Raw genomic sequence first — 55,099 nt, forward strand, 5'->3', positions numbered from 1 at the left:
TTCTTGTGCAGGCGAATGTTCATGCAGTCCTCGGAGCGGAAAGCTCGGTCAGCAGGCCAACCAAGACCTCTCGTCCGACCAGCAGCGCTGACCGATTATGCAGGATGCATTCGTCCGGGATGCGACAACTACACCGCACCATCCGGTCCGACGCGCACATCGCGGATGCGCCATTTGAGGTCTTCGAGCAGGCGTTCTTCGGCGACGACGGCATCGCCTTCGAGGCTGAGCCGGATCAGCGCGCGCTGGGCCAGTGCGCCCACGAACAGGCTGCGCTGCCAGGTCGGGAATCGCGCGTGGTCGTAGAAGGCCATGCCGCTGAGGCCCGGTGACACCGGCCAGTAGTGGTGCGGCGGCTCGGCGCCTTCGGCGGTGGTGCCGACGGCTTCGGGAATGACATCACCGGAATAGTTGATGCCGAAGGTCGCCAGCGGCCAGCCGTAGTTCTTGCCCGGCTGCGGGATGTTGATTTCGTCGCCACCCTTGGGACCGTGTTCGTGGGTCCAGACTGCGCCGGTCCAGGGATTGAGCGCCGCGCCCTGCTGGTTGCGGTGGCCGTAGGACCAGAACTCCGGCAGCGCGCCTTCGGTGCTGACGAAGGGGTTGTCGGCGGGCACGCTGCCATCGAGATTGACCCGGATCAGGCCGCCCATATGGCTGCCAAGATCCTGCGCGGTCGGGCGCAGGCCGCGATCGCCCAGGCTGATGAACAGATGGCCCTGGCCGTCGAACACCAGGCGTGATCCAAAGTGATGCCGCGTATCGACCTTGGGCGTCTGGCTGAAGATCACGGTGACCTCTTCGAGGCCACTATCAGTCAAGCGCGCGTAGGCGACAGCGGTGCTGGCGAGCTTGCCCTCGCCGGGTTCGGCGTAGCTGAGATAGATGCGCTGGCTGCTAGCGAAATCCGGCGCCGGCACCACATCGAACAGGCCGCCCTGACCTTCTGCAACGACGTCGGGCACGCCGGTCAGCGCGGCTGAGACCACGCCATCGGTGCCAATGATGCGCAGGCGGCCGGGGCGTTCGCTGACCAGCAGGCGACCGTCCGGCAGGAAGGCCAGCGCCCAGGGATTTTCCAGGCCCGAGGCCAGCGTGCTGACCGCGATCGGGCCATGCTGGCTGGACAACGATCGTGGCGCTTCCGCGCTCGCGCTGGCCGCCACTGCGGCGCTCGATGCTGCGGCCGCGGCGGGCGTCTGCGTGCCGGCCTGGCTGCAGGCGCTCAGGCTGAAGCCGAAGGCGATCGCGAGGATCAGGGACCGGCGGGCGTAGGTGTGGATATCGAACATGGCTGGGCTCCGAGTGGACAACGCCGCACACGATAGCGTGCGCGGCGTTATTCGAATGTCCCGGAAGGCCTGCCGATGCGGCTGTGCACGCGCCCGCAACCGTGATGCGAGCACTGCAGCAATCGGAGCGCCACGGATCAAGCGCCTGGCAATGCGTTGCATGCTTGAGAAGACTCAAGTCGCCGACCCAAGCCCAGGCTCGCAAGTGCGGACTCTGCGAGAGTGCGCATGCGCGTTGCGATTGCTCTGGCGGACGACGTGCGAACCGAACCGAGCAAGAATGCAGCGCCACAACGGGCACCGTCAGCGCAGCGAGCAGCAACGCGCGAACGGCGGTTTGGAACTCAGCCGTGGTATCGCCTCGGACACCGGCGAAGTGGCCCGACAGGGAAACGTGGATTGGTGCAGCTCGCGCGGCAATGCAGCCCTGCCCCAAGGCGATCAGCGACTGACCGGCGTCTCGAATCCATTGATGAACAGGGTGTCGCTCGGGAACTCGGACGCGCCCTGACTGATCCAGTCGCGGATCAAGGCCTGCTCGGCCAGCGGAATCGGTACACGCCCACGCGGCATCCGCTGGCCGGCTTCGAGCGTCTGGCAGTTGACCTTTTCCAGCAAGAAACTCGAGGCCGCATTGAACGGCACCGCGATCACCCGCCCGGGGGCAATCGCACTCGGGCCCTCGTACACGCTCAGCCAGGACCGTTCCGGGTCCAGATCGAGGCCGGCGGACGGCGAGCCGGCGTGGTTGACGTGGCAGTTCGAGCAGCGGTTCTCGAAGATCGGCTGGATCTGGCTGTAGTAGTCGACCCGCGCGGTCACCGGCTGCTGCGCCAGGCTGACGCAACCACTGGCCTGTGCCAGCGCCGGATTCGCGGCCAACCCGCCGGCGAAAGCCAGCACGGCGAACGACAGCGCCGTTCTCGCTCCCCGAATATGCATGGCGAATCTCCGATAAGAACGGCCGTGGGCATGCGCGCCCTTGCCGCTGGCGGCCCAATCGTTCATCAGGTGATCCGCCTGCGCAAGCGCGCGCCGACCGGCGGCGCCGATTCGCTCGCCACCACCTCGGCTCAGGCAGGCCCAGAACCATAAGGCCGGGCCATGCCTTGCTAGACTTCGCGCCCCCTGCTGCCCCGCGAAGCCTGCCCCGGATGTCGAACGCCGATCTCTCCCAGCACACCCCGCTGATGCGGCAGTTCTTCAGCGCGAAGTCCGAGCATCCGGACGTGCTGCTGTTCTTCCGCATGGGCGATTTCTACGAACTGTTCTACGACGACGCTCGCAAGGCGGCGCGGCTGCTCGACATCACCCTGACCCAGCGTGGCAATTCGGCCGGCGCGCCGATTCCGATGGCCGGGGTGCCGGTGCATGCCTATGAGGGCTATCTGGCGCGGCTGGTGGCGCTAGGCGAGTCGGTGGCCATCTGCGAGCAGATCGGCGACCCGGCGCTGGCGAAAGGCCTGGTCGAACGCAAGGTGGTGCGCATCGTCACGCCAGGCACCGTCACCGACGAGGCCCTGCTGCAGGAGCGTCGCGACACCCTGCTGATGGCGGTCGCGCGCGGCAAGAAGGCGATTGGTCTGGCCTGGGCCGATCTGGCTGGCGGCCGCTTCAAGGTGGCTGAAGTCGCGGACGAAGACGCCCTGCTCAGCGAGATCGCACGGCTGGAGCCGGCCGAGCTGCTGATCCCGGACGAGGACGGCTGGCCGGAGTCGCTGAATGCGCGCACCGGCGCGCGTCGGCGTGCGCCCTGGCTGTTCGACGGCGAATCCGCACAGCGCGCGCTGTGCAGATTCTTCGGCACCAAGGATCTCGAAGGTTTCGGCGTGCAACAGCTGCACGCAGCGATTGCTGCCGCCGGCGCCCTGCTCGGCTACGTAGAGGAAACCCAGAAGCAGAGCCTGCCGCATCTGCAGAGCCTGTCGGCGGAATCCTCGGACGAGACCATCGCGATGAACGCGGCCACCCGCCGCCATCTGGAGCTGGACCAGCACGCCGAAGGCCGCACCCAGCACACCCTGCTGGGCGTGCTCGATTCGACCTGCACGCCGATGGGCGGGCGCCTGCTGCGGCGCTGGCTGCATCGACCGCTGCGCGATCACGGAGTCTTGCGCGCGCGTCACGATGCGGTGGGCCTGCTGATCGATACCGGCGCGGATGAGCCGCTGCGCGAAGCCCTGCGCGGCTTCGGCGATGTCGAGCGCATCCTCACCCGCATTGCCTTGCGGTCCGCGCGTCCGCGCGATCTCTCGACCCTGCGCGACGCGCTGCATGCGGCCCCTGCCCTGCGCGCACTGCTGGCGCCGCTGGATGCGCCGCGGCTCAATGCGCTGGGCGCGGAGTTGGGCGAGCACGCTCAGGTCACCGACATGTTGGTGCGCGCGATCCTGCCGCAGCCGCCGGTGCTGATGCGCGACGGTGGCGTGCTCTGCGATGGTTTCGACGCTGAACTCGATCGCCTGCGCCAGCTCAGCACCCATGCCGACCAGTTCCTGCTTGATCTCGAAGCGCGCGAGCGCGCGGCCAGCGGCATCGCCACGCTCAAAGTCGGCTACAACCGCGTGCACGGCTACTTCATCGAGATCAGCAAGGGCCAGGCCGAGCGGGCGCCGACCCACTACACGCGCCGGCAGACGCTCACCAACGCCGAGCGCTACATCACTGAAGAACTGAAGGCCTTCGAAGACCAGGTGCTGAGCGCCCGCGAGCGTGCCCTGCAGCGCGAGCGCGTGCTGTGGGAAGAGCTGCTCGATTCGCTCAACACCGAGCTGCAGCCGCTGAAGCGCTTCGCCGAAGCCGTCTGCGAAATCGACGTGCTCTGCGGCTTCGCCGAGCGCGGCCGCGCGCTGGACTGGAACCGGCCTGAGCTTGTCGACGAGCCCGGCATAGCGATCACCCGCGGCCGCCATCCGGTGGTCGAATCGGTGCTGGATTCACCCTTCGAACCGAATGACCTGGCCCTGCATCCCGAGCGCCGCATGCTGGTGATCACCGGCCCCAACATGGGCGGCAAGTCGACCTATATGCGCCAGGCCGCGCTGATCGTTCTGCTCGCGCATATCGGCAGCTTCGTGCCTGCGGAAACTGCGCGGCTCGGCCCGATCGATCGCATCCTCACCCGCATCGGCGCCGGTGACGACCTCGCCAAAGGCCAGTCGACCTTCATGGTCGAGATGACCGAGACCGCCAGCATCCTGCACAGCGCCACCGCCAACAGCCTGGTGCTGATGGACGAGATCGGCCGCGGCACCTCGACCTTTGACGGCTTGGCACTCGCGCGGGCCTGCGCGATCGCGCTGGCCAGGAACAACCGCGCCTACACCCTGTTCGCTACCCATTATTTCGAACTGACCAGCTTGCCCAGTGAGGTCCCGGGCATCGCCAATGTGCATCTCGATGCGGTCGAGCACGGCGAGCGCCTGTACTTCATGCACACGGTCAAGGACGGCCCGGCCAACCGCAGCTTCGGCCTGCAGGTCGCAGCGCTCGCCGGCCTGCCGAAGGCTGTCGTGGCGCAGGCACGCAAGTTCCTCGCCGAACTCGAACGCGGCGGCAGCACCACGCCGCAGCCGCAGCTGTCGCTGTTCGATGCGCCGCCGGTGTCGTCGGCCGGGCCCATCATCGATGAGACTGCGGAGGCGCTGAAGGCGGCGCTGGGCGAGATCGATCCCGACAGCCTGAGCCCGCGCGAGGCACACGCAGAGCTGTATCGGCTGCGCGCGCTGCTGGCATCCACCTAGCAGCCTGTCGGGCTTTGGGGGTCGAGGCGAAAATCCGACTGCGCGAGGACAGTTTTTCGACGATTCGCAGGCCGATAGTGGGCTCTCTTGGTCAAGAATCGGCGGAAAAGTGGGCCGTGCAGGCGGATTTGCAGCCCGGCCAACCAAAGTCCGACAGGCTGCTAGGTTCGAGACAGATGGAATTCAGCGCAACGCGGCTCAGGGCTCGTGGGCGCGCATCGGCGGGGCCACTCCGAGTCACCCTTGTTGGGCCGCGCTGCGCTTGGCCCAACCTACGGGAGCGCCGCGGATTTGTAGGTTGGGCCAAGCGCAGCGCGACCCAACGCACACACGAGAGCAACCATGTCAGTCAGCGGACTCAGCCACCTCACCTTCGTCGTCCGCGATCTCGAACGCAGCGCGCTGCTGTGGGTCGAGGGCCTGGGCGCCCAGCAGGTCTACGACAGCGGTGAGTTCTTCCACTCACACTCGCCCGAGAAGTTCTTCCTGTTGGGCGGCGTGTGGATCGCCTTGATGCAGGGGGAACCCGGCACCCGCAGCTACCGACACGCCGCCTTCGAGGTCGCCGAAGCCGAGCTGCCGGCCTTCGAGGCGCGCCTGCGCGCACTCGGCGCCGAAGTGCAGCCGCCGCGCCCGCGCATCCAGGGCGAAGGCGTGTCGCTGTACTTCCACGACTACGACGACAACCTGCTGGAGCTGCACAGCGGCACGCTGGAACAACGGCTCGCGACGTATGCGATGCGGCGGTCTGCGGCTTCAGGCGCTTGAGCGGCAGAGTCCAGATTCACTGAAGCCACGCTCGACCGCCCATCCAAGCCGAAGCCGCAATCAGCCATCATTGCTGACCCCAATTCTGCCCACGGTTCCCCGCATGAAGCTCCAGATCGCCCTCGAATGGTTCTTGAATCCCGATCACCTGCCGCTGATCGCCGGCATCACCGAGGGCTGGTATCGCGAAGCCGGGCTGGAGGTCGAGCTGGTGCAGCCGGATGACCACTACGACGGGCTGGCCGCCGTGGCCGCGGGCGAGATCGCGTTCGCCTGCAATGAGCCGCTGCACATGGTCGATGCGCGGCGCCCCGGCCTTCGCGCGCTGGGCTGCTTCTTCGAGACCGAGGGCGGCATCCTGCTGCACGCAGACAGCGCGCGGAAGCTGCTGGCCGGCGAATCCATCCGCCTCGCCTCACCGGTGGCCGGCGGCGTCACCGACGCCATCGCGCGCGAAATCGTCAGGAACTGGTCCGCCAAGCAGGGCACCGCGATCGAGCCGGTAGCCGTCGCCATCGAGAGCGCCGGCTTCATGCATCTGGAGAACATGCAGAACGGCTTTGACGGCGCCTGGCTGTGCTTCGCCAACTTCGAGGGTGTGGAGGCACGCGCGGCTGGGCTGGAGCACGTCTTCGTCACCGCAGCGATGGGCGACTTCCCCAACTTCAGCGCGCTCGAATTGTTCAGCCACGCGGAGTTTTTGCAGCAACATGCCGGCGTGGTCGACAGCCTGCGCGCCATCATCAGTCGCGGCGCCCAGGCCTGCATCGATGACCCAGCCTTCGCGGCCCGCACCTGGTACGCCTACAGCGGCAACACACCCGACCCGCTGATGGACGCGATCATCCAGGACACCTGCCCGCGGCTCGTTGCACCGCTTCTGCGCGAGCGTCGACGCTGGCACCGCATGTGGTCGGAATTCGAGGCGCGCGGGATGTCAGCGGTGGATGCGGCGGACTTTGATGCGCTGTATTCCGCTTGATGCGGATGGGCGCAGCAGTACCAGTGGAGCAAGACCTTCGGGCGCGGCGGGAACGGTCGCCGACTCTCCCGCGCTGCGGAAATGTCCGGCGGCATGGGATCGTGTGAGTGGATGGATAGAAGACCGCGGCCTGCTTGAGACCACGGTCCTCCCTCAGCATCGACGTCTCGCGCTGCCGACCGCAGTCGGTTCGCCCCGGTTGCGCGCGCGAGCCGCAGCATTTTCGCGTGGGTGGGGCATGTTGCCGTGCGCCGCGGCTAGCAGCCGCCCAGATCCGGTCCGCGCCTATTCGAGCCAGGTCACGGTAGTTGACAACAGCAGCAGCAAACGGCCGTCGGAAAGGTTGTTGTCGCGCGTGGTATCGGAATAGCCGAGGTAGGCATTCACCCTGCCGAACGGACGTGAAACGCCGACCTGGTAGTGCGTATAGTTTTCGAAATCGGTGTTGTCGTACTCGGTGCGCGTCGCTTCGAAATCAAGCGAAAACTCCCGCGGCAGGGCGAAGCTGTGCTTGGCCTTGGCGCGCCACGCCTCGCCACCCACGGTCTTGTCGTCGGCCAACCAGACCGTCAGTTTGGTGCTGGTGGGGAGGGTCAGGCCGGCGGTCCACTCGGTGTAGCGGTAATCGCTGGCACCCGAGTAGGTGTAGTGGGCGAAACCGGCGCTCCAGCCCCAGCCGCTGTCGTAGCTTTGGCCGTAGCCGCCATAGAAATCGATCTCCTGGTCGGCCGGGTCACCGGGGCCGAAGTCGACGTTGGACGTCCACAAGCCGGCATAGAAGCCGCCGACACCGTAGTCGAGACTGGCTTGAAATGCGGGCTTGTTCTGGGTCTGGCTGACGCCATCGAACAGATAGTCGCTGGCCAGGGTGAAAGTGCTGGTGAGGCTGTTGGCGCTGGCGGGCGCCGAGGCGAGGCAGGCGATGAGGACAAGTGGCGCATGGCGCATGGCTGCGGTCTCCAGAGTGGTGGGGCGTTTCAGTCGAAAAAGGGCGCTGCAATCGCGGCGGGGTCGATTTTCTTCAGGCCCTCGTTGATCACGCGAGCGGCCTCCTGACCGGCGGGCGTGCGCTGAAAGGCGATGAACAGTTGCTTGTCTTCCAGCAGTCGCGCATTGAACTGCAGCTGCCCCTGCTGGGCCTTCAGGCCAGCGTCGTTGGCGAGCAGATAGCCCATGACGTTGCGGTCAATAACGGCCAGCGGAATGCGACCACCGGCGACCTTGCGCAGGTTGGTGGCGTCGTCGTTGACCGGTTCCACCTTGAGATCGCCCGCAGCGGCCATGGCATCAAACGCGGAGGTATTGACGTAGTCGCGCACCGTGCCGATCTGCACGGACTTCAGATCGGCGAGGCCCGACCACGCCACGGGTGCATCACGCCGTTCGGCAAAGCCGAGCGGGCCCGAACCGATCGGGTCGGACAGCTGGAACTGGGCGGCGACTTCGTCGGAGTGATACTCGGGGAAGTATCCGACGACGCCGCTGGCCGGATCGCTCGCCACCGACACGGCGCGCGCCCAAGGCAGAATGCGCACCTCCAGCTGGTAGCCCATGGCTTCGGCCGCCGCGCGCGCTACCGCAACACTGGCGCCCTGCTGATCAAGTTTTTCACCCGAGTAGGGAGGCCAGTCGAGGCTGCTCAGGCGAATCAACTTGTCTTGCCCCCAAACGGGCGAGCAAAAACCGGCCAAGAGCAGCAGCCAGACCGTGGTGTGAAGTGACTTCATGGACATTCTCCCGGAGTCGGCCCGGTGGGGCCAGGTAAGAGCAAGTACTTGAACAACACCCATCCCGGGCGTTCTTCAGGGTGACGGTCCGGCTCAGGTCCGGGCCCGCTACCGACAGACCCACTGAAGACAGTGGGCGGTGCCGGCTTGCCATCCATGGCTGTACTGGCAAACCGTCTTTCGACAGCCGGCCGAGATCACGCTCGGTGGTTCAGGTTTTGGGGGCGCGCGTATGGAACTGGTCGAGCAGGTTCTGCGCGGTCTGCGCTGAAATATCGATGCCGGCCGCCGCCTGCGAATTGCGCTCGGCCACGCCCGCGTTCTGCTGGGTGATCTGATCAAGGTCCTGGATCACTGAATCCACTTGGCGCACGCTTTCGGTCTGGTTCAGGGTGGAGCGGGCGATGTCCTCGGCCAGCACGCGGGTGGCGCCAATCGCGCGCACTACATCCGAAAGGGCCGAATGCGTCTGATCGGTCATGCCGGACATTTCCCGAATGCAGCTGTCGTTGTGTTCGAGCATGCGACGGATGTCGCCTGCATTGCCTGAGGTCTTGTTGGCCAGCGCGCGCACCTCGGTGGCCACCACCGCGAAGCCGCGTCCGGCCTCGCCTGCGCGAGCCGCCTCCACTGCGGCGTTCAGCGCCAGCAGATTGGTCTGGAAGGCGATGCCATCGATCAGCTGGGTGATCTCTCGCATGCGCTCGCTGGTGGTGCGCAACCCGCCCATGCGAGTGCGCACTTCGCCCAGCAACTCGGCGCTGTGAGCGGCGGCCTGGTCCGCAGTGCTCGACTGCTGTGCGGCCTGACCGGCACGCCTCGAGGTGTCGCTGACGCCCTCGCTGATCTCGCGCATGCTGGCCGCGGTTTCTTCCAGAGACGCCGCCTGGCGCTCGATCGAAGCTGCGAGCTCGGAACTGGCGCGCCGGATGTCGCCGGCTTGTCCGGCCGACTCGCCCACCCGATCGCGAAGCGTGGTCACCAGGGTGTTCAGACTGGTCAGGGCAGCGTTGGCATTGTCACGCAGAGTTGCAAATGCGCCACTCCAGTGACGGGCTTCGATACACGCATACAGCTTGCCCTCGGCAAGCGCAGCATGCAGCTGGTCGATCTGGCGAAACGTCTCGGCGATGCCGTCGAGCAAGCCGTTGACGCCATCGGCGAGCTCGCGAACGAAGCCGCTGCCACGACTGTCAATCCGCGCGCCCAGATTGCCGGCGCGCGCTGCTGTCACCACCCGCGCTACGTCCGCAGCCAAGCGCTGCTCCTGCTCGGCGCGCTGGCGCGCTTCGCTCAGATCGCGCCATTGCAGCAGCGCGCCAATGCGGCTGCCATCGGTGCCACGCACTGGACTCAGGGTGAGTTCGCCGGTGCGTCCGCCGAGATCGGCATCAAGCTCGTGGTCACCGTCCAGCGCGTGGATGGCCGGCAGCGGCAGCTGCTCGGGATCCGGTCGCAGCAAGGCGTGATCGAGGGCATCCGGATCGACGCCCAGGCTCGAAGCCACGGCAGGCTGCTGACTGAGATAGCGGCGCATGGCGTCGGAGGCCTGCAGCACACGCCCCTCCAGATCCACCAGCAGCAGCGAGGCACCGGCGCAGCGCAGGCCCTGTTCGGCACGCTGCGCAGCCTCGGCGGTCGCTGTGGAGCGCGCGAACAGCTCGACGAATCCACCAAGTGCGCGTGCCAGCTGGCCGATCTCCGACTGCGAGCGTTCGTAGCGGGTACGTAGTTCGCGAACTCGCCGATTGGCTTCGTCGCGTCGCACCGTGCTGGACTCAGGATCAGACAGCGTCGTCAACACCGCCACCATCCGTCCCACCGGTCCCGTTACCAGGCGGCTGAGCAGCGCCAGCAGCGCCACAGCGATCGACAATCCGACCGCGCCCAGCTTCAACAAGTCCTCACGTGCTTGCCGACGCAGCTCCGCCTGCATCGGGCCGTCGCCCATCTGCAGGAGTACGGCACCGATGGGTTCGCCCTCGCGGCTGATTTCGATCCGTCGGCTCTCGGTATTCTGCTCGGGATCGGCGTCGGGGTTGGTCAGATCGAACAGGCTCTGCCCGCTGGCGTCTTCCACTTTGAGTGCGACCAACGCGGGATCGCTCAGCTCAACTGAGGTGATCTGGCGCGCGAACTCGATGTCCAGGTTCCAAAGCGGCTCGACCAAGGTCAAGGCCAGTCGTTTCTCCAGGCTCTCCAGTTGGCTCTGCTTGCGCTGTTCGAACCCGGCGCGGATTGCGCCCGAGCTGTAGACACTGGCCAAACCGAAAACAAGCAGGAACACCGCTGCAGTAGCGATGCCCATGCGCACCGCCAAACGGTTGAGCACGTTGAGCATGCAGAGCCCCCCTGAGGGTCATCGCGCCATTGATTCGATGCGGCCACGCCTGGACGCATCGGCTGTCAAGCTGCAAACAGCGCGGTGCAGGATGCAAAGCACGTGCCGTCGGCCCGCCGTCACGTGCCTGATCCGCTGCACTCGAAGCCATTGAGCTTATTCAGGAACTTCGGGTCACAGGAGGCTTTCTCGCCGCGCGGAATGCGCGGTATCGAAGCCGCGCGCGCGGGTGGCGCGACACGCTGGCGCGCAGTTGCCAGGCACGGCAGGCGACTTGCGCGTGGCCAACGCCCAGCATCGCAGCGATCACTTGAATTCCGCATGCCCTGCGCCGCCAGCAAGACGATGCGCGCACGTCGCGTTGATCGCGCGCAGGTGCGCTTGGATCGAGCGAGCCTGGGCAATTCGGCTCGCTTGTCGCCCGTCAGAACAATCGTACGCATCACCCGCACGGGCACTCTGGCCAAGTCCGAAGTTGGAACGGGCATATGTCGGCGGCATCTGCTCGACCAAGAGCGCGATGCGACACCTGCGGGAAGTGATTTGATCGCCCCTCAAAACTTCCGCTGCAGACGTCGCGGATCGGGCTTTCGTACCGCATCGGCAGTGCGCCACACACATCAAGCGAAACACGGATCGCCGTGCACTCGGGTCACGCTTTCGTCACGTTTCAGCACTAGGCTGCTCGGATTTCGCGGGGTGCAGTTCCGTCGGCGGCGGACCCGCATTTTCATCAAGGCATGCCCGCGCGCCGTGGTATCGCCTCACCGATCTGACGCGCGTTGCAACTCTTGAGTTTTTTCAATTCTTTTGAACTTCCATGTGACGTGGCATTTCAACGAATAAATGGAAGGCACCACAGGCGCGCGGCGAGCATGGGGGCTCGCCAGGCTTCTCCAGCACACGAGAAAGCCCGAACGCTGCAGGCAGGCGCCCACGAGCGACCGTACTGGGCCTGCGATCCTCATCCGCGCGCACTGCTCGCGAACTCCGGCGCAACCAAGCCCGGCCGTCTTGGGCTCTTGGTGCGCCGCTGACGCGCGCATCGGCGGCTGGTGAGAGGCTGCGTTGAGGCGCTGATGGCGCCGCTGAAGCCTGGTCCGAACCGGCTCAGCGATCCTGTCAGCGAGACGGGCAAATATTGCGGGGCATGACAGTTTGTCAACCTCGCCTTGGTGCCTCTCGGCTCCCAGACGATGCGCGATCCGGGAACGCTGCCGGCAACGGCAGATGCGTCTGCCGCGCCCGGGCGCGCTCGCGCGAGCGGCGTTGCCCAGGTGTCGGCTTCACTGCCGCCCACTTGAGCTCCGCTGATGTCCACGCTGTCGACTGCCACCACTGCTGAAGGCACTTCGCCTGATCTCCCCGCCCCGCCGTCGGCCAGTACGACGGCCCGCTCCAGCCCATGGCGCTGGGCGGGGCCGGCGGCTCGTTTGCCCTGGCCGGTGGCACTCCTGCATCTGCTGAGCCTGCCCCTGCTGTTGGGCAGTCTGCTGACGGGACTACGCCTGAGTATCGGTCACGGTCTGCTGCCGCCCGCACTTGACGCCGCCCTGCCCATGGGCCGCGTGGCCGATTGGCACCTGCTGCTGGCCCTGGCCTGGGTGCTGGTGTTGTTCGGCTACCTCGGCTGGCGACGCTTGCGCCAGCGCAATCGCGCAGCAGTTGCCGGCCGCCCTGTGCTCAGCCGGGCCGCGCGCTGGCACCGGCATTTGCTGGTGCTCATTTGGAGCGCGCTGGTTGGCCTGATCGCCAGCGGCGCCGTGCTGTATCTGAGCCTGCCCGGGCTGAGTGGACGCGCCACGGTGATCTTGCACTTGAGCTTGGCCCTGGCTTTGTGCGGCTTGCTGCCCTTGCATTTGCTGGTCACCGCCTGGTTGCGTGGTTTCAGCGGATGGTGGGCGGCGTTCTGGCCGCGCGGTGCATCACGCTACCGCCGTTGGACGCAGGGGCTTGCGCTTGGCGCAGCGCTGCTCACGGCAGCTTGGGCCGCGGTGCCGCCGAGCTGGCTGAGTACACCCTTGCGGATGACTGCGATACCGACCCGGCTGGCGCCTCAGCTGGACGGCGCAACGGACGATCAGGTCTGGGCGCTGGCCCGACCCGTCAGCGTGCAAACCGTGCACGGCGCCAACAGTGCCTCCGGCGTCGCCGTCACCCTGCGTGCGGTGCATGACGGCGACACCGCCTATTTCGCGGTGACTTGGCCGGATCCCACCCGCAGCGGCGTGCATCTGCCCTTGCAGAAGACCGCGGATGGCTGGCGAGTCATCCATGAGGGCTTCGATACCCACGATGAGCGGCGCTGGTACGAGGACAAACTCGCGCTGATGTTCTCGCGCTCGCACGCCCCCGCGGGCGGCAGTTTTCACTACGGCGCGAAGGGGGCCGCGCGCGGCCAGCATGCGATGCATAGCGGTCTGGTCGATGTCTGGCATTGGAAGTCGCTGCGCAATCCGCTGGGAACACTCGATGACAGCCACTTTGGCCCCGCGCAGCCACGCCGGGCAGGCGAGCCGCGCTACACCGCGGGCTACCGCGCAGACCCTGCCGAAGCCGGCGCCATCGTGCACAACTGGCAGTGGTTCTCGGCCGAGCGCGTGTTGCCCAAGCGGCTGCCGCGCTCGCCCGAGCAGTTGCTGCCGTTTCGCGAGCTGCCTGATCCCGAGCAGCCCGGCGCGCAGATCGACTGGAGTCTGAGCTGGTACCAAACCCGGCCCTATACAGCTGAGCTCGACGTTTATCCGGTCGGCACCCTGATGCCCTCGGTGCTGATCCGCGACGGCTACGAAGGAGACCGCGCCAGCGTGCGCGCCTTTGCCAATTGGCGCGACGGAGAGTGGACGCTGGAACTCGCGCGCGCGCTGAAGGCCCCGGGCGAGTTCGATCTCGATCTGCACAGCGGGCTGGCGGTTTGGGTGGCGGTGTTCGATCACAGCCAAACGCGTCACAGCCTGCATGTGCGGCCGCTCAGCCTGGTGATCGAACCATGAGCCATCGGCTGCATTGGGCGTGGCTCCTTGCACTGCTGAGCGCATGCGCGCCCACGCCACCATCAGCGCCCGACAGCCCCTTCGTCAAGATCGCTGCCAACGGCGAGCATCTGGACTTGCAACAGGGTCCATGGGCCTGCGTACTCGATCGACGCTCCGGCCTGATCTGGGAGAACAAGTCCGATAACGAGACCCAGCATTTCGCCGCCGCGACCTACTCCTGGTACGACGCCGAGCGCAGCCTTGGCCACCGTCGCCTCGGCACTTGTCATGCCGACAAGGAACAGTACCCCTGCGACACCTCTGACCTGATCGAGGCCAGCCGCAGCAAGCGCCTGTGTGGCCGAACGGATTGGCGCTTGCCGCGCACCACGGAGCTCGTTGCCCTGCTCGATCCTGACAGCGCCGCGGGCGATCCGCGCATCGCCACGGCACTGTTCCCGTTCACCCAATGGGCGCCGTACTGGACCCAGGACGGTCGCCGCGATGCCTACGGCGATCTGCAAATCGCCGCCATCCATTTCGGCGAAGGCCGGCAGCTCTGGTTGCGCGGCGATCTGGTCGCCCGGGCGCGCCTGGTCGCCGGACCGCAGTCATCGAAGGACTCGCATGCGGCCGGCCCACCAGCCGCCGTCCAAATGCGCGAGGGGAGCGCGGGTTTGTCACCAGGCTGGCCATTCATATCGCAACGAGGAGTCACCCCATGAACCGCAGCATCGCACTGGCCGCCCTGCTGGCCGCCGGCACAAGCGCAGTCTGGGCGGCGCCCAGCCAAGTCCGAGTGACCTGGGACGGTCCGCCCGACCGCGAAGCCGTGATCGGCTTCAGCACAAGCGAGACCAGTGGCGGCTACATCCGCTTCGGCAGCAGCAGCACCCGAAGCAGTTGGGCACGCGCAAACACCCAATCGATCCGCAGCTTTGGCAACCTGCGCAACCACTTCGTGCGCCTTGAAAACCTGCCCGCCAACACGCCGATCTACTTCGAAGCCTGCGACAGCACGGGCTGCGGACCGGCGCACTGGTTCCTGACCGCGCCGAGTGCTGCCAGCGCGCTGACCTTCATCACAGGTGGCGACTCGCGAACCAACCGCAGCCTGCGTCAGCAGGGCAACCGCCTGGTGGCGAAGATCCGTCCGCTGTTCGTGATGTTTGGTGGTGATTACACCCAGGGCAACACCACCACTGAAATGTCCGAATGGCTGAGCGATTGGGAGCTGGCCTATCCGCAAGACACGGTGGACGGTCTGTCGGTGCGTCATGCAATCCCGCTGCTGCCGACGGTGGGCAACCATGAGGACAATGATCAGACCATGCTGTGCAAGCTGTTCGGCGTGGACGCTGATCGCGACGGTGCGTGCAGCCTGCGCGACACTCACTATGCGGTAAGCATCGGTGGTGATTTCATCCGTGCCTACACCCTCAACACCCAGTTGCGCCTGTCCGGTTACTCCAGCCAGTGGCAGACCCAGAACACCTGGCTCAACACCGACCTTGCCGGCGCCGGCAGTGCTCGCTGGCGTATCGCCCAGTACCACGTGCCGATGTTTCCGCGGACCAGCTCGAAGCCTTCCTTCAACAGCCCGGTGTTCCAGTGGGCGCAGCCCTTCTACCAGTACGCGATGAATCTGGTCGAAGAGTCCGATAGCCATCTGGTCAAGTACACCTTTCCGGTCCGCCCGGAAGGCAGTGGCCTGCGTGAAGCCGCGGCGGGCACGGTGTACGCGGGCGAGGGCGCATGGGGTGCACCCACCCGCACCGCCGACCGCCAGAACGATTGGATTCTCGGTCAGGCCAGCTTTGCCCATCTGCGCGTGATCTCGGCCACGGCCGACCGGCTGGAACTGCGCACGGTGCACTTCGCGGGCGAAGGCGACACCGCGGCGCTCAGCCGCAGCGCACGCTTGAGCAGTCCCTTGGCCCTGCCCAGCGGGCTGAGCTTGTGGGCGGACACGCCGATCGGCCCGGTGTACGGGATTGCGCGTGACGGCGCAGGTCGCTCCAGACTCGCGGATGGTCAGCTGCCCGAGACGCGGGTGCTGGGCGCAGCAGCCGATGCCCATGTGCGGAGCAGCGGTGCGCGAACCAATGGCACGGTGCTGCTAGCCGACGGCAGCGACAGCGGCAGCGAGCTGCGCGCGCTGATGCGCTGGGACCTCACTCAGGTGCCAGCCACGCTTGCAATCCAGTCGGTCAGCGTGCAGCTCAACGTCAGCGATCGCTCGGCCGGGCAGTACGACCTTTACCGCGCCAATGCCAGCTGGAGCGAGTCGAGCCTGAGCTGGAGCCAGGCAACCAACCTGGGTGAGCGGATCGGCAGCATCGTCCCCAATACCACCGGCACGCAGTCGGTCCAGCTGAACGCCGCTGGCCTCACCCTGGTGCGCGACTGGATCAGCGGCGCGCGAGCCAACCATGGCGTCGTCCTGGTCAGCGCTGGCACCGGTGACGGCGTGGACTTCTCCTCACGCGAGGGCGCGGTATCACCCAAACTGGTCATTGCCCACACGCCTTGATCCAGACCCGGCGAGTCCGGATCGACTCCGGACTCGCTGGGATTTGGGCGGCGCGGCGCCTGGCAGCCTGTCGGGGCTGGCGAGGTTGCACGCGAGCCGGCTCGGCGGGGAGCGCGTCATTGTTGAAGCCCCCGGGCCTGTGCGAGCCCACATCCAATGCCCACAAGCCGAACCCCGCGCAACCCGCTGTGATTCCAGCGCGAGCAGGTCAACCTCGGCAGACGATTCTGGCGGGCGAATCCGCAGCGGCGTCGGCATGGGAGCCTTCGAACATTGCCGTCCCGGACTGAGGAACAGCTTTCTGAATCGGTGCCCGACCGGGCTGTCGGCGTGTCACGGGCAGCGCAGCTGCACCGCGCAACCCGGCTCCGTGCTGGTCAAGTAATGCCCAGCTCAGACCAAGCGCTTGATTGCACAACACTTGCGCAGGCTCGCCCCAGGGCGCTGCACAGGGATATCTACAGGCTGTGTGGATATCGTCGCGGTGGGCGCCTCGACCTCAACTCAGGGGGTGATCCACTGGGCCTCGATCTCGAAGCTCGGCGCGCAGGGCAGCATCGCGTCCGGTTGGGTCAGGCGTACGAGGTCGATGCTGCCGTCGACGATGGCTGGGTCACGCGCATTCCAACTCAGCTGGGCGCGGTCGCAGCCGAGGTAGCGGAAGCTCAGCTCACCCAGGGCTGCGGCTGCAGCTGCGCCGGACCGGGTGCCGGCGGCGAGCCAACGGTATTGGTGGCCGCGGCCGTGAACTGGGGCACAAAGGAGTTCATTGGTCCGCTGGCCACGGCCCAGGTCGGACGGCCGTCGGCGTCGTGGGTGAACCAGGCCAGTGACATCTGGTTCGGGCCGGTGCGGGTGACAAACACTCCGCGGCCGCTCTGCTGCGGGTTGTACCAGACGCCCGAGGCGTGCTCAGGCATACCGGCATCGCTGCTGACGACAATCGGCCCAAGGCGGTAGCTGGGCTGGACGACACCGTTGACCCGCGGAGTGACGACGAACCGGTGTGCGCCTTCCGGCACCGATCCGATGTCGATGTAGCGCACCACTTTGAGGGATCCCGGGAAGGGCACACCGCAGATGGGGTTCGGGTCGTAGACCAAGTCGATGCTGACGGCGTACTCCCTGATTTGGGTGCCCACCGAGCCGCCGAAGGTGATGCCGGTCTGGCGAATGGTCGGCGGCTGGCTGCGATCAAGAGAATGGTGCGCGCACCAGGGATAGTCGATCTCGAATGGAATCCCGATCGACTCGCCCGGCACCGGCTTGGAGGGCAGCACCGCCAGCGTGCTGGGCGTCTGCGCCTGGACCGATGCAACAGCGAGTAGGGCGAGGCAGCACGACAGCAACAACTGGCGAGGCTTCATTGGTATTCGTCTTGGCGGAGAGTACCTCCACCATACCGCGCAGCCGCCCGGGTGTTCTGTGGCTGAATTGTGGGAGTTCTGTAGGTTTGCCGCAGTCCCGCGCTGGTCGACTGCAGAAATCTGACCCTCGCTCGCAGCGCTCGCAGCGCTCGCGGCAAAAGGCCGTGCATCCACAGACCCGCCTCCGCGCAACAGACGCTGTCCGCGAACACAGCAACGCACTTGCGCTGTCGATTGTGTATTGGTTTACTAATACACATGGACGCAACCCTGTTTCGAATCCAACCCAGTGCAGCCGAACCGATCTACCGGCAGATCGCCGATCAGGTACGTCGCATGGTCGCCGGCGGGCAGTTGCAGGCGGGCGACGCGCTGCCCTCGGTGCGCGACATCGCAGCCGCACACGCGGTCAACCCGATGACCGTTTCCAAGGCCTACAGCCAGCTGGAGGCCGAGGGCGTGCTCGAACGCCTGCGCGGCAAGGGCATGGTGATCGCGGCCAGTGCGCGCCGACCGCAGTCGCTGCCTGATCGCATGGCTCAGTTGGATCCACTGCTGCGTGAGCTGTCCCAGCGCGCGCAGGAACTCGAACTTCCCGGCGACAAGGTGCTGTCGCGCCTGCGCCAACTGATGGAGAAATGACATGACTGGCAGCCCTCCTCCCCTGCGTGCCCACGGACTGCGCAAGCGCTACGGCGACCGAGCCGTGCTGGACGGAATCGATCTGCGGCTGGAGCGCGGGCAGGTGCTGGGCCTGATCGGACGCAATGGCGCCGGCAAGTCGACCTTGATCCGCTGTCTGCTCGGCCTGCTGGAACACGACTCGGGCATAGTCCAGGTGTTCGGTGAATCCAGCCAGGCCCTGAGCGACGCCAGCAAGGCGCGCCTGGCCCACGTGCCGCAGCAGCCGAACGCACTGGGCTGGCTGTGCGTGGGCGACATGTTGGACTTCGTCGGCCGCTTCTACCCGCAGTGGGACGCGGCCTTGGCCCAGCAGCTGCTGCAGCGCTGGGAGCTGCAGCGCGGCCAGCGCCTGGATCAACTCAGTCCTGGTGAGCGCCAGCGCCTGGCGCTGATCCGCGCGCTGGCGGCGCGGCCGGAACTGCTGGTGCTGGACGAGCCTGCGGCCGCACTGGATCCGGTAGCCCGCCGCGATCTGCTGCGCGAAATTGCGCTGCGTGCCAGCGATACCGGCACCACAGTGCTGTTCTCAACCCACATCCTTTCCGACCTGGAACGGGTGGCCTCGCACGTGGCCTTTCTCGACCAAGGCCGCCTGCTGATTGACGGCGAACTCGACAGCATCAAGGAACAGTTCGTTCGCGTGCTGGTGCCGCCGGCACTGGCCACGCAGATGCCTGAACCACTTGCTGGCGAGCTGCGCCGCCGCAGCACCGCGGAGCACGGCCTGCGCCTGCTGCTCGACCACACCCAGCACCAGTCCTGGCCGCAGGCGCTGCGCGATGGTGCGCTGCGCTTCGACCCGCTCGGGCTGGAGGACCTGTTTCTGGAGGTGGTCGAGTGAACGCGGTGTTTGGCACCCTGCGCGCGGCACTGCGCCTGCGCGGGACGGTGTTCTTCTGGGGCTTCTACGGCGCTCTGCTGGCGCTGACCGTGCCGATTCTGACAATCGTGCCCAGCGCCAACGCAGGCGTGGTGGCCGCCGGCATTCTCGGCTTCGCTGCATGGATGGGCTGGCTGCAGCTGCTCGCGCGACTATGGCAACTGCAGCACCAAGCAGAATCCTTGCAGCTGCCCGCTGCGCGCAGGCACTGCGAGCGCGCGGGGCTGCTGCTGGGCGTGTTGGGCACATCGTTGCCGGCACTGCTGCTGATCGCACTCGGTGCCCCACCCGGCTGGTCGCTGCTGGCGCAGTGGTTGGCCTTGTCGACCGCGCTGGTCTACCTGATGGTGACACCTACGGTCGGCGTACTGCTGCTGATCGTGACTACCGTGCTGCCCGCACTTCTGCTCAAACAGCTGCAGACGCTGGCGCCGGATCCCGAGCTGGTCTTCGTGGCGCTGATGGCTTTTGCAGCAGCCATGCTGGGCGTCGGCCTGTCGCGCTGGCGGCGGCTGCTTGTGCAGGCGCCGCCGCCCGGCTGGAACGCGCCGCAGGTAGTGAACATGGCCGAGCGCGACCTTCTGACCGAGGGCGCGCAGGGGGAAAGCCGGGGCCCGTCGTGGCTGGGCGACAACCGAGCGCGCATCGACGCCAATGTGGGCCCAGGCAGGCCGCTGCGCTCACTGTCGCTGCTGCTGAGTGGGCCACTGGCTCCACTGGGCTGGCGCAGCTATCTGCGCAGCAGCAGCTGGATGCTGTTGGCCATTGGCTTGCTCGGCGCCCTGATGCTGAGCGAAGACGCTGCGACCCGCGGCCCGGCGATGGGCCTCACCGCCCTGCTGGGCTTCTGGACCTTGTCCGTGCTGCTCAGTCTGATCACGCGCTTGCGCCAGCTCTGGCATGGCGAGGGACATGGGCTGGCCGAGGCTGCCCTGATGCCGAATCTGGCCACGGGCGGCGGCCGCTGGCCTCTGCTTGCGCAGGCCCTGATCTACACCACCCTCTATCGCCTGTGGCTGCCGGCCCTGCTGATTGCCGTGCTGATGGCGCTGAAAGCCGGACAGCCGACGGCGGCCCTGCCGACCCTGTTGATCTGCGCCTGGGCCCTGCTGCTGATCTGCTGTCTGCTGCCCTTGGCGCGCCGCCGCGGTGGGCTGGCGGGCTTCGCGCTGTACGCAGGCATCGCGCTGGTACTGGTCGGCTCACTGGCTGCACAGCTGCTGGCCGCCGAGCGCGGCGTCACGAGCATGCTTTGGGTCTTGCCCGCTGCGGCTCTGCCGGTGCTGATGCTGGCGGCGGTGGGCTGGCGGCTGCCGCGGCCCAGCCGACCGCTGCTGCAGCCCTGAGCACGCGCCGCGCGCAGCGATACGTGCGAATGCAAGGCCGGAGAACAGTCGCATCAACTTGCGCTGAAACCACAACGCACTCGACCGGCGCGGGGCCGGTCGAGTGCGTGCAGTTGCCAGGCGCGGTCGAACGTGGGTATCGACCCTTGCTGCTGCCTTACGGCATCTCGGCCTTGAAGTAGCTGATCATGTCGAGCACTTCCGGGGTGACCCGGCGGATGCCGTTGACGTAGACCTCGCCCGGGCTGCAGGTGGTGCAGCTATGGGTGCTGACGATGCCGAGCACCGCACTGGTGGAACCGCCCCAGGTCTCGGTGAACACCGACGAACCCGAGTGGCCGCGGCTGATGTCGCAGTTGGTGGTGAAGCGCGCGGCCCAGCCGTCGTTACCGGCGCTGCCGAAGCTGCCGATCTCACAGGCGTTCGGGTCCTGGTAGGCCCAGCCCTGCAGATTGTTGTTCAGGCGGCACTCCAGCGGTGCTTCGGGAAAGCCGCAGGCCGGGTAGCCGCGGTTGGAGCACTCGCCACCCAGAAAGCCGGGGCCGAACGGCACCTTGTCGCACTGGTCTTCCAGCGTCGACTGCGCGACGGCGACATAGCCCAGCCAGCCGGTCTGGTTGCCCGGGCTGCCATTCAGCACCACCAGGCCGTAGTCGTAGTTCCAAGCGTTGTCGCTGGTGCGCCACTGTGCCGGCGTGAAGTACCACACGCCCGAGAACTCGCCGTAGGGCTCGCAGCTGGCGTTGTTGCAGGTGCCCTCACGGCCGGGACGGAACAGCCCGCCCAGGGTCCAGACATCGTCTTCCTGGTTGTACAGGCAATGCGCGGCGGTCAGCACGTGGCGACGTCCGACCAGGGTGCCCGAGCAGCCGCTGTTCAAACCGCCGCCGAGCTGGCCCATCGCACGGTAGGGATAGGTGGTGTTGTCGAAGCGGCGGGTGCGGGTGTCAACGCCATTGCTCCAACCCTTGGCATCGGCTTCGATCGAGCTCAGATCGTCGGTCTTGCCGGCGGGGTCGGAGGCAGATGCCACGCCGGCATTGCCCTGTTCCCAACCCGCCTTGGCAGCCAGCCGGCGCAGGCCAGCGGCGGTGTCGGTGGGCAGTTCCACCAGGTACTCATCGCCGGTGCTGACATTGACGGCAATCCAGTGGCGCGCATCGGTGCCCTTCAGCGCAGCCGCCAAGCCGTCTTCGGCGCCAGACTTGACGCTCGACTCAGCGCCCAGCGGGTCGCCGCTTGCCGGGCCCTCGACGCCATGGAAGCGCGCCTTGCCCAGATAATCCCAGCGCACGCTCAGGGACGATTTTTCGCTGACCACATCGGAACCGAACGCCGCCTGCAGATCGAGCGGTCGGAACTGGGTGCCGGGTTCGGCGGCCGAGACGGTGTTCAGGCTGAGGCCAAGGGCGGCACACAGGACGAGCATTGAGCGGGTTTTCATCGGTGTTCTCCTAGTACGGATTAGAGGGGCTTGAGTTCACGGCGACGTGGCTGCCGGCGGCGCACCGGGCGTACAGCCAGCGCGGCAACCGGGCGGATCGGGCCTGTGCAACTGGCCCCGCAGCGCGCCGTCGAGATGGGTTACGCGAACCCTTGGGCGAAACGACACGGGCTGACAAAAAAATTTCGCGCGCCGGGACACGCCTCAGCGCGCGGGGTCGGCTGGCATATGATTCAGGCTCGGGCGCACGCCACGCTGCGGGCGACCGGACGGCAGCTCCGAGCCAGCGCGCACTTGAGGAGGCCGACGTGAGCAACGAGATCACCCAGCTGCTGAAGCGCCACCACGCCGGCGAGCGCGCAGCCTTCGACGCGATGGTGCCGCTGGTCTACACCCGACTTCGCGAGATCGCCCATCGCCAGCGCCTGCGCGGTGGCGAACGCGGCAACACGCTGTCGACCACCGCCCTGCTGCAGGAGGCCTACCTGCAGCTGGTCGAAGAGACCGGCGTCGACTGGCAGAGCCGCACCCACTTCTTCGCGATCTGCGCGCGCGCGATGCGGCGGATCCTGGTCGACGCCGCGCGCCAGCGCAGCTGCGACAAGCGCGGCGGCGGCCAGCCCGATCTGACCCTCAAGACCGATCTGATGGCGATCGACGAACAGGCTGAAGACATCCTTTCCGTGAACCTCGCCCTCGACAGCCTGCGCGAGTTCAACGAGCGCCTGGCACAGGTGGTGGAGTGCCGCTATTTCGGCGGCCTGACCGAAGAAGAAACCGCGGCCGCGCTGGGTGCCTCGCTGCGCACCGTGCAGCGCGACTGGCTGCGCGCCCGCGCCTGGCTGATGAAAGCCTTCAACCCCGCATGAGCCCGCCGCCCGATCGCCGCGCCGAGATCGACGCGCTGTTCGTGCAGGCGCTGGATCTGGAGGACGCCGAGCGCGCCGCCTTTGTGCAAGGCATCGCCGACCCGTTCCTGCACGGCGAGCTGGTCGAGCTGCTGCGCTGGGCCGAGGCCCCGGACGACCCCTTCCAGCTCAATGCGGCCGCCGCCGAACGCCTGCTCGACCAGGCTTTTGACCAGCTGAAACCGGTGTTCGGCGATCTCGACGAAGACACCCTGCCCGAGCAGATCGGAGCCTGGCGGATCATGGGTGAGCTCGGCGCCGGCGGCATGGGCCGGGTGCTGCTGGTCGAGCGCAGCGGCGGCGATTTCGAACAGCGCGGCGCGCTCAAGCTGATCCGCCACGGCATCGCCGCCAGCGAGTTCGCGCGTCGGTTTGTGCAGGAGCGGCAGATCCTGGCCCGGCTCGACCATCCCTGCATCGCACGGCTGCTCGACGGCGGCCGCGACCCCGGCGGGCGCCTGTACCTGGTGATGGAATACGTCGACGGCGAACCGATCGACCGCTACTGCGACCGCCATCGGCTCGGCATCGGCGCACGCGTCGAGTTGTTCCTGCAGGTCTGCGCGGCGGTGGCGCACGCGCACCGCAACCTGGTGATCCACCGCGATTTGAAGCCCTCCAACATCGTCGTCAGTGCCGACGGCAGCGTGAAGCTGCTCGATTTCGGCATCGCCAAAGTGCTCGACGACAGCGAAGCCGGCGCAGCCATGGCCACCCGCGCCGAGATGCGCATGTTCACGCCGGAATACGCCTCACCCGAACAGGTGCGCGGTGAGCCGGTGACCACCGCCAGCGATGTCTACCAACTCGGCCTGCTGCTGTACGAACTGCTGACCGGCCACCGCGCGCAGGCGGTCGGCCAGGCCACACCGGCCGGGCTGGAACGCGCGATCTGCAACACCGAACCGCCGCGCCCCAGCCAACGCCTGGCCGAGACCGACAGCGCGCAGGCCGAGGCTCGCCAGCTGCGGGTCGCCACCTTGCGCCGCAGCCTGCGCGGCGACCTCGACAACATCGTGCTGAAGGCGATCCGCAAAGCGCCTGAGCGCCGCTACGCGTCAGTGCCCGAACTGATTGAAGACCTGCAGCGCTCGCGCGCCGGACACACCGTGCGTGCGCGCCCCGACACCTGGGCCTACCGCGCCCGCACCTTTCTTCGCCGACATCCGATCGGCGTGGCCTTCGCCTTCATCACCGCGCTGCTGCTGCTGTTCTACGCCGTAACCCTGACCCTGCAGGCGCAGGCACTGGCGGTCGAGCGCGACCGCGCCCAGGCCGAAGCCCGCAAGGCGCGTGAAGTACAAGGTTTCGTGCAGCGCCTGTTCGAAGGCATCGACCCCGACATAGCCGGCGCCCCGCCGCTCAGCGTCAAGGCCCTGCTCGACCGCAGCTGGGGCGAGATCGAAGGCGAACTCGGCGCTCATCCGGAGGTGCAGGCTGAGCTGCTGGACACGGTCGGCAACGTCTATCGCGCGCTGGGCGACTACGATCGGGCAGGCGAGCTGCTGGGCTCGGCGCAAGCGCTGGCGGAGAAGTTCGAGGGCAGTCAGCCGTTGTTGGCTGCGCGGATCTATCGGAGCTACGGCATCACGTTGGGGGCTGGTGCGGATCTTGAGCTGGCCGAACGGCAGTTGCGTAGGGCCTTGCAGATCCAGCGCAGCCAAATGGCCGAGTACGACGTGACAAGCGCAGACACGATGGTTGAGCTCGCATATCTGTTGCGGCGTCGTGGGAACCAACTCGACGCCGAGCGCTTCGCTCGCGAAGCGCTGGACATTCGCATTGCCACGCATGGGGAACAGGATCGGACGGTCGCTGAGAGCCTCAATCAACTGGCAACAATCGAGCGTCTCGCGGGTCGCCTGGAGTCGGCCGACACCTTGGCTACCCGAGCGTTGGAGGTGCGGCGGGCGGTGCTGCCACCAACCCACCCGCAGATCGCAGAGAATCTCTCCGACCTTGCAATGATCAAGCGACGCCGTGGCGACATCAAGCTGGCGCTGACTTTGTATGCAGAGTCCATTGAGGGGCAGCGCAAGGCGCGCGGCAGTAGGCATCCGTTCTTGGCCGCGACCTTGGGCAACTATGGCAAAGCGCTGGGTCAAGCTAATCGCCTTGTGGAGGCAGAGGCGGCATTGCGCGAGGCATTAAGCATCCAGCAGTCCGTGCACGGCGCTGTTCATGCCAGCGTCGCCTTCGTACAGTTCGACTTGGGTAAGGTGCTGTTTTCGCAGGGGCGCTTCGATGCCGCTGTAAGCGCCTACACACAGGCGCTCACAGCGCTACCCCACAGTCACGACTGGTGGCGCCCGCTGATGCTCAAGGGCTTGGCAGCCTGCGAACTTGCACGGGGACAAGAGCACGCCGCGCAGTCGCTGTATCGGCAAGCGCTGAAGGCGCTACGGGACGAATCGCGCAACCCGAACGAGATCGTGGAGGTACGCCTGCGCCTAGTTGAGATATCGATACAACTCCAACAGCTCGATAGTGCCGAAATCGAACTTCGCGAAGTGCTGGAAGAGCTAACGAACCGTGGAGCAGCGGCGCCGAAGCTGCACGCTGAAACACTAAGGTTACTGGGCACCGTCCTGATTGAAGGCGGCAGTATTGGCGCGGCCATACCGCATCTTGAGCAGAGTCTGCAGCTCATGCAGACCCTGCCCCAGGCAGATGCAGTTGCAATCCAGTCCGTAAAGGCGCTCCTAGCGCAAGCTCGAGAGGCACGCTGAACTGTCAAAATCGCCACCCGAATGAATTTGACTATGCCTAGCCGCGGCTCTCGTTGCCGTCCCCAACGCTACGGGGTCGTAAAGCTCCCTGTGCAGCTGCCATCCACCTTAATCCGAATCGATCTCACGTTGTTCGTTCCATTGGATTCTGTCACTTGCTCCTTGCTATCGGCATACGCGAACACCCGCCATACGCCTGGGGGCAATGCGATCTGGCCGGAAACCACATGGAAGGCACCTGGCGCCAAGGCCGGCACCTGCGAGGCATCCAGCTGCGGACCGAAGCGATGTCCGCTTCGAAGTGCGCTCACCGACGGCGACGCCTGCCCGACGCCCACATTTCGGATCATGTGGCTGTAGTTGAAGTAGCAGCGACCCTGAGACTTGAACACCGCGGCTGAGGCCTGCAGCTCCAGGTTGGCGCCCCACGGCGCGTACTGACCGGCGATATTGAGTCCTTGTCCTGGCGTGAGGTCCGGCAGCGTTCCAGGCAGGATGGGCGGTGCGAAACAGGTCGGTTGCTCCACCGCGGCAAAGGGCACTTCGTCGGGCGTCTCGCAATCGGGCGGACCTTCAGAACCGGTGCCACTGGTCAACCCCATCTCATGCATCGTCGCCTGCAGCTGACACCCACCGCCGGTAGCACCAACCACCCGCAACGCAACCGGGTTGATATGCGGCCGTGCAGTCGCCGGCTGGGTCTGCAGCACGGCCGAGCTGGGCAGCGCCGTGCCGCTGCAGCCGCTTCGGGTCACCACCAGCTGCGCATCGACAATCTCGTTGTTCGGCCCGCGCAACACGCCGGCATAGGGGCCGGCCGCCGGGCCGCGCAGCTCCAGCAAGTAGCGGCCGGCGCGCAGGTCCAGGCCCTGCAACGGGCTGCTGGGGGCGTACTCCAACTCAACCACGTTGACGCTGTGCGGGGCCGTGGTGCTCTGGGCGAAGGCAGGGGCGCCGATGGCAAGCGCACTCAGCACGGCCATCGACAGCAGCAAGGGGCGGGGGGCGGACAGACAGTGACTCATGGGTGGGGCTCCGGTGGGGCTCGAACGGGGGCTTGGGCGGCGATGCAGAACCGCCCTGCCCTGAAGAGTCGAAACAGCGCGGGCAAACCCGCCACCGGTTCGGAAACATTTTTTGCGCGGCGCGTGCGGCCGCCATTCTGACCGCTTCGCGCACCTCGGCAAACACAGCGTGGCGGGTTTGCCAGCCGAAACTCGACTTCCTTGCCAAGCCCGCGCAAGCCCTGCGTTGCGCGCTCGCGGCACGAACCGAACACGGAGCAGCCCTCATGCAAACCCACACGCTCGCCATCGCCGAACCCTCGCCCGCCTGCAAGGCCGCCGCCAGCGCGGAACGCCTGACCCAGGTCTATGCCACCTTGAAGCGGGTCGCGCGCAAGCAGCTCAACCGCGGCCATGCGCCCGCCACGCTGTCGCCGACTGCGCTCGTGCATGAGGCCTACCTGCGCGTGGCAGAGGGCGGGCATCTGGCGGTGGACAGCGAATCGCATCTGATCTCGCTGTGCGCGCGCACGATGCGGCATGTGTTTGTCGACTACTGTCGCGCTCGTTCCGCGGCCAAGCGCGGCAATGCGCTGGCGGTGGACGAACCCGAGGCCGATTGCCCTGAGCTGGCCGATCCGGCCGCCCTGCTGGCGCTCGATCAGGCCCTGCATGACATCGAAGCGCGCGATCCGCGGCTGGCGCGGGTGATCGAATTGCGCGTGTTCGCCGGCCTGGAGCCACCCGCCATTGCGGAAGCCCTGAGCATCGACCTGCGCACCGTACAGCGCGACTGGCTGCGCGCGCGGGTGTGGCTGAGCGGCGCGCTGGGCTAGCCAGTACTCGCCGCGGGCGGGCCCGATCTCGCGATCCATCTGTGCGGTCTGCCCTCGCCCGCGCGACCTGCGAATGCGCTGATCGGCCCGGCGGATGCGATGATCGGCGCCGGCCACGCATGGCCGATCATTCCGGAGTGCACATGTCCCCTGCCCGCCCGCACCGAATCCGGCACGGCTTCAGCCTGCTGCTCGCCTTTACCGTGGGCAGCAGCCAGGCCCAGGATGCGCTCGACGACAGCGCCGCCGGCCGCGCCTCGGCGGTGCTCGCCACCAGCGAGTTCGCCGCCACCCATTGCCCCGAACTGAAGCTCAACGAGGACGCTCTGCAGGCCGTGCTCGCGCCGGCCAAGCTGAGCCGCGACGTACTGCGCGAGCGCGAGGACTTTCTGCGCCAGACGCTGGCGCTGAATGCGCTGCTGGACACCTACGACCACCAGACCCTGTGCACGATGGTCAGCCGTCAGCACGCGGGTGATGTCGACGGGCTGCTCAGCTCGGAGTAGCGCCGGCGAGGCCGATTCAGGCCGCAGTGTCGGGCCGCAGCCGCAGGGTCAGCCCACGCAGGAAGTTGCGCAGCAGCTGGTCGCCGCACAGGCGGAAGTGCTTGTGGCTGCGGTCGCGGAAGAACGCGCTCAGCTCGGGCTTGGAGACCGGAAAGCCGGCATCCTCGAAGATCTGGTGCATGTCGACGTCCTTCAGCTCGAAGGCCACCCGGAGTTTCTTCAGCACCACATTGTTGGAGACGTGCTTTTCGACCGGGCGCGGTGGGCGGCTGTCGTCGCGGCCGCGGCGGAAGATCACCAGGCCGTCCAGAAAATGCGCCAGCACGCTGGTGCTGCATTCGACGAAGCCGTCCTCGCCTTCCTTCTTGGTCAGCACCTGCACCTCGGCCTTGTCGATCGGAAAATCGGCCTTGGCCAGCTGGATGATCTCGACCACCTTCTGGTCGCTGAGATCGAGCATGAAGCGGACGCTGCGAAGAATGTCGTTGTTGATCATGGGTGTCCTGGAGGCGGCGAGGCCGCGGCACGCTCACTGCGTGACGGGCGGACTGCTTGGAAAGCGTGAGGGGTCGGGCCGACACTGCATCGGTCGGCGCGCGGCGCGCGCATCGAGGCAGCGCAGCCCGTGGACGCAGATCGTAACCGTCAACGGTGCACGGCCAAAGCCTTGTCGCCATCGCTGCGATGTTTCGGCAGCGCACGTCGATCAACTCGGCAAGGACGCAGCGCGCGTCGATCGACCGCAGGCAGGCATGAGCACACCCGACGCCCACTCGGAGACGCTCGACCGCCCCGGCGCCGATCGCGACGAGGTTCCGCCACCACACAGCAACCCGCATTTGCATACTCAGCACGCCTCGGACAATCGCATCCAGCGGCTGGCACACGCTCCACGCCGTTCGCGGCTTCGCCCTGCTGCATCGCGGGCTTGTTCGCCCACCTGGCGCTGCAGCGCCGGGGCACACGGTGTTTCGTGCCAGCACATGCTGTTGGTGCATTCCGTCGCCCTGCTGCTGCACCGGGAGCATCGCTGGGACCGCGCCGGCCGTTTCGCCGACCGCGCGCGGTGCCGCTTGCTGCGTGGGAGAACGCAGACATCCCTACGCTTGGTTGCTGGTCCGCGTCGAAGCAGCGGCTGCAATCGAGCAAGGCTGGTCAAGCGCGATTCGCGCAGGCACGCTGGCGAGCCCGTCTCGACCCGTGACGCCCAATGCCAAGCCAGCCAGGCCGCCTCGCATGAGCCGTCCCCCGCGCCCGCCCGCAGCCAATTCGCGACGCCAGGGCGCAAGCCCTGCTGCGCGCCCCAGCGCGGCGGTCGGCGCCACCGGCGCCAGTCTGCACCCGCGCAATCGCCATCAGGGCCACTACGATTTCGATGCACTGCTGGCGCAGTCGCCGGCGCTGGCGGCGCATCTGATCAGCACGCCCTACGGTGAACGCAGCATCGATTTCAGCCAACCGGCCGCGGTGCGCGCGCTGAATGCGGCGCTGCTGCGCCTGCAGTACGGCATCGCCCATTGGCAGATTCCCGAGGGCTATCTGTGTCCGCCCGTGCCGGGCCGCGCCGACTATCTGCACGGTCTTGCCGACCTGCTGGCCAGCGACAATGAAGGCGTGATCCCACGTGGCGATCAGGTGCGCGCGCTGGATATCGGGGTCGGCGCCAACTGCATCTATCCCTTGATTGGCCATGCCGAGTACGGCTGGCGCTTCGTTGGAACCGAGATCGACCTGCAGGCGATCGCGATCGCGCAGCAGATTGTCGATGCCAATCCGGGCTTGGCTGCGGCGATCGAGCTGCGCGCGCAGACGCTGCGCGGCCAGGTGTTCGCAAGTGTGCTGAAAGCCGGCGAGCGCTTCGACCTCAGCCTGTGCAATCCGCCCTTCCACGCATCCGCCGAGGAGGCCGCGCGCGGCAGCCAGCGCAAGTGGCGGAATCTGGGCAAGCCGATCGGCAAGCGCGCCGCGACGCCGCTTAATTTCGGTGGGCAGTCGAACGAGCTGTGGTGCACCGGCGGTGAGGCCTCGTTCCTGCGCCGCATGATCAACGAGAGCGCACCGCTGGCGAACTCGATCTGCTGGTTCACCAGCCTGGTGGCGAAATCCGAGCATCTGCCGGCGCTGCGCAAACAGCTGCAGAAGGTAGGCGCGAGCGAAGTGCGCGAGCTCAGCATGGCCCAGGGCAACAAACAGAGCCGGTTTCTGGCCTGGACCTTTCTGGATGCATCGCTGCGTCGCGTCTGGCGTGCGCAGCGTGAGGCGATCTGATGCGCAGCTCACTGCGCGACAGCAGCAGCACGCCGACGCACGGCTGGCTTTCGCCAAACCGCGGGCGCACCGCCTGCGATTCGCGTAGCCCTAAGCCCCGCGCAGCAGACGGACTTCATCGGCACTGAGCGGGCGGACTGCGCCCTTGGCGAGATCGCCAAGCTGGACCGGCCCGATCGACACCCGCACCAGGCGCAGCACCACCAGGCCGACGGCGGCCAGCAGGCGGCGGATCTGGCGGTTGCGGCCTTCGTCCAGCACCATCTCCAGCCAGGTCCGGCGCTCGCCGCCGCGCAGGCGCTCGATCCGCACCACCTGCAGCAGCTCGCCTGCATCCAGCACGCCCGCACGCAGACGCTGCAGCAGTGCGTCATCGGCCAGACCTTCAACCTGCACGTGATAGGTCTTGTGCAGCGGCGTGCGCGGCTCGGTCACCGCGGCGTTGAACGCGGGATCGTTGCTGAGCAGCAGCAGACCCTCGCTGGCCTGGTCCAGCCGCCCGGCCGGCGCAAGCCAGGGCAGATCCAGACCTTCCAGGCAGCGATAGATGGTGTCGCGACCGCGCTCGTCCTGGGCTGTGGTCACCAGCCCACGGGGTTTGTTCAAGGCCAGAAACACCGAGTCGACCGCGTGCGCTGCGGCGCCATCGACCGCGATGCTTGTGGCGTCCAGAGCGGTCGGATGCTCGGGGTCAAGCACTACCCGGCCTGCCACCTGCACCCGTCCGGCGCGAATCCAGCGCTCGGCCTCGGTGCGTGAGCACAGGCCGCGCTTGGAAAGGACGCGGGCGAGGCCATAGCGGGGTGTGTTGGCAGCAACAACTTTGCGCATCAGCGGAGTTCCGGCTCGTTCGCACCGCGCCGCGGAGGCCTGCATCCACACCGCAGTCGCTGACGTATGCCTGTTGAATTTGCTGGCGTCAGACGCCGCGTGGCGGTTAGTGTGCCGCAGGCTGAGCTGTCTCGCGCGCCCGATTCACCGTGAAATCACCGGCCGTTCGCACAATCCTGCCCATGCCCGAACTCAAACACTCCGATTCCACCGCCCGTCACCGCGTCCGCGCGGCCCCGATAGCCGCCCTGCTGCGCTGGTTCGACAGTAGCGTGCAGCCCGCCCACACGGGTGACCCCGATGCCATCGACTGGCTGCGGGTATTGCCTTTCATTGGTTTGCATCTCGCCTGCTTGGGCGTGATCTGGGTCGGAGTGTCGTGGTTCGCGGTCGCGGTTGCGGCGGCGCTTTACGCCCTGCGCATGTTCGCGATCACCGGCTTCTACCACCGCTATTTTTCGCACCGCGCGTTCAAGACCTCGCGGCCGGTGCAGTTCCTGTTCGCCGCCCTCGGCGCGATGAGTGTGCAGCGTGGGCCGCTATGGTGGGCCGCGCACCACCGCCACCACCATCGCAATTCGGACCAGGCCAGCGATTTGCACTCGCCGGTGCAGCACGGTTTCCTGCGCGCACACATGGGCTGGTTCCTGAGCCGAGGCGCCTTCGCCACCGACACTCAGGCGATTGCAGATCTCGCCAAGTTTCCGGAGCTGCGCCTGATCGACCGCTTCGATGTTCTCCTGCCCGTGCTGCTGGCCGCCAGCCTGTTCCTGCTCGGCGGCTGGCTGGAGCAGGCCGCGCCGGGCCTGCAGACCTCCGGCCCGCAGCTGTTGATCTGGGGATTCTTCATTTCCACCGTGGTGCTGTTCCACGCCACGGTGACGATCAACTCGCTGGCGCACCAGATCGGCAGCCGCCGTTTCGACACCCGCGACAACAGTCGCAACAACTGGTGGTTGGCCCTGCTGACCTTCGGCGAAGGCTGGCACAACAACCACCATCACTTCCCCGGCTCGGCGCGGCAGGGCTTCCGCTGGTGGGAGTTCGATCTGACCTACTACGCTCTCAAGCTGATGACCTGGGTCGGTCTGGTCTGGGATCTGAAGCCGGTTCCCGCCGGCTTGAAACGAAGCGGCGGAAACTGAGATGCGCATCGCCGTGGTGGGATCGGGCATCGCCGGCTTGGCGACCGCCTGGCAGCTGGCGCGCGAGCATCAGGTGGTGCTGTTCGAGGCCGAGTCGCGGCTCGGGGGGCACACGCACACGCATGAGATCGAACGCGACGGTCGACGGTTCCGGGTCGACTCCGGCTTCATCGTGCACAACCCTGCGAACTACCCGCTGCTGACCGCGATGCTCGACGAGCTCAAGGTCGAGATCCAGCCGACCACGATGGGCTTCTCGGTGCACAACGCCCGCAGTGGTCTGCAGTACAGCGCTGGAACCCTGGGCGGATTGTTCTGCCAGCGGCGCAATCTGCTGTCTCCGCGGTTCTACCGGATGGTGGCCGATATCCTGCGCTTCTACCGCGAGGCGCCGGCCCTGCTGGCGGGCGATGCCGAAGGCCCGGGCCTTGGCGACTATCTGCAGGCCCAGAGCTATTCGCAGATGTTCATCGATGAGCATCTGGTGCCGATGGCCTCGGCGCTGTGGTCATCGCCGTCCGACCGTGTGCTGCAGTTTCCGGCGCGCTATCTGGTCCAGTTCATGGCCAATCACCACATGTTGAGCGCGGGCGACCGTCCGCAGTGGAAGGTGGTCAAGGGTGGCTCCAGCCGCTATATCGCGGCCTTGGAAAGCGTCTGGCGGGTCGAGGCGCGGCTGTCGTCCGCGGTCACTTCCATCGCTCGCGTAGCCGGCGGTGTCGAGGTGCGCACCGCCGCCTACAGCGAACACTTCGATCAAGCCGTGCTGGCCTGCCACAGCGACCAAGCGCTGGCATTGCTGGACGCACCCAGCGCGCGCGAACAGGAGATCCTCGGCGCGATCCGCTACCAGGCGAACGACACAGTGCTGCATACCGATGCCAGCCTGCTGCCGCCCAATCGTCGTGCCTGGGCCGCCTGGAATGCGCACATCCCGGCCGACCCATCGGCCGACTGCACGGTCAGCTACTGCATGAACCTGCTGCAGGGAATCAGCTCGCACGAGCCCTTCGTGGTGACGCTGAACCGCAGCGCGGCGATCGACCCGGCCAAGGTCATCGCGCGCATGCAGTACGCCCACCCCGAGTACACCCACGCCAGCGTTGCCGCGCAGAAGCGCCGCGCCGAGATCAACGGCGTCGATGGCATCTGGTACTGCGGTGCCTACTGGGGCTGGGGCTTCCACGAAGACGGTATTCGCTCGGGCATCGAGGTGGTGCGCGCGCTCGGTGTGCGCTGGCCGCAATGATGCGGCCGCCTGCGGCAACGACCGCGACGCCAGTGCCGGCGCAGCCTGCATCGCCGCTGCAGAGCGCGATCTACCGCGGACAGATCATGCACCGTCGGCACGCACCGCATCCGCACGCCTTCCGCTACCCCTTGTTCATGCTCTATCTCGACCTTGCCGAGCTTGAGCAGGTGTTTTCAGGTCGCTGGCTGTGGTCGGTCGGCCGGCGCAACGTGGCCGCGTTCAGGCGTGAGGACTACCTGGGTGATCCCGCACTGCCACTGGACGAGGCCGTGCGCCAGCGCTTCGAGCAAGTCAGCGGACGTCGCCCGAGCGGGCCGATCCGGCTGCTCAGCCACCTTCGATACTTCGGCTACAGCTTCAACCCGGTCAGCTTCTACTACTGCTTCAAGCCCGACGGTGAGACCCTTGACGGCATCGTCGCCGAGATCACCAACACGCCATGGAAGGAACGCCACAGCTACGTGCTGCCGGCCGAGACAGCCGAGGTCGGCGCGGATGGCTGGCGCTGGCGTTTCGACAAGCGCTTCCACGTCTCGCCCTTCATGCCGATGGAGCGCGGCTACGACTGGCGCTTCGGTCTGCCGGGCAAGGACCTTCGCGTCCACATGAACATCGAGCGGCCTGAGGGCCGCGACTTCGATGCCACCTTGAGCCTGCAGCGCGAGCCGCTGAGCGCGCGCGCGCTGGCGATGAGCCTGCTGCGGCATCCCTGGATGACGGCGCGGGTGCTGGTGGCGATCCACTGGCAGGCGCTCTTGATCTGGTGCAGACGCAATCCCGTCTACGATCACCCCTCGAAATCGCGTCGATGACGTCGCGCATGTGCCGAAATCCACTTCCCGCCCAATGAGCCTACCCATGAACTCCAGTACCGAGGCCAGCGCGCTGTATGCCGGCGAGAGCGGCGAAAGCGCGCAGCACAGCCTGCCTTTGCAGGCGCTGCGAGGCCTCGACCGACGCCTGCGCGCGCAGCTGCTGAAGCAGATCGGCCACCTGCGCGAATGCGAAGTCGTTCTGGAGGATGCCGAAGGCTCGGTGCGTCTGGGCACCGCCGTCGAAGGACGCGAGACCCTGCGCTGCAGGATGCGCGTATCCGACCCGGCGTTCTACCGGATGGCCGCGGCGCAGGGTTCAGTGGGCGCAGGCGAGTCCTACATGGACGGCCACTGGTCCTGCGATGACCTGGTCGCCTTGATTCGCATTCTGGTCATCAACCGCGATCTGCTGGATGCGATGGAGGGCGGGCTGGCGCGCTTCGGCGGCTGGGCGCTGCGTGCCTGGCATGCCTTGCAGCGCAATACCCGCAGCGGCAGCCGGCGCAACATCGCCGCCCACTACGACCTCGGCAATGATCTGTTCATGCTGTTCCTGTGCGAGAACATGATGTATTCGTCGGCGGTGTTCGCCGACCCGAGTGAACCGCTTGAGCTCGCCTCCACCCGCAAGCTCGATCGCATCTGCCGCAAGCTCGATCTGCAGCCGGGTGAGCACGTGGTCGAGATCGGCACTGGCTGGGGCGGGTTCGCGATCCATGCGGCGCGCCACTACGGTGTGCGCGTCACCACCACCACGCTGTCGAAAGAGCAGCGCGAACTGGCGCTGACTCGCATCCAGCAGGCCGGACTGTCAGGCAAGATCGAGGTGCTGCTGTCCGACTATCGCGATCTGCAGGGCCGCTACGACAAGCTGGTCTCGATCGAGATGATCGAGGCGATCGGGCACCAGTATCTGGACACCTACTTCGGCAAGGTTCGCAGCCTGCTGAAGGACGATGGCATGGCCTTGATCCAGGCCATCACCATTGAAGACCACCGCTATGCGCAGGCGCTGCGGGCAGTCGACTTCATCAAACGCTTCATCTTCCCGGGCAGCTTCATTCCGTCGATCCATGCCATGCAGGGTGCGATCGCACGCAGCAGCGATCTGAAGCTCTACAACCTCGAAGACATCGGCCCCAGCTATGCGCTGACGCTTCGCCACTGGCGCCAGCGCTTCATGGCCAGGCTGTCCGAGGTGCGCGCGCTCGGCTACCCGGAGCGCTTCATTCGGATGTGGGAGTTCTACCTGTGTTACTGCGAAGGCGGCTTCATCGAGCGCTCGATCGGCGATGTGCAGCTGCTGCTGACAGCGCCACGCTGTCGCCGTACCGAATACCTGCCCGACCTGCGCTCATGATGTTCATCGCCAATGTCGTCTGCTTCCAGCTGGTCTGGCTGGCCACCGTGGCTGGCGCCGCCAATGGCCTGTGGTGGGCCGGCCCGCTCGCTGTACTGGTATTCGCCGCCTGGCAGGTGCCGCTGAGTGCGAATCCGCGCGCCGACCTCAAGCTGATGGGTATTGCCGCAGTTGCAGGTTTTCTGATCGATAGCGCGCTGGTGCTGTCCGGCCTGCTGGTGTTCGAGACACCGGTGCCCTGGGCGCTGATGGCGCCGGTGTGGATCATCGCGCTGTGGGTGGCGTTTGCGTTGACGCTGAACCATTCGATGGCCGGCCTGAAGACCAAACCGGTGCTGGCGGTACTGCTGGGGCTGCTGGGCGGACCCTTGGCCTACTGGGTCGCGGCGGATGTCTGGCAGGCCGTCGACCTGCACGGCGGCACGTGGTTGACCTTGGCCGTGATCGGGCTGGTGTGGGCCGCGATCACTCCGGCGTTGTTGATTCTCGCCGAGCGTCTCCGCGCCCCGGTTGCGGCAGGCGCATGAGCGTCTACGCATTGCTGGCAATCGTGTCGGCCACCGCCGTGCTGGGAATGGCGGGCACGTGGTGGCTGCAGCAGCGCACCCGCAACGCCGGCTACGTTGACGTTGCGTGGGCCGCGTTGCTGGCGGTCACCGCTCTGATTTATGGCAGCTTCGCCGCCGGCGCTGGGATCCCGCGGCTCCTGGTAGCGATGCTGGCCGGGATCTGGGGAGTACGTCTCGCCCTGCATTTGCTGTCTCGTGTGCTGCATGAAGCCGAAGACGGGCGCTATCAGGCGCTGCGTGAACACTGGCAAGGCCATCAGGGCAAATTCTTTGGCTTCTTCATGGCGCAGGCGGGCCTGGTTCTGCTGTTTTCGCTGCCGTTTCTCGCCGTTGCGGTGAATCCGCACACCGAGCTTTCTTTCAGCATGCTCGCGGGCGTGTCGATCTGGGCCTGCAGCCTCGCTGGCGAGAGCATCGCTGACATGCAGCTCGCCAAGTTCCGCAGCTGTCCTGGCAATCGCGGCAAGACCTGCAGAGTCGGCCTGTGGAACTGGTCGCGGCATCCCAACTATTTTTTCGAGTGGCTGCACTGGTTCGGCTACGTGCTGCTGGCGGTGGGTTCGCCACTGTGGGCGCTGAGCCTGATCGGCCCGGCTGCGATGCTGGTCTCCCTTCTCTGGGTCACGGGCATCCCGTACACCGAAGCTCAGGCGCTGCGCTCTCGCGGCGACGCCTACCGCCGCTACCAGCAGGAAGTCAGCATGTTCCTCCCCTGGCCCCCGCGCCGTCCGAACGACTGAATCCGCCCGGGACGCAGTCCTTGTGGCGCGCGCCCTTTTCTGGAGACCCGATGAGCCTGATCGACCTGTGTGAACGTGGACTGGTGCCCGATGTGCTGACCCGTCTGGGTATCCGCCGCCTGTGCGCTCAGCGACTGCGTGAGGAACGTTCGGACGACGCCAGCGCTGCCTGGGAGCGCTTTCGCAGCCTGTTGGAGGGCTTGCGCAACAGCCCACTGGCGATCGAGACCGCGGCCGCGAATGAACAGCACTACGAGGTGCCAGCGCGCTTCTTCGAGCTGAGCCTGGGCAAACGGCTCAAGTACAGCAGCTGCTACTACCCGACCGGGCGCGAGAGCTTGGACGAAGCCGAGGAGGCGATGCTCGAGCTCTACGGAAAGCGCGCCGAACTGGTGGATGGGCAGCGAATCCTGGAGCTTGGCTGTGGCTGGGGCTCACTCACTTTGTGGATGGCCGAGCGCTTTCCGAAAGCACGGATTCTGGGGGTGTCGAACTCGGCCAGCCAGCGCGAGCACATCCTTGGCCAGTGCACAAAGCGCGGACTGAGCAACGTCGAAATTCTCACCTGCGATGTCAACGTGCTTGACCTTGGAGAACGCCGATTCGACCGCGTGGTCTCGGTCGAAATGTTCGAACACGTGCGCAATTACCAGCAGCTGTTCAAACGCATCAGCGGCTGGCTGGATGAGAACGGCCGGCTGTTCTGCCACGTGTTCTGCCACCGCGAGTTGATGTATCCGTTCGAGGTCGAAGGCGAAGACAACTGGATGGGCCGCAACTTCTTCACCGGCGGCCTGATGCCGGCCGCCGATACCTTCCTGCATTTTCAGGACGACCTGGTTCTCGAGCAGCAGTGGCGGCTGTCAGGCGAGCACTACCAGCGCACGTCCAATCACTGGCTGGAAAATCAGGACCGTCATTCGGCCGAGGTGCTGAGCCTGTTCAGTGAGGTCTATGGTGCTGCGGAGGCCAAGCTCTGGGCACAGCGCTGGCGGATGTTCTGGATGGCCTGTGCCGAGCTGTTCGGCTACGCCGGCGGCAACGAATGGTTGGTAGCGCATTATCGGTTCCGGCGCCGCTGAGGCCCGCCCGTAAATGCACGAGGCCCGCAGATGCGGGCCTCGTCGGTTGAGCGCCAGCGCAGTCAAACCCTACTGGGCGACGGTCGCAGCTTCTTCGACCGGCACAGCTGCCGGCTCGGTGCGACCGCGGGCAACTCGCACGCCGCGGCTCTTCATCCAAGCGTCGAACTCGGCCGCCGACAGCTTCTTGCCCGCGTCCATGTTGAAGCGCCAGGGCGTATTGTCGTGTTCGGTGCGCGGCACGTAGCCAGCGTACGCATCGCCAGCTTCGGCGCAGCCAGCGAGCTGGCGCCGCAGCAGCACTGCACTCAAGGACAGCGCTTCGCTGGGGCGCGTGCCTAGCACATGCGCTACGTTCGCGGTGCTGGCCAAATCCTCATGACCCGCAGCCCATCCGCTGATGGATGCGTTGCGCAACATGCCCGCGTCGCCTTCGCAGATCGATGCAAATGCCAAGGGCGAGGCGAGGCCCGTCAAGGCGATCAGAGCCATCATCGGTAGACGCTTCATGCTGCAACCCCTTGGAACATCGGCACAAGTACCTGAGGATAGGACGCAGGCAGCTGCTGAGCAAGTCAATCCGCTCAAGAGAACGGACATGAGAGTCGTCAAGAAGCAGCCAAATACGCTCAGGGCCCGCTCCTTGCGGAGCAGGCCCTGAGCTTATCTATGCACGCACACGACTAACGTCGCGGGAAAAACGAAGATCAGCGACGAGCGCCCAGATCTTCCTTGATGCGCGCCGCGCGGCCTTCCAAATCACGCAGGTAGTACAGCTTGGCAGCGCGGACCTTGCCGCGGCGCTTCACTTCCACCGAATCGATCAGCGGCGAATGCGTCTGGAATACGCGCTCGACCCCGGTGCCGTGCGAAATCTTGCGCACAGTGAATGCGGAGTTCAGGCCGCGGTTGCGCTTGGCGATGACCACGCCTTCGTAGGCCTGGACACGCTCGCGGTTGCCTTCCTTCACCTTGACGTTGACGATCACGGTGTCGCCCGGGCCGAAGTCCGGCAGTACGCGCGAAGCCTGGGCGGCTTCGAACTCGGCAATGATGTTCTGGTTGATCTTGCTCATGACACTACCCACCGGCAAAGTTAGTCGACAAGTGTAGCGCGATTCCAAACGGATGTCAGGATCGCACCGCGTTTTTCTGCTCCGCCCATTGGAGGCGGAATTCTTCCAGCAGACGGCGATCTTCGCCGCTCAGGGTGATACGGGACAGCAGGTCCGGCCGGCGCAGCCAAGTCCGCCCCAACGACTGCTGCCGTCGCCAGCGCTGGATAGCGCGATGGTCACCTGACATCAGCACCTCCGGCACAGCGCCGTAGGCATCCTGCTCCGGTCGGCTGTAGTGCGGACAATCCAGCAAACCGTCCTCGAAACTGTCCTGGCTCGCGCTCTCGCTTCGATTGAGCGCGCCCTCCTGCAGCCGCCCGACCGCATCAATCAACACCGCCGCGGCCAGTTCGCCGCCAGACAGTACGTAGTCGCCGATCGACAGCTCCAGATCGACTTCACGCGTGACCAGACGCTCGTCGACGCCTTCATAACGACCGCACAACAGCAGCAGTCGCGGCAACCCAGCCAACAGGCGAACCCGGCGCTGGGTCAGTCGCTCGCCCTGAGGGCTGAGGTACACGACCAGAGCCGGTGCTGCCGCCATGGCGCGAACTTCCGCGAGCGCGGCGCGCAAAGGCTCAACCTGCATCACCATGCCCGGACCGCCACCGAAGGTGCGGTCGTCGACGCGGCGATGCTTGTCGACAGTGAAATCGCGCGGATTGTGGCACTGCAGATCCAACAGCCCGCCACGGATAGCGCGCCCGACCACGCCGACTTCAGCGCTAGCCGCAAAGAAATCCGGAAACAGCGTAAGCACATCGATACGCATCTGCGCTCCTCGCTGCGAGGCCTGGCCGATATCGACCCGCGCTCTAGAAGTCAGGATCCCAGTCGACCTCGACAAAGCCTGCATCGATATCGACGCGAAGCACCGCGTGGCCCTGAGTAAACGGGATCAGCCGCTCGCGTTCGCCCTGCACCACCATCACGTCGTTGGCGCCCGTGGCGATCATATGCGAGATGCGACCTAGCTCGCGTCCGTCCTGCAGGCGAACCTGCAGACCTTCAAGATCGACCCAGTAGTACTCATCAGCGGCAGGCGCCGGCAGCGAGGACCTCGCGATCCAGATTTCTTCGCCGAGACGCAGCTCCGCCTGCTCGCGGGTATCACAGCCGGGCAGACGAATCACCACCGTTTTGGACTGCTCTCGCACATCCAGCGGCCGAACTTCGACAAGCACGCCGTCGCGTCCCATCAGCCAAGGGCGATAGCGACCGATCTGGTCTCTGGGTGTGCTGTAGCTTTCGATCTTGAGCTGGCCGCGGACGCCAAACACGCCCACGACCTTGCCCATCAACACACGCCGTTCGGAGCTGTCTCCCATCGGGCTCTCCTGCGGCGCGGCTGGATCAGGCGGCCGCAGTGGGGCGGCTGGCCTGCTTGTAGAGGCTGCGGACCTTGTCGGTCAGCTGGGCGCCATTGCCGACCCAATGGTCGATACGGGCGGTGTCCAGCTGCAGGCGGAGGTCATTACCCGATGCAACCGGGTTGTAGAAACCGACGCGCTCGATGGCGCGGCCATCGCGCTTGCAGCGTTCGTCGGTAACGATGACGTGATAGAAGGGGCGCTTCTTGGCGCCACCGCGGGTCAGACGGATCTTGACCATGGTCGGTTGCTCTGTAGTTCTTGGGTGATGGTCGGACGCAAAGCGCCCGAGTGAACTCGGAATCATAACCGGAGCAGGCCGGAAGTCAAAGCGCCAATCGCACAGACAAGCAGATTCGCCGGCTCAACGCATCGGCATTCCGCCCGGGCCTCGCCCGCCCAACATGCCCTTCATGCCGCGCATCATGCCCTTCAGGCCGCCGCCGGAGAGCTTGGACATCATCTTCTCCATCTGCTGGAACTGCTTGAGCATCTTGTTGACGTCGGCCGGGCTGGTGCCTGATCCGCGCGCGATGCGAGCCCGTCGCGAACCGTTGAGGGTCGCCGGGAAGCGGCGCTCCTTCAGCGTCATCGAGCTGATGATGGCGATCATGCGGACCACTTCGCGGTCGTTGACCTGGCTCTTGACCTGATCCGGGATCTGGCCCATCCCCGGCAGCTTGTCGAGCAGGCTCGACAGGCCGCCCATGCTCTGCATCTGTTCGAGCTGGTCTCGCATGTCGTTCAGATCGAACTTCTTGCCCTTGGCGACCTTCTCGGCCAGCTTGGTGGCCTTCTCCTGATCGACCTTGCGTTCGACCTCCTCCACCAGCGACAACACATCACCCATGTCGAGGATGCGGCTGGCGACGCGGTCCGGATGGAACACATCAAGCCCATCGGGCTTCTCACCAACGCCGATGAACTTGATCGGTCGGCCAGTGATGTAACGCACCGACAGCGCCGCACCGCCCCGGGCATCGCCGTCGGTCTTGGTCAGCACCACGCCGGTCAGCGGCAGCGCCTCACTGAAAGCCTTGGCGGTGTTGGCGGCGTCCTGGCCGGTCATCGCATCGACCACGAACAAGGTCTCGACCGGATTGATCGCGGCGTGCAAGGCCTTGATCTCGGCCATCATCGCCTCGTCGATCGCCAAGCGCCCGGCGGTGTCGACCAGCAGCACGTCCACGTACTGCTTCTTCGCCGCATCGATCGCGGCGGCGGCGATCTGCAGCGGGCTCTGCTCCACCGAACTCGGATGGAAAATCGCGCCCACTTGGCCAGCCAAGGTTTCGAGCTGCTGGATCGCGGCCGGACGGTAAACGTCGCAGCTGACCACCATCACCTTTTTCTTGCGCCGTTCCTTGAGATGCTTGGCCAGCTTGGCCACCGTGGTGGTCTTGCCGGCGCCCTGCAGGCCGGCCATCAGAATGATCGCCGGCGCCGGCACGTTGAGGTTCAAGTCGGTGCTCTGCGCGCCCATCACCAGGGTCAGCTCGTCGCGCACGACCTTGATCAAGGCCTGGCCTGGCGTGAGGCTCTTGGCCACTTCCTGGCCGACCGCGCGCACCTTGATTCGCTGGATCACCGCCTGCACCACAGGCAGCGCGACATCGGCCTCAAGCAGGGCCATGCGTACATCTCGCAGTGCCTCGCGGATGTTCTCCTCCGACAGGCGACCACGTCCACGCAGTCGCTGGACGGTGGCAGACAGGCGCTGGCTCAGGGACTCGAACATGGGTAGAGGACACGGCTTGAAAGGACCGCGAAGTATAGCGAAAGCGTGCAAGTGCGCTGTATCGATGCGCAGTGCCGTGCACGCCTGTGCCACACTTTGCGGCCATGCTCAGCAATGCCATCCAGATCCTCGCCCTGTTGGCCTACGCGGCGACCGCGCTGCTGGCCCTGCGCGAGCGTCCGCAGTCGTCGGAGGCCGGCGCTTCGCGTGCGGTTTTCCTGTGCGGGCTGCTGGCAGTGGATCTGCACGCGATCGGTTATGCAATGCGCACGTGGCATCAGTCCGGCCCTGAGTTGCACTTCTTCGCGGCGCTGTCGCTGGTCGCACTCGGCATGGCAGTGGTGACGCTCGCCGACAGCATCCTGCGCAAGGTCAATGTGCTCTACGTACTGGTAATGCCCTTGGCGGCACTAGCGATGCTGCCCTATGCGTTGCTGCCGCCACAGCTGCCGGCCCCACTCTCTTGGCAGCTGCAAACGCATGCTTGGCTCGCCCTGCTTGCGTACGCGGTGATGAGTCTGGCCGCGATGATGGCCTTGATGCTGTGGGTGCAGGAGCGCAGCCTGCGGCAGCGTAGGCTGGCCAGCCAGACCCGCGGGCTGCCGCCTCTGGTGCAGATCGAAACCTTGCTGTTCCGGCTGATCCTGGTCAGCTTCGTTTTGCTGGGCCTGACCTTGCTCACCGGCGTCTTCTTCGTCGAAGACCTTCTGGCACAACATCTCGCGCACAAGACTCTGCTCTCCTTCCTATCTTGGTCGGTGCTGGGCGTGCTGCTGTTCGGTCGCCATCGCTTCGGCTGGCGGGGTCAACGCGCCGTCCGTCTGACCCTGCTTGCCATGGGCCTGCTGCTGCTGGCCTTCTTCGGCAGCAAACTGGTGCTTCAATTCATTCTCTCCCGCGCATGAGCACACCCACAGGCACCGACACCGCCACGCGCCGCCGCTACAGCCGTTTCCCGCTGGAGGGCAGCGTGCGCATCTACTCCGGCTCGGCAATGTGGACCGCCGAGCTGGTGGATCTGGCTATCCGTGGTGCCCTGGTCAGCCGGCCGGATGGCTTTGTCGCGGCCACCGGCTCGCGCTACCGGCTGGATGTGCGGCTGGAGGGCGGCCCCATCATCGGCATGGCGGTCAGCCTAGCCCACCTTGGCGCCGACACACTCGGCTTCATCTGCGAGCGGATCGACCTCGACAGCTTTCTGCGCCTGAAGCGCACCATCGAGCTCAATCTGGGCAATGCCGAACTGTTGAACCGCGAGCTGTGCTCGCTCGGCGGCGACTGACCCCGCCCACACACAGACTCAATCAGCGGCCTCCAGCGCCTGCGACAGCCGCTCGACGCCGATGATTTCCAGATCCTTGATGCTGCCTTTACGCGGCAGATTCGCCTTCGGCACGATCGCACGACGGAAGCCGTGGCTGGCGGCCTCGCGAAGGCGCTCCTCGCCATTGGGCACCGGCCGGATCTCACCGGCGAGACCCACTTCGCCGAACGACACCGTCTTCTCCGCCAGCGGCCGATCACGGTAGGACGACAGCACCGCCAGCAACACCGGCAAGTCGGCGGCGGTCTCCTGCACGCGGATGCCGCCCACCACGTTGACGAACACGTCCTGGTCAAATACCGCCAAGCCGCCGTGCCGATGCAGCACCGCGAGCAGCATCGCCAGTCGGTTCTGCTCCAGACCCAGTGACACCCTGCGCGGATTGGCCAGCGAGCTCTGATCCACCAGCGCCTGCACTTCCACCAGCAGCGGCCGGGTGCCTTCGCGGGTGACCATCACGATGCTGCCAGGCGTTTCGGCCAGCGTGCCCGACAGGAACATCGCCGACGGATTGGCGACCTCGCGCAACCCGCGGTCGCCCATCGCGAACACGCCCAGCTCATTGACCGCGCCGAAGCGGTTCTTGAATGCGCGCAGCACGCGGAAGCGGCTGCCGGCCTCGCCCTCGAAGTACAGTACCGCGTCGACCATGTGTTCGAGCACGCGCGGCCCGGCGATGCCGCCCTCCTTGGTGACATGGCCGACCAGAAAGATGCTGGTGCCCTGCTCCTTTGCATGGCGGACCAGCCGCGCCGCCGACTCACGCACCTGGCTGACCGAGCCGGGTGCGGCCGGCAGTTGCTCGGAGTGAATGGTCTGGATCGAGTCAATCACCGCCAGCTTGGGCTTCTCGGTGATCAGCTGCTGGATGATCCGCTCGACGCAGGTTTCGGTCAGGCAGCGCAAATTGGCCAGCGACAAGCCCAGCCGCGAAGCGCGGTTGGCGACCTGGCCCAGGCTTTCCTCGCCGGTGACGTACAGACCCGGCAGGCGGCTGGCCAGCGAGTCCAGGGTCTGCAGCAACAGGGTCGATTTGCCGATGCCGGGGTCGCCACCGATCAACACCACCGAGCCTTCGACCAGACCGCCGCCGAGCACTCGGTCGAACTCACCGATACCGACCTCGGTGCGCACCTCGATCCCCTGCGGCACCTGATCCAGCCGGGTGACCTGGGCCTGGGCAATGCCGCCGGCGTAACCGCTGCGACGCACCGCTGCCGCGGCTGGGGTCTCGACGAACTCGACCAGGGTGTTCCAGGCACCGCAGTCGCCACACTGGCCCTGCCATTTGTTGCTGCTGCCGCCACACTCGCTGCAGACGTAGGACACCTTCGACTTGGCCACGCGCATTCCCTGCGGTCAAACCCAGAATCTACCAGTTCACACCCGCTGGCTCAGTCCGACCTGATAGCAAGCCCAGAAACGGCCAGCAGAAGCTGGATCGGGTTTCTGCCACAATCCCCGGCCGACCGAATCGGAGGGCCACGGCCACGGCTGCTGCGCCCTCTTCCCATTGAGACCATGGACGACATACCACTAAGCCTGCTGTTCACAGCCCTTGGCATCCTGCTGGTGTTTTCAGCGTTCTTTTCCGGCTCTGAGACCGCCTTGATGTCTATCAACCGCTACCGGTTGATCCACCTGGCACGCGAAGGCAGCCGTGGCGCGCGATTGGCTCAGAAGCTGCTTGAGCAGCCGGAGCGACTGATCGGGCTGATTTTGTTGGGCAACAATTTCGTCAATATCTCCGCTTCGGCCATTGCCACCATCGCCTCGGTTCGGATCGGTGGTGAGGCTGGCGTAGTGGTCGGCACGGCCGTCCTGACCGTGGTGGTGCTGATCTTCTCCGAAGTCGCACCCAAGACCCTTGCGGCGCTCAATCCAGAGCGTGTCGCGCTGCCCGCTTCCTACATCCTGTGGCCGATGCTCCGGGTCAGCCTGCCTGTGGTCTGGGCAGTCAATCGTCTAGTGGCGGGCGTGCTGTGGCTGGCTGGCCACCGCGAACCGCCGGGTGACGCGCACGCTTTGTCGGCGCCCGAGTTGCGCACCCTGCTGCAGGAAGGCGGTCGGATGATCCCCGAGAAGCATCGGCAGATGCTGCTCAACATCCTGGCGCTGGAAGAGGCCAAGGTCGAAGACATCATGGTTCCGCGCAACGAGATCGAGGGCATCGATCTCGAAGCCGACGCCGCCGAGCTGCGCGAGCTTCTGGCCACGTTTCCGTTCAGTCGCGCACCGGTCTATCGCGGCAGCATCGACCAAGTGGTCGGCATTCTGCACCTGCGAAATCTGTTGTGCGCCGCGCCTGAAGTATTGATCGACCACGCTTTTATCGAAGCGCGAGTACGCAAGCCTTACTTCGTGCCGGAAGGCACGCCGCTGACCAAGCAGATGCTGGAGTTCCAGCGGATGAAGCGGCGCGTCGGCTTGGTGGTCGACGAATACGGCGACATCGTCGGCCTGGTCACCCTGCCCGATATTCTCGAAGAGATCGTCGGCGATTTCGTCAGCGCGCCCGGCCAGAACACCCGCCGCATCCAGCACAACGCCGACGGCAGCCTGTTGATCGACGGCCGCACTCCACTGCACAACATCAATCGACATCTCGGCTGGGACCTGCCCACCGATGAGTTCAGCACCTTGAATGGTCTGATCGTCGGTCGACTGGAAGCCCTGCCGGTCACTGGTGCCGAGGTCGAGATCGAAGGCCTGCGGATGCGCATCGAGGCCATCGGCGACAACGTGGTTCGTCAGGTACGGGTGCTGACGCCGACCGAACCAGTGCAGGACTGAAAAGACAACGGGTTGCAGCCAAAGGCGCGCAACCCGTTGATTTTCTTGGTGCCGGAAACAGGAGTCGAACCTGCGACCTACGCATTACGAATGCGCCGCTCTACCAACTGAGCTATTCCGGCGAATAGCCGCCAAGTTTAGGCGCGACAGCGGACGCGGTCAATCCAAGCGCGTCCGCCCACCAGCTACACCACGAGCGTGACGCGCAGTTCCTTGGGCAAGGCGAAGATGACGTTCTCCGGCTCGCCTTCAAGTTCGCGAACGCCCTCGGCGCCAAGCTCACGCAGGCGCTGCAGCACGCCCTGCACCAACAACTCAGGCGCAGAAGCACCGGCGGTTACGCCTATACGCGTCCGCCCCGCCAGCCACGGCGGGTCAATGTCATCCGCGCCGTCAATCAGGAACGCCTGTACGCCCTGTTTCTCGGCCAGCTCCCGCAGCCGGTTCGAGTTGGAACTGTTGACCGAGCCGACCACCAGCAGCAGATCGCATTCCGCAGCCAAGCGGCGCACCGCGTCCTGCCGGTTCTGGGTGGCGTAGCAGATATCGTCTTTGCGCGGGCCCTGGATGGCCGGGAAACGCTGGCGCAGCGCCTCGATCACGCTGCGGGTGTCGTCCACCGACAGCGTCGTCTGGGTGGTGTAGGCCAAGTGCGCGGGCTGGCTGACCTCGGTCCGCGCGACATCATCAACCGATTCGACCAGGTAGATGCGGCCGGTGCCTCCCTGCGCGTCCCATTGGCCCATCGTGCCCTCGACCTCCGGATGGCCGGCGTGCCCGATCAACACCACGTCGCGGCCGGCGCGACAGTGCTGGGCCACCTCCATATGCACCTTGGTGACCAGCGGGCAGGTCGCATCGAACACCTTCAGCGCGCGCCGTGAGGCTTCCGCACGGACGGCCTGGGAAACGCCGTGCGCGCTGAAGATCACGGTGGCGCCATCCGGCACCTGGTCGAGCTCGTCGACGAAGACTGCTCCGCGCGCGCGAAGGTCCTCCACCACATAGCGGTTGTGCACCACTTCGTGGCGCACGTAAATCGGCGCGCCGAAGGTCTCCAGGGCGCGCTTGACGATTTCAATGGCGCGATCGACGCCGGCGCAGAAGCCGCGCGGGTTGGCTAGCAAGATATCCATCGCGCAAGTTTAGCCCGGGTGCGGCTCAGACCGAAGTCCGCGGCTGCTGCGCGGTGGTCACTTCGCTGCAGCGCGCCATGCATTACTGAATCGTTCAGGTATAAACGCCATGCGGTGGCGTAGGGAGGAGCGCGACGAACTGGCAGCCCGGCGGACTTCGGGGGCGACGCTGCTGGCGAGTGGTTCGCCCCGATTCGCTGCTGATCACACCGGGCGCGATCCTCGCCCCGGCACTCGCACACCCTGGGGAGGGACCAGATGAAACTCACGCCTTTGGCGCTGTTCACAGCGTCGTTTTTTTTGCTGACTGCCACCGCCGCACACGCTGAGCTCGGCGCCAAGCAATTGGCTGGCCCGGCCGAGGAGATCGCGCAGATGCGCGCACCCGATGCGGCAGCCGGCGCCATCCATTCGAAGTCGGCGCTGATCCCGATCGAGCTGTCGATGAACAAGGCCGGGCGTCTGGCCTGGTCCGGCAGCTTGCCTGTCGAGCAGCCGAACCTGCAGGTCCTGCTGTTGGCCGACAGCGGCCACGGCTGGGACTTCTCGCTGCGCAATCCAGCCGGTGGCCTCAACAAAGCTGGCAACCTGGCTTCGAAAATCGAGCGCGGCGAGTTCGGCATGGAATCGACCCGCTTCCCGTCCGAGCTGTACAGCTTCGACGGGCTGGCCAAAGGTGCCTGGACCGCCGAAGTGCGCGCGGAAGGCACCGCACCGCGGCGCGGCTTCCTGCTGATCGAGGGTGACCCGGCAACCGAACTGACCTCGTACCCCGCACACCTGAAGTTTCACTCGCAGGGCCAGATCGCATTGACTGCGCAGCTCAGCGCCGGCCGCGATGGCAGGGTCGTGCTGGGACACGCCGCAGGCAGCATCGACGAGGCGAAGATCACGGTCAGCCGCGCCGACGGCCGGGTTGAATCGGTCGCGATGTTCGACGATGGCCTGCACGCCGATGGCGCCGCAGGTGACGGCATCTTCGGCGGTCTGTTCGCCGCGGGCGAAGCGGGGCTGGTGAACGCGCAAGTGGTGGTGAAGGGCCGCAATGCCGATGGCGTCGCGCTGATGCGCACCGCCGAACATCTGATCCCGGTAGTCGATGCCGATCTCCAGCTCGGCGCACGCGCAGACGGCGTGGCTGCCAAGAGTGGCGGCGACAGCCGGGTATCCATCGAGCTCGCCGTGCAGACACCCAAGAGCAACCAGCACTACCGCGCCGTCGGTGAGGTCTGGGGCCGCGACGCCACAGGCGCGCCGGTGGCGATCGCCTGGATCGGCGGCATGGTCCAGCCCGAAGCGGGCCGGATCAGCCTCGGCTTCGACGAGCGCTGGGTGATCAAGTCCGGTGCCAGCGGCCCGTTCGAACTGCGCAATCTGCGCCTTGAAGACCCCGACCATTTCGTGACCGTGGCCGAGGCGAAATCGATACCGCTCAACCTGCCCGCACTGCGCAGCAAGGCCAGCGCAGGCGAGATCGTGATCGATGAGCTGATGACCATGGGCCCGCGCCCGACCGAGTCGGTGCAGGCCAAGGGCGTTGGCAGCCGTCTGCTGCTGGTGCACGGCTACTGCTCTGGCGGCGTCTGGCCGGCCGGCCAGTTCAGCAATGCCTCGACCTTCCTGGACGCCAACCAGAACCGCACCCACGACCAGTTCGCCCAGCGCATCCGCGACTTCGGCGCGACCTGGAACTCGTTCGGAACCGTGTCGCACAGCCAGGGCGGCGCCGCCTCGCTGCATCTGTACGCGTTCTACTGGAGCGGTCTCGACAACGCCGTCGGCGCGCGCCGCATGCAGTCGGTCGGCACGCCCTACCAGGGCACCAACCTGTCCGGCGTACTGGCCGCCCTCGGCGGCATCTTCGGGGTCGGCTGCGGCAGCAACAGCAACATGACCTACAGCGGCGCGGCGAGCTGGCTGGCGGGCGTACCCAACTCGGCGCGCGGACAGGCGAACTACTACACCACCGCCTTCCGCAGCACCAACTGGTGGACCAACGACTACTGCAACTTCGCCTCCGATCTGGTCCTGAGTGACCCCGAAGACGGCACCGTGGAGCGCACCTATGGCCAGCTGCCCGGCGGTATCAACCGCGGCCACGTCACGGGCCAGTGCCACACGGCTGGCATGCGTGACCCAGCGCAGTACAGCGATAGCGGCCGCAACTCGGTGATGAACAGCAACGCCGCGCGCTGACGAGCGTCGGCAGTCCGGGTGCAAGGCCCGCACGCTGCGGGCCTTGTTCTTTCTGCAGTCTGTTTGGGGCAGCCCACGGCGGACCGCTTGATTGCCAAAGCCAATTGTCAGTATCTTCGCCATCGATACCAGCTATTGGAATCCAGCAATGAATCTGCGTGACCTCCGCTATCTGGTTGCCTTGGCCGAGCTGCGCCACTTCCGGCGCGCGGCCGATGCGTGTTTCGTCAGCCAACCGACGTTGTCCACCCAAATCCGCAAGATCGAGGATGAGCTCGGCGTGACCTTGGTCGAACGCGCGCCGCGCAAGGTGATGCTGACCCCGGCAGGCGTCGAGATCGCCCAGCGCGCGCGGGTGGTACTGGACGAGATCGAGCAGATCCGCGCCATCGCGCGGCGCAGCGTCGACCCGGAAGCGGGCTCTTTGCGTCTAGGTATTTTTCCGACCCTGGCGCCGTATCTGCTTCCCCATGTGGTGCCCCTGCTACGCCAGCGCTTTCCGCGGATGGAGCTGCTGCTGATCGAGGAGAAGACCGAACTGCTGTTGCAGCAGCTGCAGGCCGGCCGCATCGACGCGGCGGTGCTGGCGCTGCCGCTGCACGAAGACCAGCTGCATACGGAACTCCTGTTCGAGGAACCCTTCGTGCTGGCAGTACCGAGCGGGCATCCGCTGGCCAATGCAGAACGACTGAGCCTGAACGATATCGCCACCGAGCGCCTACTGCTGCTCGATGAAGGTCATTGCCTGCGTGACCAGGCGCTGGATGTCTGCCATTTGGCCGGAGCCAGCGAGAAGGATGGCTTCAGAGCCACCAGCCTTGAGACCCTGCGCCAGATGGTTTCTGCAGGTGTTGGCATCACCTTGCTGCCGCTGCTGGCGGTGCAGCCGCCGGTGCCGCGTTCGGATAGCCTGCGCCTGCTCGCTTTCACCGATTCGCGCCCCAGCCGGCAGATCGCCCTGGTCTGGCGCAAGTCGGCAGCCAACAGCGATTTTCTCGGCACGGTCGCCGAAGTGTTGCGCAGCCTGCCGCCTGAACTGCTGGAGCCACCGCGCGAAGGTGCCACCAAACCGCGCGGCAGCAATCTCCGGCGCCGCAAGCCCGGCTGAAAGCCGCCGCAGGGCCTAGCAGCCTGTCGGGCTTTGGGGGCCGAGGCGAAAAGTCGCCTGCGCGAGGACAGTTTTTCGACGATTTGCAGGCCAATAGTGGGTGTTATTGGCCAAGAATCGGCGGAAAAATGGACCGCGCAGGCGGATTTGCAGCCCGGCCATCCAAAGCCCGACAGGCTGCTAGGCCACGCTCACCGCGCCGGAGGTGCCCATAGCTGGCTGTCCAGATCATCGCTCCGCGGCGACCGCTGCACGCGCAATCCATCGACCTTCAGACCCTCGGCGCGCAGCCTGCGAGCCTGTTCAAGTGCGGCCCTGGAGCCGGGTTCGAACGCGATCCGCCCGTCCGAACGCAGCACCCGATGCCAAGGCAGATCCGGCTCGGCCGCCTCAGTCAGCACGCGCGCCACGAATCGAGCGTGTCGCGGCAAACCGGCCGCCCTCGCCACTTCGGCGTAGCCACGCACTTCGCCGTGGGCGATCGAACGCACTACCACGAGGATGGACTGGCGTTTCGGATCGGTCGAGCTGGTGGACATCGTTGGCGCAAGAGTCTGGAAGCGGCGGTCAGGCTGGTAGCATAGGCCGCTCCTTCACGCACTGCGAAAATCATGCAGAACTTCGAACAGGTCCGCGCACACGTTGCCCCCAACTACACGGTCAGCCGCAGCGAGCCCTATCTGATCGGGATCGAGCTCACCCTGAACAACGGCGCCCGTCATCAGGGTCTGTTTTTGACCGAGCTTGAAGACGAGGACGGCCGCAAGTTTCTGCGCGTCAGCACTGCACTCGCCCCCACCACCGGGCTGGATGCGAAGCGCGCCCTGGCTTTCAACTGGGAGCAGCGCGTCGGCTATCTCGCTATGTCGGAACTCGATGGCCTGACCTACCTGCAGCTGTGCGAAAACCGCCCGCTGGAAGGCCTGAGCGCGGCGGAGATCGATCGCCTGATCCTGGAAATCGGTGGCTTGGGCGACCGTATGGAGCGCGCACTGTCCGCCGGCGGCGATCTGTTCTGATCAGGGCACCCGAGCTATGACCGGGCCTGCCTCCGGCCACAACGGAGGCTCCAGGCCTCACCGACCCACTCAGTGCTGCCGCAGATCGGTCGCCGCTTCCTCGCGCGCTTTCGGATGCCGCACGTCGCGGCCTTCAACCATATAGAACACATAGCCCGCGATGTTCTTGGCGTGGTCGCCGATGCGCTCCAGCGACTTCAATGCGTACAGCGCCTGCACGCCTGGCGCCACCGCGGAAGGGCTGGCCGCCATCAGGGTGGTGAGCTGGTCGATGCTGGACTTGTAGACCGCATCCAGGCGCTCATCCTCGCTGCGGGTCCGATCCGCCTGCTGCAGATCCAGCCGCACCAGCGCATTCAGCGCCCCGCGCAGCATCGCTGCGGAGATTTTCGACATGCCGGTGATTTCGGTGATCATCGGCACCTCGACACTGTCTTCCGCCGACTCCATCAGTGCGATCGCAATCCGCGCCAGCTTCTTGGATTCGTCGCCGATCCGCTCCAGGTCATTGACCGACTTCGACAGGGTGAGGATGGCACGCAGGTCGACGCCCTGCGGTGCGCGGTTGCCGATCAGCACCGCGATATCGGCATCGGCCTGCAACTCGTAACGGTCGATCTGGCGGTCCCCGGCCACCACCTGCTCGGCCAGCCGGGCATCTCGGTGCTGCAGCGCATGGATGCCGCAGCGCAATTGCTCCTCCACTGCGCCGCCCATGCGGATCACCAGATCTCGCAGAGCCGCCAGCTCAGCGCCGAGTGCCTTGTTTGCTTCGCCCGCGCGTTCAGCCATTGCAGATCCACTCCAGCATGTTGCGGTCGACACGCGTCAACCGCCGCGCGTGCCCGAGTGTATCGCCGGCGAGCGATGCGGGTGGCTCGCACCGGGCGCCAGTGTATTTTTTCTGACCGCCACACCGCCACGAATCAGTGCGCATAAAGCGCGGCTGCGTCAGGCTAGCGGCATGCACGACTCCAAAGCCCCCAGTACCAGCCAGATTCTGCGCGATCTGGCCGCCTTGCCCGACCCCATTCAACCTCGCGTCGAAGACTTGCTTGCCGCCTTCGGACGACGCGCGTTCGGCGCGCTGCTGCTGCTGGCGACCATGCCATCGTTCATCCCCCTGCCGTTCGGGGTGGGCGCGATCAGCGGGCCGCTGGTGTCGCTGGTCGGCCTGCAGATGTTGCTGTGCCTGCGCCAGCCCTGGCTGCCGCGACGCCTACGCGAGAAAGTGGTTCCAAAAGCGCGCTTGGTCGGCTTCAACACACGCTTGGGCGGGCTTCTGGCGCGGATCGAGCGACTGTGTCGGCCACGCCTGAACGGACTGTCCACACGGGTAACATCGATCGCCTTCACCGGCGCGCAACTGGTTCTGCTGGGCCTGCTGCTGGCGCTGCCCATCCCGCTCACCAACTATCCGTTCGGCCTGCTGCTGGTGCTGTACGCGCTGGCCCTGATCGAACGCGATGGCATCTTGCTGCTGATCGCCTGGGTGCTGGGGATCGGCACGATTACCGCATCGGCGCTGCTGTCTAGCGAGGTGATCGGACTGCTGCAGCGGCTGTGGGTCTGAGCGACGCGCGACTGCGATCGCAGACACTAAACACGGACATCCGATCTCGCGGCGACGGGGCATCGAATCGTGCTGGCCGTTACGCTTTGCGCAACGCATGTTTCGCGCGAGATCAACTGCTCAGCGTTCGGAACGCCACCGCAGGGCAGGTTCCTCAGTTGGCAGGCGACGCTGTCGCCACGCTCAGAAGCTCAAAGGACTGCGCCTGGGCTGCGCCCCCACGGCAGGCTCAAGCGTTTCGAGCACAGCCTGAAGGTGAGTCTTGGCCTTGTGAGCCGGACGCAGTGCAGCCAGCTTCGACTGCCACAGCTCAGCGCGCTGGGTCTGCAGATAGACCGCACGCATTTCGCGCAGATGCGCGCCAGACGTCTCGTACGCACGCGGCTTGAGCTCGGCGATCAGCCCTTCGACGCGTTTCCAATACAGCTCCATGGCGATTCCGGATGGGACCCGCTGAGTGTCCGGGCCAGCGTCTCCTGAACGCTGTGGCGGTTCTGGATGTCGACGCCAGAGCGCTGATAATCGGACGGGCTCAAGCTGCTGTGCGGCAACGTGGCCATCACCACGTCCATGCATTCGCCCAGCTCGTAGGCGCTGTGGTCATCGTCATGGGAGCTTTCAAGCTGGCGGACGCCTTCGCGCAACAGCTCATCGCCCAACTCCAGCACGGCATCGCCGGCACCGCGCGCCAAAAGCGTCTGCAGCAGAATCTGCACTTCCGGGTAACCCACCTGGGGCGCCCGCCCGCGCGGCCGTGAACTGTTAGGAGGGTGGAGCGGTGGCCCGCACGATGGTGCGCCTCGTTTCGGCCGTCAGCGGCTGTGTCCCCTCGATGCGGACCGCGGTGGCATAGGTCTCGCTGCCATCGACCCAGGCCGCCAACGTACCGTCGGCCGTCAGGCTCAGCTCCCGCACCGCTCCGACACAGCCGTGACCGCGATCGGTGATGGTGGCGCCGGCCCAATCGCGCAGCTGATACATGCTCAAGCTGTGCAGATAGGCGATGACCTGAGTCGTCATGATCCACCCTTCGGGTGACACCCAGGCAGTCCAGACGCGCGCGCCGATTCAAGCGGCATGCACTCGGCCCGCTCAGCGGTGAACGCTTCAGCCGCGCTGGCTACCGCGTCCGGCCATCGCCCGCGCCTGTTCGATCTCGACCCGCAGCGCGCGCACCAGATCATCACGCGGGACTTCGAACTGCTCCTGCTTGCGCATGTCCTTGACCGCGACCACGCCGCGGGTGGCTTCCTCTTCGCCCAGCAGCAGCACGAAGCGGATGCCCGCGCGATCGGCGTACTGGAACTGCTTGGCGATCTTTTTCGCCTCCAGCTGCACTTCCGCATTGATGCCAGCACGACGCAGTTCTGAGGCGAGCTTCAGATAGTCCGGCAGACGCGTCTCATCCATCTGCGCCACCAGCACCTCGACACTGCTTTCGGCGGCCTGAATCAGCCCCGCCTCGCGCAGCTGCCAGAACAGCCTGGATGCGCCGATCGAGATGCCCACGCCAGGCAGGTGCGACTTGGTGTACTGGCCGGCCAGGTTCTCGTAGCGACCGCCCGAACAGATCGAGCCGATCTGCGGGTAGTCA

General features: G+C 66.1%; 52 protein-coding genes and 1 tRNA gene (1 of these 53 cut by a window edge). 28 read left to right on the forward strand and 25 right to left on the reverse strand.

What is annotated here, in order from left to right; all coding sequences use genetic code 11:
* Positions 1-128: 128 nt before the first annotated feature.
* A complete protein-coding gene (locus ACIQ7H_RS06350) occupies positions 129-1,292 on the reverse strand; it encodes a PQQ-dependent sugar dehydrogenase (RefSeq protein ID WP_395789542.1) in 1,164 nt (387 codons plus the stop codon).
* 441 nt (positions 1,293-1,733) lie between these two features.
* Positions 1,734-2,234 carry a hypothetical protein gene (locus ACIQ7H_RS06355; RefSeq protein ID WP_395789544.1) on the reverse strand — a complete coding sequence of 167 codons (501 nt, stop codon included), beginning with the start codon at positions 2,232-2,234 and terminating at the stop codon, positions 1,734-1,736.
* A gap of 212 nt (positions 2,235-2,446) precedes the next feature.
* Here ACIQ7H_RS06355 and mutS point away from each other — a divergent pair, with 212 nt between their 5' ends.
* The 3 genes from mutS to ACIQ7H_RS06370 all read left to right on the forward strand — a co-directional run bounded on the left by mutS (position 2,447) and on the right by ACIQ7H_RS06370 (position 6,785).
* Positions 2,447-5,035 (forward strand): DNA mismatch repair protein MutS, encoded by a 2,589-nt coding sequence (gene mutS, locus ACIQ7H_RS06360; RefSeq protein WP_395789546.1) that lies wholly within the window; start codon positions 2,447-2,449, stop codon positions 5,033-5,035.
* A gap of 342 nt (positions 5,036-5,377) precedes the next feature.
* Positions 5,378-5,803, forward strand: coding sequence for a VOC family protein (locus tag ACIQ7H_RS06365; protein ID WP_395789548.1), 426 nt, complete (start codon positions 5,378-5,380; stop codon positions 5,801-5,803).
* A 103-nt stretch (positions 5,804-5,906) separates the two neighbouring features.
* Complete coding sequence (locus ACIQ7H_RS06370) at positions 5,907-6,785, forward strand: ABC transporter substrate-binding protein (protein WP_395789550.1); 879 nt, start codon at positions 5,907-5,909, stop codon at positions 6,783-6,785.
* Positions 6,786-7,070: 285 nt separating this feature from the next.
* On the opposite strand, the gene ACIQ7H_RS06375 is transcribed toward ACIQ7H_RS06370, so the two are convergent.
* The 3 genes from ACIQ7H_RS06375 to ACIQ7H_RS06385 all read right to left on the reverse strand — a co-directional run bounded on the left by ACIQ7H_RS06375 (position 7,071) and on the right by ACIQ7H_RS06385 (position 10,853).
* Complete coding sequence (locus tag ACIQ7H_RS06375) at positions 7,071-7,733, reverse strand: TorF family putative porin (protein ID WP_395789552.1); 663 nt, start codon at positions 7,731-7,733, stop codon at positions 7,071-7,073.
* Between the two features lie 29 nt (positions 7,734-7,762).
* Positions 7,763-8,512, reverse strand: a complete 750-nt coding sequence (locus tag ACIQ7H_RS06380; RefSeq protein ID WP_395789554.1) for a substrate-binding periplasmic protein — start codon at positions 8,510-8,512, stop codon at positions 7,763-7,765.
* Between the two features lie 211 nt (positions 8,513-8,723).
* Positions 8,724-10,853: a methyl-accepting chemotaxis protein gene (locus tag ACIQ7H_RS06385; RefSeq protein ID WP_395789556.1), complete on the reverse strand. Its 2,130-nt coding sequence runs from the start codon at positions 10,851-10,853 to the stop codon at positions 8,724-8,726.
* Positions 10,854-12,166: 1,313 nt separating this feature from the next.
* Here ACIQ7H_RS06385 and ACIQ7H_RS06390 point away from each other — a divergent pair.
* The 3 genes from ACIQ7H_RS06390 to ACIQ7H_RS06400 are packed head-to-tail and all read left to right on the forward strand — an operon-like array spanning position 12,167 to position 16,361.
* Positions 12,167-13,846, forward strand: a complete 1,680-nt coding sequence (locus tag ACIQ7H_RS06390; RefSeq protein ID WP_395789558.1) for an ethylbenzene dehydrogenase-related protein — start codon at positions 12,167-12,169, stop codon at positions 13,844-13,846.
* Positions 13,843-14,553, forward strand: a complete 711-nt coding sequence (locus ACIQ7H_RS06395) for a DUF1566 domain-containing protein (RefSeq protein WP_395789560.1) — start codon at positions 13,843-13,845, stop codon at positions 14,551-14,553. Before ACIQ7H_RS06390 ends, ACIQ7H_RS06395 begins: the two co-directional genes overlap by 4 nt.
* Entirely contained in the window at positions 14,550-16,361 is a 1,812-nt protein-coding gene (locus ACIQ7H_RS06400; RefSeq protein ID WP_395789562.1) for a DNRLRE domain-containing protein, read from the forward strand. Before ACIQ7H_RS06395 ends, ACIQ7H_RS06400 begins: the two co-directional genes overlap by 4 nt.
* Positions 16,362-17,026: 665 nt before the next feature.
* Here the strand turns inward: ACIQ7H_RS06400 and ACIQ7H_RS06405 are convergent.
* Positions 17,027-17,728: a hypothetical protein gene (locus ACIQ7H_RS06405; RefSeq protein WP_395789564.1), complete on the reverse strand. Its 702-nt coding sequence runs from the start codon at positions 17,726-17,728 to the stop codon at positions 17,027-17,029.
* 258 nt (positions 17,729-17,986) lie between these two features.
* Between ACIQ7H_RS06405 and ACIQ7H_RS06410 the strand changes: the two genes are divergently transcribed.
* Genes ACIQ7H_RS06410 through ACIQ7H_RS06420 form a run of 3 tightly spaced genes read left to right on the forward strand, consistent with a single transcriptional unit; the run spans position 17,987 to position 20,638 of the window.
* Positions 17,987-18,370, forward strand: a complete 384-nt coding sequence (locus ACIQ7H_RS06410; RefSeq protein ID WP_395789566.1) for a GntR family transcriptional regulator — start codon at positions 17,987-17,989, stop codon at positions 18,368-18,370.
* 1 nt (position 18,371) lies between these two features.
* Positions 18,372-19,253: an ABC transporter ATP-binding protein gene (locus ACIQ7H_RS06415; protein WP_395789568.1), complete on the forward strand. Its 882-nt coding sequence runs from the start codon at positions 18,372-18,374 to the stop codon at positions 19,251-19,253.
* Entirely contained in the window at positions 19,250-20,638 is a 1,389-nt protein-coding gene (locus ACIQ7H_RS06420) for a hypothetical protein (protein WP_395789570.1), read from the forward strand. The genes ACIQ7H_RS06415 and ACIQ7H_RS06420 overlap by 4 nt, the downstream gene beginning before the upstream one ends.
* Before the next feature lie 157 nt (positions 20,639-20,795).
* Here the strand turns inward: ACIQ7H_RS06420 and ACIQ7H_RS06425 are convergent, their stop codons facing one another.
* On the reverse strand, positions 20,796-22,082 hold the full coding sequence (locus ACIQ7H_RS06425; protein WP_395789572.1) for a trypsin-like serine peptidase: 1,287 nt from the start codon (positions 22,080-22,082) through the stop codon (positions 20,796-20,798).
* Between the two features lie 308 nt (positions 22,083-22,390).
* On the opposite strand from ACIQ7H_RS06425, the gene ACIQ7H_RS06430 reads away from it, so the two are divergent.
* On the forward strand, positions 22,391-22,951 hold the full coding sequence (locus ACIQ7H_RS06430) for an ECF-type sigma factor (RefSeq protein WP_395789574.1): 561 nt from the start codon (positions 22,391-22,393) through the stop codon (positions 22,949-22,951).
* Complete coding sequence (locus tag ACIQ7H_RS06435) at positions 22,948-25,719, forward strand: tetratricopeptide repeat protein (protein ID WP_395789576.1); 2,772 nt, start codon at positions 22,948-22,950, stop codon at positions 25,717-25,719. Before ACIQ7H_RS06430 ends, ACIQ7H_RS06435 begins: the two co-directional genes overlap by 4 nt.
* Before the next feature lie 68 nt (positions 25,720-25,787).
* On the opposite strand, the gene ACIQ7H_RS06440 is transcribed toward ACIQ7H_RS06435, so the two are convergent.
* The gene (locus tag ACIQ7H_RS06440) at positions 25,788-26,744 is read right to left on the reverse strand and encodes a hypothetical protein (RefSeq protein ID WP_395789578.1); all 957 of its coding nucleotides are present in this window, start codon (positions 26,742-26,744) and stop codon (positions 25,788-25,790) included.
* Between the two features lie 266 nt (positions 26,745-27,010).
* On the opposite strand from ACIQ7H_RS06440, the gene ACIQ7H_RS06445 reads away from it, so the two are divergent.
* Both ACIQ7H_RS06445 and ACIQ7H_RS06450 read left to right on the forward strand, forming a co-directional pair.
* Positions 27,011-27,559, forward strand: coding sequence for an ECF-type sigma factor (locus ACIQ7H_RS06445; protein ID WP_395789580.1), 549 nt, complete (start codon positions 27,011-27,013; stop codon positions 27,557-27,559).
* A gap of 143 nt (positions 27,560-27,702) precedes the next feature.
* Positions 27,703-28,065 carry a hypothetical protein gene (locus ACIQ7H_RS06450; protein ID WP_395789582.1) on the forward strand — a complete coding sequence of 121 codons (363 nt, stop codon included), beginning with the start codon at positions 27,703-27,705 and terminating at the stop codon, positions 28,063-28,065.
* Between the two features lie 16 nt (positions 28,066-28,081).
* On the opposite strand, the gene ACIQ7H_RS06455 is transcribed toward ACIQ7H_RS06450, so the two are convergent.
* Positions 28,082-28,561, reverse strand: coding sequence for a DUF1456 family protein (locus ACIQ7H_RS06455; RefSeq protein ID WP_395789583.1), 480 nt, complete (start codon positions 28,559-28,561; stop codon positions 28,082-28,084).
* 740 nt (positions 28,562-29,301) lie between these two features.
* Between ACIQ7H_RS06455 and rlmF the strand changes: the two genes are divergently transcribed.
* Positions 29,302-30,333 (forward strand): 23S rRNA (adenine(1618)-N(6))-methyltransferase RlmF, encoded by a 1,032-nt coding sequence (gene rlmF / locus ACIQ7H_RS06460; protein ID WP_395789585.1) that lies wholly within the window; start codon positions 29,302-29,304, stop codon positions 30,331-30,333.
* A 90-nt stretch (positions 30,334-30,423) separates the two neighbouring features.
* Here rlmF and ACIQ7H_RS06465 read toward each other — a convergent pair whose 3' ends face one another.
* Complete coding sequence (locus tag ACIQ7H_RS06465) at positions 30,424-31,164, reverse strand: pseudouridine synthase (RefSeq protein ID WP_395789587.1); 741 nt, start codon at positions 31,162-31,164, stop codon at positions 30,424-30,426.
* A 182-nt stretch (positions 31,165-31,346) separates the two neighbouring features.
* Between ACIQ7H_RS06465 and ACIQ7H_RS06470 the strand changes: the two genes are divergently transcribed.
* Genes ACIQ7H_RS06470 through ACIQ7H_RS06500 form a run of 7 tightly spaced genes read left to right on the forward strand, consistent with a single transcriptional unit; the run spans position 31,347 to position 38,127 of the window.
* Positions 31,347-32,309, forward strand: a complete 963-nt coding sequence (locus ACIQ7H_RS06470) for an acyl-CoA desaturase (protein WP_395789588.1) — start codon at positions 31,347-31,349, stop codon at positions 32,307-32,309.
* A 1-nt stretch (position 32,310) separates the two neighbouring features.
* Positions 32,311-33,558 carry an NAD(P)/FAD-dependent oxidoreductase gene (locus tag ACIQ7H_RS06475; protein WP_395789590.1) on the forward strand — a complete coding sequence of 416 codons (1,248 nt, stop codon included), beginning with the start codon at positions 32,311-32,313 and terminating at the stop codon, positions 33,556-33,558.
* Complete coding sequence (locus ACIQ7H_RS06480) at positions 33,555-34,373, forward strand: DUF1365 domain-containing protein (RefSeq protein WP_395789592.1); 819 nt, start codon at positions 33,555-33,557, stop codon at positions 34,371-34,373. The genes ACIQ7H_RS06475 and ACIQ7H_RS06480 overlap by 4 nt, the downstream gene beginning before the upstream one ends.
* A gap of 46 nt (positions 34,374-34,419) precedes the next feature.
* The gene (locus ACIQ7H_RS06485) at positions 34,420-35,736 is read left to right on the forward strand and encodes a class I SAM-dependent methyltransferase (RefSeq protein ID WP_395789594.1); all 1,317 of its coding nucleotides are present in this window, start codon (positions 34,420-34,422) and stop codon (positions 35,734-35,736) included.
* Positions 35,733-36,263 (forward strand): DUF2878 domain-containing protein, encoded by a 531-nt coding sequence (locus tag ACIQ7H_RS06490; protein WP_395789596.1) that lies wholly within the window; start codon positions 35,733-35,735, stop codon positions 36,261-36,263. Before ACIQ7H_RS06485 ends, ACIQ7H_RS06490 begins: the two co-directional genes overlap by 4 nt.
* Positions 36,260-37,045: a DUF1295 domain-containing protein gene (locus ACIQ7H_RS06495; protein WP_395789598.1), complete on the forward strand. Its 786-nt coding sequence runs from the start codon at positions 36,260-36,262 to the stop codon at positions 37,043-37,045. The genes ACIQ7H_RS06490 and ACIQ7H_RS06495 overlap by 4 nt, the downstream gene beginning before the upstream one ends.
* 50 nt (positions 37,046-37,095) lie before the next feature.
* Positions 37,096-38,127, forward strand: coding sequence for an SAM-dependent methyltransferase (locus ACIQ7H_RS06500; protein WP_395789600.1), 1,032 nt, complete (start codon positions 37,096-37,098; stop codon positions 38,125-38,127).
* A 69-nt stretch (positions 38,128-38,196) separates the two neighbouring features.
* Here the strand turns inward: ACIQ7H_RS06500 and ACIQ7H_RS06505 are convergent, their stop codons facing one another.
* From ACIQ7H_RS06505 to ffh, 6 genes are all read right to left on the reverse strand, one after another.
* The gene (locus tag ACIQ7H_RS06505; protein WP_395789602.1) at positions 38,197-38,637 is read right to left on the reverse strand and encodes a hypothetical protein; all 441 of its coding nucleotides are present in this window, start codon (positions 38,635-38,637) and stop codon (positions 38,197-38,199) included.
* A 197-nt stretch (positions 38,638-38,834) separates the two neighbouring features.
* Positions 38,835-39,203: a 50S ribosomal protein L19 gene (gene rplS, locus ACIQ7H_RS06510; RefSeq protein ID WP_395789604.1), complete on the reverse strand. Its 369-nt coding sequence runs from the start codon at positions 39,201-39,203 to the stop codon at positions 38,835-38,837.
* 55 nt (positions 39,204-39,258) lie between these two features.
* Complete coding sequence (gene trmD / locus ACIQ7H_RS06515; RefSeq protein WP_395789606.1) at positions 39,259-40,020, reverse strand: tRNA (guanosine(37)-N1)-methyltransferase TrmD; 762 nt, start codon at positions 40,018-40,020, stop codon at positions 39,259-39,261.
* A gap of 43 nt (positions 40,021-40,063) precedes the next feature.
* A complete protein-coding gene (rimM, locus tag ACIQ7H_RS06520; protein WP_395789608.1) occupies positions 40,064-40,576 on the reverse strand; it encodes a ribosome maturation factor RimM in 513 nt (170 codons plus the stop codon).
* A gap of 25 nt (positions 40,577-40,601) precedes the next feature.
* Positions 40,602-40,859, reverse strand: a complete 258-nt coding sequence (rpsP, locus tag ACIQ7H_RS06525) for a 30S ribosomal protein S16 (RefSeq protein ID WP_395789610.1) — start codon at positions 40,857-40,859, stop codon at positions 40,602-40,604.
* A 123-nt stretch (positions 40,860-40,982) separates the two neighbouring features.
* Positions 40,983-42,356 (reverse strand): signal recognition particle protein, encoded by a 1,374-nt coding sequence (gene ffh, locus ACIQ7H_RS06530; protein WP_395789612.1) that lies wholly within the window; start codon positions 42,354-42,356, stop codon positions 40,983-40,985.
* A gap of 104 nt (positions 42,357-42,460) precedes the next feature.
* Between ffh and ACIQ7H_RS06535 the strand changes: the two genes are divergently transcribed.
* Together ACIQ7H_RS06535 and ACIQ7H_RS06540 are read left to right on the forward strand one after the other, a co-directional pair.
* Complete coding sequence (locus ACIQ7H_RS06535; RefSeq protein ID WP_395789614.1) at positions 42,461-43,261, forward strand: inner membrane protein YpjD; 801 nt, start codon at positions 42,461-42,463, stop codon at positions 43,259-43,261.
* Positions 43,258-43,638, forward strand: coding sequence for a PilZ domain-containing protein (locus ACIQ7H_RS06540; protein WP_395789616.1), 381 nt, complete (start codon positions 43,258-43,260; stop codon positions 43,636-43,638). Before ACIQ7H_RS06535 ends, ACIQ7H_RS06540 begins: the two co-directional genes overlap by 4 nt.
* 18 nt (positions 43,639-43,656) lie before the next feature.
* On the opposite strand, the gene radA is transcribed toward ACIQ7H_RS06540, so the two are convergent.
* Complete coding sequence (radA, locus tag ACIQ7H_RS06545) at positions 43,657-45,024, reverse strand: DNA repair protein RadA (RefSeq protein ID WP_395789618.1); 1,368 nt, start codon at positions 45,022-45,024, stop codon at positions 43,657-43,659.
* Between the two features lie 177 nt (positions 45,025-45,201).
* Here radA and ACIQ7H_RS06550 point away from each other — a divergent pair, with 177 nt between their 5' ends.
* Positions 45,202-46,473 carry an HlyC/CorC family transporter gene (locus ACIQ7H_RS06550; RefSeq protein WP_395789620.1) on the forward strand — a complete coding sequence of 424 codons (1,272 nt, stop codon included), beginning with the start codon at positions 45,202-45,204 and terminating at the stop codon, positions 46,471-46,473.
* Positions 46,474-46,519: 46 nt separating this feature from the next.
* Here the strand turns inward: ACIQ7H_RS06550 and ACIQ7H_RS06555 are convergent.
* A tRNA-Thr gene (locus tag ACIQ7H_RS06555) sits at positions 46,520-46,595 on the reverse strand.
* A 63-nt stretch (positions 46,596-46,658) separates the two neighbouring features.
* Complete coding sequence (ispH, locus tag ACIQ7H_RS06560) at positions 46,659-47,609, reverse strand: 4-hydroxy-3-methylbut-2-enyl diphosphate reductase (protein WP_395789622.1); 951 nt, start codon at positions 47,607-47,609, stop codon at positions 46,659-46,661.
* A gap of 258 nt (positions 47,610-47,867) precedes the next feature.
* On the opposite strand from ispH, the gene ACIQ7H_RS06565 reads away from it, so the two are divergent.
* Both ACIQ7H_RS06565 and oxyR read left to right on the forward strand, forming a co-directional pair.
* Positions 47,868-49,805 carry a choice-of-anchor X domain-containing protein gene (locus ACIQ7H_RS06565; RefSeq protein ID WP_395789624.1) on the forward strand — a complete coding sequence of 646 codons (1,938 nt, stop codon included), beginning with the start codon at positions 47,868-47,870 and terminating at the stop codon, positions 49,803-49,805.
* A 148-nt stretch (positions 49,806-49,953) separates the two neighbouring features.
* Complete coding sequence (gene oxyR / locus ACIQ7H_RS06570) at positions 49,954-50,913, forward strand: DNA-binding transcriptional regulator OxyR (protein ID WP_395789626.1); 960 nt, start codon at positions 49,954-49,956, stop codon at positions 50,911-50,913.
* A gap of 191 nt (positions 50,914-51,104) precedes the next feature.
* On the opposite strand, the gene ACIQ7H_RS06575 is transcribed toward oxyR, so the two are convergent.
* Positions 51,105-51,452 carry an MGMT family protein gene (locus ACIQ7H_RS06575; protein ID WP_395789628.1) on the reverse strand — a complete coding sequence of 116 codons (348 nt, stop codon included), beginning with the start codon at positions 51,450-51,452 and terminating at the stop codon, positions 51,105-51,107.
* Between the two features lie 72 nt (positions 51,453-51,524).
* On the opposite strand from ACIQ7H_RS06575, the gene ACIQ7H_RS06580 reads away from it, so the two are divergent.
* Positions 51,525-51,932, forward strand: a complete 408-nt coding sequence (locus ACIQ7H_RS06580) for a hypothetical protein (RefSeq protein ID WP_395789630.1) — start codon at positions 51,525-51,527, stop codon at positions 51,930-51,932.
* 69 nt (positions 51,933-52,001) lie between these two features.
* Here ACIQ7H_RS06580 and phoU read toward each other — a convergent pair whose 3' ends face one another.
* Positions 52,002-52,724 (reverse strand): phosphate signaling complex protein PhoU, encoded by a 723-nt coding sequence (gene phoU, locus ACIQ7H_RS06585; protein ID WP_395789632.1) that lies wholly within the window; start codon positions 52,722-52,724, stop codon positions 52,002-52,004.
* Between the two features lie 172 nt (positions 52,725-52,896).
* Here phoU and ACIQ7H_RS06590 point away from each other — a divergent pair, with 172 nt between their 5' ends.
* On the forward strand, positions 52,897-53,505 hold the full coding sequence (locus ACIQ7H_RS06590) for an exopolysaccharide biosynthesis protein (protein WP_395789634.1): 609 nt from the start codon (positions 52,897-52,899) through the stop codon (positions 53,503-53,505).
* Between the two features lie 183 nt (positions 53,506-53,688).
* Here the strand turns inward: ACIQ7H_RS06590 and ACIQ7H_RS06595 are convergent, their stop codons facing one another.
* From ACIQ7H_RS06595 to hisS, 4 genes are all read right to left on the reverse strand, one after another.
* Complete coding sequence (locus tag ACIQ7H_RS06595) at positions 53,689-53,937, reverse strand: hypothetical protein (protein WP_395789636.1); 249 nt, start codon at positions 53,935-53,937, stop codon at positions 53,689-53,691.
* Positions 53,904-54,236 (reverse strand): hypothetical protein, encoded by a 333-nt coding sequence (locus ACIQ7H_RS06600; RefSeq protein WP_395789638.1) that lies wholly within the window; start codon positions 54,234-54,236, stop codon positions 53,904-53,906. Before ACIQ7H_RS06600 ends, ACIQ7H_RS06595 begins: the two co-directional genes overlap by 34 nt.
* A 31-nt stretch (positions 54,237-54,267) precedes the next feature.
* Complete coding sequence (locus ACIQ7H_RS06605; RefSeq protein ID WP_395789640.1) at positions 54,268-54,525, reverse strand: hypothetical protein; 258 nt, start codon at positions 54,523-54,525, stop codon at positions 54,268-54,270.
* A gap of 87 nt (positions 54,526-54,612) precedes the next feature.
* Positions 54,613-55,099, reverse strand: the 3' end of a protein-coding gene (gene hisS / locus ACIQ7H_RS06610; RefSeq protein ID WP_395789642.1) for a histidine--tRNA ligase. 911 nt of this gene lie beyond the right edge of the window; 487 of the gene's 1,398 nt are visible here — the last part of the coding sequence; the start codon falls outside the window, past its right edge; the stop codon is at positions 54,613-54,615.

It is taken from the genome of Aquimonas sp. (genome assembly GCF_044377145.1).
In the GTDB taxonomy this organism is placed as follows: domain Bacteria; phylum Pseudomonadota; class Gammaproteobacteria; order Xanthomonadales; family Xanthomonadaceae; genus Aquimonas.

Excerpts from the sequence above, each read along its gene's own strand:
- ACIQ7H_RS06390 (WP_395789558.1), top strand. The coding sequence starts at position 12,167 with ATGTCCACGCTGTCGACTGCCACCACTGCTGAAGGCACTTCGCCTGAT.
- ACIQ7H_RS06375 (WP_395789552.1), bottom strand. The coding sequence starts at position 7,733 with ATGCGCCATGCGCCACTTGTCCTCATCGCCTGCCTCGCCTCGGCGCCC.
- ACIQ7H_RS06535 (WP_395789614.1), top strand. The coding sequence starts at position 42,461 with ATGCTCAGCAATGCCATCCAGATCCTCGCCCTGTTGGCCTACGCGGCG.
- phoU (WP_395789632.1), bottom strand. The coding sequence starts at position 52,724 with ATGGCTGAACGCGCGGGCGAAGCAAACAAGGCACTCGGCGCTGAGCTG.
- ACIQ7H_RS06505 (WP_395789602.1), bottom strand. The coding sequence starts at position 38,637 with ATGAAGCGTCTACCGATGATGGCTCTGATCGCCTTGACGGGCCTCGCC.
- rpsP (WP_395789610.1), bottom strand. The coding sequence starts at position 40,859 with ATGGTCAAGATCCGTCTGACCCGCGGTGGCGCCAAGAAGCGCCCCTTC.
- ACIQ7H_RS06415 (WP_395789568.1), top strand. The coding sequence starts at position 18,372 with ATGACTGGCAGCCCTCCTCCCCTGCGTGCCCACGGACTGCGCAAGCGC.
- ACIQ7H_RS06355 (WP_395789544.1), bottom strand. The coding sequence starts at position 2,234 with ATGCATATTCGGGGAGCGAGAACGGCGCTGTCGTTCGCCGTGCTGGCT.
- ACIQ7H_RS06405 (WP_395789564.1), bottom strand. The coding sequence starts at position 17,728 with ATGAAGCCTCGCCAGTTGTTGCTGTCGTGCTGCCTCGCCCTACTCGCT.
- ACIQ7H_RS06350 (WP_395789542.1), bottom strand. The coding sequence starts at position 1,292 with ATGTTCGATATCCACACCTACGCCCGCCGGTCCCTGATCCTCGCGATC.
- ACIQ7H_RS06440 (WP_395789578.1), bottom strand. The coding sequence starts at position 26,744 with ATGAGTCACTGTCTGTCCGCCCCCCGCCCCTTGCTGCTGTCGATGGCC.
- ACIQ7H_RS06490 (WP_395789596.1), top strand. The coding sequence starts at position 35,733 with ATGATGTTCATCGCCAATGTCGTCTGCTTCCAGCTGGTCTGGCTGGCC.
- ACIQ7H_RS06400 (WP_395789562.1), top strand. The coding sequence starts at position 14,550 with ATGAACCGCAGCATCGCACTGGCCGCCCTGCTGGCCGCCGGCACAAGC.
- ffh (WP_395789612.1), bottom strand. The coding sequence starts at position 42,356 with ATGTTCGAGTCCCTGAGCCAGCGCCTGTCTGCCACCGTCCAGCGACTG.
- ACIQ7H_RS06395 (WP_395789560.1), top strand. The coding sequence starts at position 13,843 with ATGAGCCATCGGCTGCATTGGGCGTGGCTCCTTGCACTGCTGAGCGCA.
- ACIQ7H_RS06565 (WP_395789624.1), top strand. The coding sequence starts at position 47,868 with ATGAAACTCACGCCTTTGGCGCTGTTCACAGCGTCGTTTTTTTTGCTG.
- ACIQ7H_RS06495 (WP_395789598.1), top strand. The coding sequence starts at position 36,260 with ATGAGCGTCTACGCATTGCTGGCAATCGTGTCGGCCACCGCCGTGCTG.
- ACIQ7H_RS06605 (WP_395789640.1), bottom strand. The coding sequence starts at position 54,525 with ATGACGACTCAGGTCATCGCCTATCTGCACAGCTTGAGCATGTATCAG.
- ACIQ7H_RS06435 (WP_395789576.1), top strand. The coding sequence starts at position 22,948 with ATGAGCCCGCCGCCCGATCGCCGCGCCGAGATCGACGCGCTGTTCGTG.
- ACIQ7H_RS06465 (WP_395789587.1), bottom strand. The coding sequence starts at position 31,164 with ATGCGCAAAGTTGTTGCTGCCAACACACCCCGCTATGGCCTCGCCCGC.
- ACIQ7H_RS06425 (WP_395789572.1), bottom strand. The coding sequence starts at position 22,082 with ATGAAAACCCGCTCAATGCTCGTCCTGTGTGCCGCCCTTGGCCTCAGC.
- ACIQ7H_RS06445 (WP_395789580.1), top strand. The coding sequence starts at position 27,011 with ATGCAAACCCACACGCTCGCCATCGCCGAACCCTCGCCCGCCTGCAAG.
- ACIQ7H_RS06410 (WP_395789566.1), top strand. The coding sequence starts at position 17,987 with ATGGACGCAACCCTGTTTCGAATCCAACCCAGTGCAGCCGAACCGATC.
- ACIQ7H_RS06455 (WP_395789583.1), bottom strand. The coding sequence starts at position 28,561 with ATGATCAACAACGACATTCTTCGCAGCGTCCGCTTCATGCTCGATCTC.
- ACIQ7H_RS06590 (WP_395789634.1), top strand. The coding sequence starts at position 52,897 with ATGCACGACTCCAAAGCCCCCAGTACCAGCCAGATTCTGCGCGATCTG.
- oxyR (WP_395789626.1), top strand. The coding sequence starts at position 49,954 with ATGAATCTGCGTGACCTCCGCTATCTGGTTGCCTTGGCCGAGCTGCGC.
- ACIQ7H_RS06385 (WP_395789556.1), bottom strand. The coding sequence starts at position 10,853 with ATGCTCAACGTGCTCAACCGTTTGGCGGTGCGCATGGGCATCGCTACT.
- ACIQ7H_RS06575 (WP_395789628.1), bottom strand. The coding sequence starts at position 51,452 with ATGTCCACCAGCTCGACCGATCCGAAACGCCAGTCCATCCTCGTGGTA.
- ACIQ7H_RS06550 (WP_395789620.1), top strand. The coding sequence starts at position 45,202 with ATGGACGACATACCACTAAGCCTGCTGTTCACAGCCCTTGGCATCCTG.
- ACIQ7H_RS06380 (WP_395789554.1), bottom strand. The coding sequence starts at position 8,512 with ATGAAGTCACTTCACACCACGGTCTGGCTGCTGCTCTTGGCCGGTTTT.
- ACIQ7H_RS06370 (WP_395789550.1), top strand. The coding sequence starts at position 5,907 with ATGAAGCTCCAGATCGCCCTCGAATGGTTCTTGAATCCCGATCACCTG.
- rlmF (WP_395789585.1), top strand. The coding sequence starts at position 29,302 with ATGAGCCGTCCCCCGCGCCCGCCCGCAGCCAATTCGCGACGCCAGGGC.
- ACIQ7H_RS06580 (WP_395789630.1), top strand. The coding sequence starts at position 51,525 with ATGCAGAACTTCGAACAGGTCCGCGCACACGTTGCCCCCAACTACACG.
- ACIQ7H_RS06500 (WP_395789600.1), top strand. The coding sequence starts at position 37,096 with ATGAGCCTGATCGACCTGTGTGAACGTGGACTGGTGCCCGATGTGCTG.
- ACIQ7H_RS06480 (WP_395789592.1), top strand. The coding sequence starts at position 33,555 with ATGATGCGGCCGCCTGCGGCAACGACCGCGACGCCAGTGCCGGCGCAG.
- ACIQ7H_RS06475 (WP_395789590.1), top strand. The coding sequence starts at position 32,311 with ATGCGCATCGCCGTGGTGGGATCGGGCATCGCCGGCTTGGCGACCGCC.
- trmD (WP_395789606.1), bottom strand. The coding sequence starts at position 40,020 with ATGCGTATCGATGTGCTTACGCTGTTTCCGGATTTCTTTGCGGCTAGC.
- ACIQ7H_RS06595 (WP_395789636.1), bottom strand. The coding sequence starts at position 53,937 with ATGGAGCTGTATTGGAAACGCGTCGAAGGGCTGATCGCCGAGCTCAAG.
- ACIQ7H_RS06485 (WP_395789594.1), top strand. The coding sequence starts at position 34,420 with ATGAACTCCAGTACCGAGGCCAGCGCGCTGTATGCCGGCGAGAGCGGC.
- ACIQ7H_RS06450 (WP_395789582.1), top strand. The coding sequence starts at position 27,703 with ATGTCCCCTGCCCGCCCGCACCGAATCCGGCACGGCTTCAGCCTGCTG.
- rplS (WP_395789604.1), bottom strand. The coding sequence starts at position 39,203 with ATGAGCAAGATCAACCAGAACATCATTGCCGAGTTCGAAGCCGCCCAG.
- mutS (WP_395789546.1), top strand. The coding sequence starts at position 2,447 with ATGTCGAACGCCGATCTCTCCCAGCACACCCCGCTGATGCGGCAGTTC.
- ACIQ7H_RS06470 (WP_395789588.1), top strand. The coding sequence starts at position 31,347 with ATGCCCGAACTCAAACACTCCGATTCCACCGCCCGTCACCGCGTCCGC.
- rimM (WP_395789608.1), bottom strand. The coding sequence starts at position 40,576 with ATGGGAGACAGCTCCGAACGGCGTGTGTTGATGGGCAAGGTCGTGGGC.
- ispH (WP_395789622.1), bottom strand. The coding sequence starts at position 47,609 with ATGGATATCTTGCTAGCCAACCCGCGCGGCTTCTGCGCCGGCGTCGAT.
- ACIQ7H_RS06365 (WP_395789548.1), top strand. The coding sequence starts at position 5,378 with ATGTCAGTCAGCGGACTCAGCCACCTCACCTTCGTCGTCCGCGATCTC.
- ACIQ7H_RS06540 (WP_395789616.1), top strand. The coding sequence starts at position 43,258 with ATGAGCACACCCACAGGCACCGACACCGCCACGCGCCGCCGCTACAGC.